This is a genomic window from Rhodococcus sp. AW25M09, from assembly GCF_000333955.1.
In the GTDB taxonomy this organism is placed as follows: domain Bacteria; phylum Actinomycetota; class Actinomycetes; order Mycobacteriales; family Mycobacteriaceae; genus Rhodococcoides.
In genome coordinates this window covers 57,672-115,342 of record NZ_CAPS01000112.1, presented here as the reverse complement: position 1 = coordinate 115,342, position 57,671 = coordinate 57,672, and the positions used below count along the sequence as shown (strand labels likewise).

Genomic DNA, 57,671 nt, shown 5'->3' with positions numbered 1-57,671 from the left:
GTGACGTCGAACGCGACGAAGTGCATGCGGTCCTGCGCCGGGGTGACGATGCCGGCCTGATGGTCTCCGCGAAAGTCGACGACGTCCGAAGGCACCTCGGCACCGGACGCCGTCGCGTGTCCGGCGAGCGCCCCGGCTCCGACGAGTGCCGCACCGGTCCCGACGGCGCCGAAGAGGCGTCGCCGGGAGATGCGTCCAGTCTTACTGTCCGGCAACGACACCCTGCACCTGACTCACTTCGGCGGACACCGCATCGATTTTGTTCGACAGTTCCTGGCGCTGAGGTTCGGTCACCGTGTCGTAGAAGACGAACCCGTCGCCGCTGCGGTACTTGGCGAGCTCTGCGTCGAGTTCTGCGAACCGCGCATCGATGGCGGTACCGAGCTCGGCGTTGCGCTCGTCGAGGATCGGACGGACTGCGGCGACGGCCGCCTGCGAGCCGTCGACGTTGGCCTGGAAGTCCCACAGATCGGTGTGCGAGAAGAAGTCTTCTTCACCGCTGATCTTGGTCTTGGCCACCTCGTCGAGCAATCCCTGTGCGCCACCGGCCACCTGGATCGGGTCGATGGTGAAGTCCTCGTCCTTGATCTTGTCGGCGAGCTCGGAGATGTCGGCCTGCAACTGATCTGCCATCGCGTCGGTGTCGGGCTGCAGTCCCTGCGTCCACAGGTCTTTCTCGATGCGGTGGAATCCGGTCCATTCCGCACCGGGCTCCACGTCCGGCTCGCGCAGGTCGATGCGCGGATCGAGATCGTCCGGGAAGCTCTCGGCGACGGGCTCGATGCGCTCGTAATAGCTACGCGCAATGGGGAACTGGGCCTTCGCTGCGGCCACGTCCCCGTTCTTGACTGCGGTCACGAACGACGCCGTCGTGTCCTGCAACGCGTCGATCTGGCTGACGACGTAGCGCTTGTAGCCGGCGGCCGCCTCGGTGAGGAGACCGTCCTCGTCGGCGTTGCGGACCGAATCGCCGGTGACGACGAAGTCTGCTCGGATGCCGTCGCCCACCATGCCTGCCTTGCAGGCGGTCTTGTACGTGCCGGGGTCGGGCAGAGCGACGATGAGCTGACGCGTCAGGCCCGGCCCGATGTTTTCCACCTCGCCCATGACGCGGTCGCCCTCGCCGTAGACGTAGAACTCGGTGACCTTGGTGCCGTTGTTGGTGATCTGGAACGTCGAGTTTCCGGTGGTGCCCTCGGATGCGCTGATGTCGCAGGAGGAGTCGGTCGTGGTGACGGCGATGTCGCCGGCCGCGGCGTCGGCGGAGGACTTCTCGGTGCAGCCGGCCAGAGCCATCGGCAGAACCGCGGCCGCGGCCAGGGCGTAGGTGGAACGACGCATGGTGTTGCCTTTCAGGAGTTCTGAAGTACACGCTCGGCAGCCGCGGGAACGCGGACCGGGCGGAGGAAGAGGTAGAGCACGACGACGATGTACAGAACCCACGCGATCGCTTGAAAGACCGTGGGTTCGGGGCGGAAGTTGAAGATGCCGCCGAGCACGGTGCCGTACCAGCTCGACGCGTCGAAGTGAGCGGTGATGTCGAAGGCAACCGCGCTGCCGCCGGGGAGCACTCCGCCGATCTGCAGTGCGCGGATGCCGTAGGCGAGGATTCCGGCGGCGACGACGATGAGGAAGATGCCGGTGTACTTGAAGAACACCGCGAAATTGATGCGCACGGCACCGAAATACAGGAACACCGTCAGCACGGCGGCCACGACGATGCCGAGCAGAAGTCCGAGAAGTGGCCACAGGCTGCCGTTGGTGTTCTCGGCGTAGCCGACCATGAGCAGGGCGGTTTCGACGCCTTCGCGGCCGACCGCGAAGAAGGAGAGCGTCAGCACTGCGGCGGGTCCGACGGTCAGTGCTTTCGCCATACCCGCGCGCAATTCGCCGGAGATGTTCTTCGCGGCGGTGCGCATCCAGAGCACCATTGCCGTCACGATGATCACCGCGACGAGCGATGCCGCACCCGCGATGATCTCGGCGGTGAGGCCGGTGACCGTGGATGTGCCGTAGTGGATCACGAAGAAGATGGCAGCCACCGTGGCGACGGCGAGACCGACGCCGAGCCACACCCACTTGAGCGCGTCGCGTCGGTCGGATTTGACGAGGAACGCGACGAGGATCATCACCACGATGCCGGTTTCGAGACCCTCACGCAGACCGATCAAGCCACTGCCGAACATCTGGGTGGCAATCGACGGCGCCGATCCTGCGGCGGCGAAAACGGCTGTGGACACGGGCGGTGCTCCTGGTACGTCGAACATTGGTACGCCTTGCCTCCCATAGGGTAGGCGACCCTCATCAGTGAAGGCTGCCCAAACATACACCCTGAGGTGTGGGGCCGAAGCACTTCGAACGTTGCTTTTATCGGTCTTTAGCTTTCTATTACCTAGAATGTGCAGGATGGTGAGGTGATCTCACGAATGTGCGTGCTTGCCGCAGCCTCACTCCTGCTCGTCCTCACGGCGTGCGGCACCGGCGAACCCAAGCGTGAGATTCCCGAAGGCATCCCGCCGGGGCCGGGCACTGCAGTCCCGGCCATCGACTTCAACGCGCCCGGCCGGACGGCCGATCTGCTTCTCGCCTGGGCCGAACCGCAGACCGACGCGCTGGGCATCTCGGTGACCGCTCTCGCGTCGTACGGTCACGCGGCCGCGATCATGGCCGAGACGGATGTGGACTGCGGAATCGCGTGGACGACTCTCGCAGGCATCGGATATATCGAGAGTCGGCACGGTACGTACCAGGGTTCGTCCGTGGCACCCGACGGTCTCGTCGCACCGCCGATCCGCGGCATCCCGCTCGACGGCGGGCCGGGCGTCGCCGAAATTCCGGACACCGACGGAGGCATCATGGACGGTGACACCGAGTTCGACCGGGCCATGGGCCCGATGCAGTTCATCCCGGAGACATGGAAGAAATGGGGAGTCGACGCCAACGGTGATGGCAAGGCCGATCCCGACAACATCGACGACGCGGCCCTGACCGCAGCGCGATATCTGTGCGCGCGTGGCGGTGATCTTCGAACCGCGCAGGGCTGGGAGGCAGGGTTGATGGCCTACAACCTGTCCGGTCGGTACCTGCGTGATGTGCGGGACGGGGCTGCCGCGTACTCGGTGGGCACCAGGCCCTAGAACTCCATGCATCGCGGGCATGACATGTGAGCGGCTAGTCTTGCATCCGGCACAGTCCGCCGGTCCCCGTTACTAGGAGAAGCATTCGTGGCCATCATTGAGCAGGTCGGAGCTCGCGAGATCCTCGATTCCCGTGGCAACCCCACGGTTGAGGTCGAGGTCGCATTGGACGACGGGACGTTGACCCGCGCAGCCGTCCCCTCCGGCGCATCCACCGGTGAGCACGAGGCCGTCGAGCTTCGTGACGGCGGAGACCGCTACGGCGGCAAGGGCGTCGAGAAGGCCGTGAACGCGGTGCTCGACGAGATCGCGCCCGCGGTCATCGGCCTCGACGCCATCGAGCAGCGCACGGTCGACCAGGCTCTGCTGGATCTCGACGGCACTCCCGACAAGTCTCGCCTCGGCGCGAACTCCCTGCTGGGTGTTTCGCTCGCTGTCGCCAAGGCTGCGGCCGAGTCCACCGGTCTGGAGCTCTTCCGCTACCTCGGCGGCCCGAACGCACACATTCTTCCCGTGCCGATGATGAACATCATCAACGGCGGCGCACACGCCGATAGTGGCGTCGACGTGCAGGAATTCATGATCGCGCCGATCGGTGCGCCCACGTTCAAGGAGTCGCTGCGCTGGGGCGCAGAGGTCTACCACGCGCTCAAGTCCGTGCTCAAGGCCAAGGGCCTGTCCACCGGACTCGGCGACGAGGGCGGCTTCGCTCCCGATCTCGCCGGCACCAAGGCAGCTCTCGACCTGATCCTCGAGGCCATCGGCAAGACCGGCCTGAAGCCCGGCCAGGACGTCGCCCTCGCGCTCGACGTGGCAGCAACCGAGTTCTACACCGCGGGCACCGGCTACGCCTTCGAGCGTGAGACCAAGTCCGCCGAGCAGATGTCGGCCTTTTACGGCGAGCTCGTCGACGCCTACCCGCTGGTCTCCATCGAGGATCCGCTCGACGAGAACGACTGGGACGGCTGGGTTGCACTCACCGAGTCGATCGGCGACAAGGTTCAGCTCGTCGGCGACGACCTGTTCGTCACCAACCCCGAGCGTCTCGAAGACGGCATCGTCAAGGGTGCGGCCAACGCGCTGCTGGTCAAGGTCAACCAGATCGGCACGCTGACCGAGACCCTCGACGCCGTCGATCTGGCGCACCGCAACGGTTACAAGACGATGATGAGCCACCGGTCCGGCGAGACGGAGGACACCACCATCGCTGACCTGGCAGTTGCTGTCGGCAGCGGCCAGATCAAGACCGGTGCCCCGGCTCGAAGCGAGCGCGTCGCGAAGTACAACCAGTTGCTGCGTATCGAAGAAGCTCTGGGCGACGCGGCGCGTTACGCCGGCGAGTTGTCTTTCCCCCGGTTCAATTACGAGGGATAGCGAACAGGCACGTATGGCACGAAGCGGAGAGTGATGATGGCACGGCGAGGACGTTCCGGGACCAGTCCAGGTGGACGTGATCCCCGACCCCGTGGCCGTTCGTCCTCTTCCAATCGGTCCAAGGCCGGGGGTGTTTCTCGAGACGAGAACGCCTCCGGCCGTCCGGCTACCCCGCCGGAGACGTCCGAGCAGGTCCGCGACGCCGTGGTCGGCGGCAAGCCCGCTCCCCGGCGCGTCGGGATTCGTAGGCCGACGATGCCCGAGCGGACCTTCCTCGGTCTGTCCACCGGGCGTGCTGTCATTCTCGGCGTCGTGGTGTGTGCGCTGGCGTTGACGTTGGCGGTACCGCTGCGGACGTACTTCACTCAACGCAGTGAGCTCGAGTCCGTGTTGGCCGAGCGGCAGGCGTTGCAGAACGACGTGGACGACCTGCAGACCCAGAAATCTCAGCTCGACGAGCCGTCCCGCATTGCGGCCGACGCGCGTGAACGCCTGCGCTTCGTCATGCCGGGGGAGACGCCGTATCAGGTGCAGTTGCCCGGTGACTACGGAAAGGCCCCGGAGCCACTCGCGACCGAGAACGATCCGATCGGGCCCTGGTACACCGATTTGTGGAACACCGCGGTGCAGCCGCAGAGGTCGGACGAGCCCACGGAGCCGACCTCCGCGCCGATGCCCGTCGTACAGCCAGAACCCGCGCCGCCGGCCGTGCCGCCGGTGCCAGAACAAGAAGGAGGACCCGTCGGGTGAATTCCTCGGCAGTCTCGCAGGAAGACCTCGATGCGGTCGCATCGCAGCTCGGACGTGAACCGCGTGGCGTACTCGAGATCGCGTACCGATCTCCGGACGGCAGGCCGGGCGTGGTGAAAACCGCCCCCAAGCTGCCCGACGGTACCCCTTTTCCCACCCTGTTCTACTTGACGGACCCGAGGCTGACGGCCGAGGCGAGCCGTCAGGAATCGGCCGGAGTGATGCGGGAGATGACCGAACGTCTGGGCACCGATCCAGAATTGGCTGCCGGCTACCTGCGTGCCCATCATTCGTATCTGGCCGAGCGCGACGAGATCGAATCTCTCGGAACCGATTTCACCGGCGGCGGCATGCCCGATCGCGTCAAGTGCTTGCACGTGTTGATCGCGCACTCGTTGGCCAAGGGGCCGGGCGTCAACCCCCTGGGTGACGAGTCGGTCGCGTTGGCGGCTGAGAACTCGTTGCGCGGCAAAGCTATTCCGGCCGATTGGCCCACCATCGAAGAACTACGTGCGGAGAAGCTATGACCCGGGTTGCAGCAATCGATTGCGGCACCAACTCGATCCGTCTGCTGGTGGCGGACAACAACGGCAAGTCCCTGGCGGACGTTGCTCGCGAGATGCGGATCGTGCGGCTCGGCCAGGGCGTGGACGCAACCGGAGCATTCGTGCCCGAGGCGATCGAGCGCACCCGGGTGGCGTTGGTCGAATATGCGGAGATCATTCGCAAGACTGGGGCGACAGCAGTACGGATGGTCGCCACCTCGGCCACCCGGGACGCATCCAATCGGGAGGACTTCTTCTCGATGGTGCGCGAGGTCCTCGGCAAGGTCATCCCCGGTGCCGAGGCCGAGGTGATCACTGGAGACGAGGAAGCGCGGCTATCCTTTGCTGGTGCTGTCGGTGAACTCGATGCTGCCGCTGGGCCTTTCGTCGTCGTCGACCTGGGCGGCGGTTCCACCGAACTCGTACTGGGCGACGCCAAGGGCGTGAAGTCGGCATTCTCGGCGAACATCGGTTGTGTGCGCCTGACGGAGCGGTTCCTGCATTCCGATCCGCCCACCGCGGACGAAATCAACGGTGCGCGTGAGTATGCCCGCGAGAAGTTGGCGGAGGCCTTCGAGGAAGTATCGATCGGCGACGCGTCGAGCTGGGTGGGAGTGGCCGGCACGATGACGACCATCGCTGCCATCGCCAAGGACCTGCCCGAGTACGACGCCGATGCGGTGCACCTGTCGCGTGTGCCCTTCGATCAGCTCTTCGAGGTGTGTGAGCGACTCATCGGGATGACCCACACGCAGCGAAGTGCGTTGGGCCCCATGCATCCCGGACGGGTCGACGTCATCGGCGGCGGAGCAATTGTGTGCAGCGTCTTGGCCGAGGAATTCGAGCGACGCGGCGCCGTAAGCTCGTTGACGGTCAGTGAGCACGACATCCTCGACGGCATCGCGATGTCGATCAAGATCTGATCTGCAGTACGGCCCCTATAGCCCAATTGGCAGAGGCAGCGGACTTAAAATCCGCACAGTGTCGGTTCGAGTCCGACTGGGGGCACGATGTCTCCGCAGCTAGGGAGCCTACCGAACCTGCCTCAGGCGGAAGGTAGCCCCTTCCGGGCCGTGAAAAGGCCGTGACGTGCGATTTGGCCGCTGCGGCATGTCAGGACCGGGTGGTGGCGTTTGAGTTTTTGTCGGCGCGATGGCATAGCATGGAGCGAACAAGCGAGCCGACTAGGAGAGAGCATGACTACACCGGTAGCAGCGAACAGTCTCCTCGTGGCCGCTAAGTCGGCGAAGAAGGATGAGTTCTACACACAGTGGGTCGATATCGAGCGCGAGATAAACGCCTATCTGGAGTACGACCCAGACGTCTTCCGCGATCAGGTCGTCCTGCTTCCGTGCGATGACCCCGAGTACTCAAACTTCACAAAGTTCTTTGCGCTCAACTTCGCGGACTTGGGGCTTAAGAAACTCATTTCCACGTCGTACGCACCCGACAGCAACCCAGCAGGTGAGTTCCTCCAACCGACGCTCTTCGAGGTCGAGGATCCGAAGTTCGACGCGGCCAAGACACGGGTGCTGGGAAAGAAATTCGTGCTTGAACGGAAGGACGTCAACGGGGATGGTGTCGTCAATATCCACGATCTCCAATGGGAGTACCTAAAAGGTGACGGTGACTTCCGAAGTCGGGAGGTCACGGCATTGCGAGATGAGGCAGACATCGTAATTACAAATCCGCCGTTCAGCCTTTTTCGCGGTTTTCTTGCTTGGCTAGTCGACGGCGATGTCAAATTCTCTGTAATCGGCAACATGAACGCCATCACCTACAATGATGTGTTCCCCCTCTTCAAGTCGAACCAGGCATGGTACGGGCCGAGCATTTCCAGCGGAGACCGCGAGTTCGGTATACCCAGTCATTATCCGCTCGACGCCGTTGGGGCGCGTGTGGATGAGAATGGCCGGAAGTTTGTCCGAATCAAGGGTGTCCGGTGGTTTACGAATATAGACCATGGGCGTCGTCACGAACCACTCCAGTTAATGTCCAAAGCCGACAACTTGCGGTTTAACAAAAAGCTAATAAAAGCCCTGGCGGGTGCAGTGGACTACCTGAAATACGATACCTACGACGCAATAGAGATCCCTTTTACTAGTGCGATTCCGAGTGACTATGAAGGTGTGATGGGCGTCCCGATTACTTTTCTCGACCGGTACAACCCCGAGCAGTTCGAGATTCTATTCAACACCGAAGACATGGCTCAGACGGAAGCCCATGGAGTCGAGCCCCTCGGCGAAAAGCGGGTTGCTGACTATTATGCTGCGGGAGGTACCGCTGCGAATAGTCCGGGGCGTCGCAAGCTTTTCCTCTACCATCCCCGGCCGTACGTTCCCTTCAAGCGCATTGCGATTCGGCACCGAACGGCTCAGTCGTGAAAACCGTACTAAAGGAATACTCAGTTGAGGAGATCGTTCAGGGTTTCGTTTATAACGATTTGGAAGGAAAGGGCCTCTTCGGTTTAGCTGGAAAGTTGGTGGTCCAGCCCGAGTATCAGCGGAGCTATATCTATAATGACGGCAAAAAAGACGTTGCCGTGATCGCTTCGTTGCTTAAGGGATATCCGCTCGGATTGATTTACTTCAACGTCGATGACGTTAACGATCAGCTTGAAGTGCTCGATGGTCAGCAGCGCATCACCAGTATTGGGCGGTTTATCACCGGGAAGTTTGCAATCAAGTTGGATGGCAACGAGCAGTCGTTCTCGTCATTGTCTCCTGAGGACCAGTCGTTGCTGAAGGCGAGCAAGCTGCTGGTGTACGAGTGCAAAGGTACCGAGAAAGAGATCAAAGAGTGGTTCCAAACAGTCAACATTGCGGGTGTCCCGCTGACCAGGCAAGAACTGTTGAACTCGATCTATTCTGGGCCATTCGTCACCAAGGCGAAGGCTGAGTTCTCGAATAGCCAAAACGCCAACATGCAAAAGTGGTCGAGTTACATCAAGGGCGATCCGAAGCGGCAGGAAGTGTTGGCCGAGGCCCTGAACTGGGTCGCATCGGCTCAGGGCAAGACCGTGGATTCCTACCTCGCCCAGCATCGTCAAGAATCGGATATCGCTGAGCTGAAGGTGTACTTCACGTCGGTCATCGACTGGATCGGCAGCGTTTTCATTCGGTCGCCTGACCGCGAGATGCGAGGTTTGGAATGGGGGGAGTGGTACGAGACCTACCACCCCAAGCCGTACAACTCTGTTGAGATCGACGCCGAAGTCAACGCTCTACGCGCCGATCCTGCGGTGCAGAACAATAAGGGAATTTACGAATACTTATTGGGCGGCAAGTTGGATCCGCAGCTGCTTTCGATCAGGCTGTTCGACGACCGTACGAAGGTTGCGGCCTACACACAGCAGACGCAAGCCGCCAAAGCGGCGGGAATCTCGAACTGCGCGCTGTGCGCGTCTGGTGCCGGTGCCAACAGGACCCGCCCATATCTGCCGAAGGAGATGGAGGCCGACCACGTGACGGCTTGGTCGAATGGTGGAAACACCGATCTCGACAACTGTGAGATGCTCTGCGTCACCCACAACCGAGCGAAGGGCAACCGTTAAGGTTCAACTGCGCTGAGCTTCGAGTCAGCCTGACCTCTTGCCGAAAAGCGGCACGACGTTCGACGGTTCGGCTGCGGCGGTTGCTGATGCTGCGGTTGGCTCGGGAAGGTTGTTGCCCGCGCCGCCGTCCTCTTCAGGGATCCAATCGCCGTACGTGTCGAGCGTGAGTGTAAAAGTGCTGTGCCCCAACCACTTCGATACCTGCATGAAATGTGTACCTGACATGAGCTGCATTGTCGCAAACGTGTGCCTGAGGTCGTGGAGACGTACTCCGCGAGTTGCCGGGGTGTCGCCGTCTGCCGGGGCGCTGGCGGGCAGGCCGACCGCGACCAACGCCGGTCGGAAGATCGTGTCGTAGAACGATCCCATCGCTTGCGGCTGGGACCAGTCCAGCGGGACCGCGTAGCGTTCGCCTGCCGCGCGGTATCCGCCGCCGTTCTTCCGCGACGGCCACAGGGGAGCGGTCGGCTCGTTTTCTCTCGGGTGGCGTTCCGTGAGGTACGCCCGCATCCGTTCCGCGAGCCAGGTCGGCAGCGGCACCGTGCGTCGAGACTTCCGGGATTTGGGCGTGCTCACGACCCACTGCCCGTTCTTTCGGTCCTTGGTTCGGCGTACTTGGATCGCGCATCGAACAGTAGGGGAGCCGTCGGCTCTGGCGGGGCCGGTCGTGAAAGCCAGGTCTCCGACTTCCAGCCCCGCGTTTTCGGCGGCGCGGATGCCGCTGTAGGCGAGGAAGTCCACCATCAGCGCGTAGATCGGGTACGCAGGCAGCCCGTCCACCTCACCCGCGACCGCGTTGGAGACTGCGGAAACCTGAGCGGCAGTGAGCGGGTGGTGCTCGAAGCGGTCGTGGTCTCCGGTGGATCGCTTCCCGGCGAAGTCCACTCGGTCGGCTGGGTTCGACGGGATTGCGTCGTGCCGCATGGCGTACTTCAGCACGCGCCCGAACGTCGACCAGGCGTGCTTGATCGTCGCCGGGGTGAGTCGGTTGTTCAGCACGCCGTCTGCGCCTTGCCGGGATTGCTGCCGAACCAGGGCTGCCAAGAACTCCTCGCACTGCCTCGCTGTGATGGTCGCGACGGCCTGACCGCCGAACCTGTCGAGCACGTACCGATGGAGCAGCTTCCGGTAGTCGTTGAGGGTGCGCTCTTTGAGTTGACCGCGTGCGACCTTGACCTCCATCGACTCCAACCACGCCGCCGCATAGTGGCCGAATGGTTGGTCGCCTGCCTTGCGTATCTCCGAGGCGGATTGCGCAGTAGTCCTGTGCCTTTGGGCATTCAGTTCGTCGCATCGCTCCTGCGCAGCTTCCTTGGAACCGAACGTCTCCTTGAGGTGGACTTGCTTCTTCTGGCCGTCGGGTCGAGATGGGCTGACTGGTATCGGTCTACCCATCTCGTCGCGCGCTGGTTCCTGCCATCGAACTTGGTAGCTCGGGACCGGCTTGCTGTTCTTGGTGCGGGTGGTCTCGATCTTGCGTACGTAGGCCATTGCTACTTCTTTCCGGTTCCGAAGATTGCGCCGATCACGATGAACGTGATGGGCAGAACGACGACGAGGATCAGGGCGAAGGTGTCCATGTCAGGCCACGCCCTCTCGCTGGAGCAGGCGGCGAATCGTGCTGTGGTGCCACTGGAGGCCCTGACCTGGGGTGGGCACGCCGTACTCGTCCAGCTTCCGAGCTATGACCTTGGCGCTGAGGCCGTCCTCTTGGCGCATGGCGATGATCTCCGCGACGATGCTGGGGTCGATCTTGGACGGCCTGCCGAGCTGCTGGCCCTGAGCCTTGGCCCGACGCAGCCCCTCCTTGGTCCGCTCGCTGATCTTCCGCTTCTCTTCGGCAGCCATCGCTACTCGAATGTCGAAGAGAAGGCGCTGGCTCGCATCGCTGGAGTTGGCCCCGTTGCAGTCGAGCAAGGTCCAACCATTCGTATTGGCGCGCTTAGCAATTGAGGCAGCATCGAGCTGGTCCCGCGTGGCGCGATCGAGTGCACGAACCAGCAGTCCGTCCGCGAGACCTGATTCAATCGCAGCGATGGCCGTCTGACGTCCGAAGAGCTTGGGCACGCTCCCACTGCTCATCACATCGTATGTGACAGTGAGTAACTGAAGCTCGTTGGCTTGGCAGTAGCGGCGCATCTCGTCGGACTGTGCTCCAAGGCCGTGTGCCCGCTCCTGCGCACTGGTGCTGACCCGCGCATAGCCGATAACTCTGAGGCCCTTGAGTTTTGGTCCCGCGTGTTCGCGCTGGTCGAACGCCTGCATCGTCGTCATTTCGTTCTCCTGTTCGCCTTGCTGAGTGGGGCCGGAAACGTTCTCGACGGTCATCGGGAACGCTTTCGGCCCCGAAAGTACGCCAGTCGCCCACCGGAAGCTACAAGGCTTGCTACAACTGAAATGTGCTCAGTGCCAGTGCATTCTGGTTCTAAGGGCTTGAACCCCTGAGATGAGACGAGTACCCCGATTCGCCGTCAACGCTGGGGAGCTGTGGAGCTAGGTGGGTGACAGAGCTATCGTCGCTTCTCGTTCGGCCCGTACTCCGCGAGAGGCCGGTAGCCCCGTCGACCTTGGCCCTGTGACCACTGCTGAGGTCGGGGTGGGGTCACTGGGTGCCGCTCTGCGAGGGGTGAGACTGACCGGAGAGACAAGCGCGTCGAATCCACTACAACCGTGATTATCGCCGAGTGCTCAGAACCAGTCCCATCCTTCCTCTGGCGGCGCAGGCATCGGCGCACCAAAGTTCCCGTCATTCAACTTCTTCGGGGCTTTCCTGCGTTCTTCCTCGTCGGCCGCCATGGCGTCGACCTCGGCCCATACCTTCGCGTCGCGGCGTGCGTACCTGACGCGGTCGTTCTCCAGAACCACTGCTTCGTGCCGCGCAGTCCGGCGTTCACTCGTCCACGACTCACTCGCCATCGACACTCCGTCGCTTCGGGAAGTAGTAGTCGTATCCCTCGCCGCGACGAGCGGCGGTCGGGTAGTAGTTACCCCCTACGGGGGTACTAACACTACCCAGTGCCACCGGATAACACTGGATAGTACGAATATATCCAGTCATAGCCGGTACTAGCGGATAACACTGACTAACAATAGATTTGGTGAGACCCGGGTCGCTACGAGACAAGCCCGAAGAGCTGCACCGTGTCGAGCGGCGCTGCTCCATCCGCTCCCTCACGATTCCGCGCTGTCGGTTCGGTGGCCGGGAAAGGTGATCTTGGCGCGGGGATCGACCTCGCCGACCGCGTACAGCTTAGAGTTGCCCGGTCCCGGGGATTCGGTGATCCATCCGCTCGCCACGGCCCTGCCCCGCCCGGCGTTGAACGACTTGCCGCGGGTCTTGCTATCGGTCTGCGCGATTCCCATCAGCTCCCGCAGATCGCCAGCTTTCAATGCCCCCGGTTCCCGCCCCTCCGTGCGGGCTCGGTGTTCGTGAGCGAATACGGCGTCATACACCTTCAACGCCCACCGCTCCGCTTCGTTTGCGGTTTTCGAGGCGGCCCCGGACGCAACGAACAACCTCCGTCGCGGTTCCGCGTAGTCGACCGTGAACTGTGGGATCGCCACGTCGCGCCCGCGCGCAGCGAGATACCGGAATCGGTCTGGGGGCGGTTCGTTGACTTCGCCACCGTGCGTATACGTCCACTTCACCGACATCCAGTCCTCCAGTCGGTACGCGCCCCGCACCCGCAGATCCCCGCTCGACACCGACGAGCTACCGGAGTGCGCCGCGATCACCACCAACGCCAGTCCGGCCCGACGCGCAATCCGGTCCAGCGAGTTCGTCCAGGCACGGGTGTCGTCATTGGAGTTCTCGTCGTGGTTGATAGCTGCGCCGTACGGGTCGAGTACCAGCACCGAAGACGCGCGACGGTTGAGCACATCAACCAGGTAGTCCTCGGTCACCTGTGACGGCAAGGGCAGCGGAAATCCCTTCCAGTGATCCACGAACAACCGGTGCCGGTGCGTCTCTGGCTCATTCGCAATCTCCATGTCCCGCAACCAGTTCTCGGCCATGTTCTTCTCCAGCTCGAAATTCAGGTAGGTAATCGAGCTACCTTCCGGCAGAGCGTCGATGCTGTATCTGCCGAGGAACTTCGAGCCGGTCACGATCGCCGAAACCAGATTCATCACCAAAGTCGTCTTGCCGGCTTTTGCCTCTGCAACGAGTAAGACGTTGGAGCCACCCGGGGCCAAGTCCTCCACGACGTACTGAACGGGAGGGGCGTCCTTCGCCAGCTCGGTCAGAATGTCTTCGCTGAGCGTGGGCGGTTCCCAGTTCGCGGCGGCGAGCTGTTGCCTCGCGGCGTCCCTCGCCTCCATCTGTAAAAGCTGTCGCTCCGTCTCCGTCACCAGCCGCGCTTCGCGGGAGAACGCCCCATAGTCCAGCTCCTCCTCCCACTCCTCCAAGGTGAAGGGATTCGGCCCATCCATCACCAGTCCGACCGCGTCGGGTACGGGAAAGGCGTGGGCGTAGCCCCCGTCCGTGTTCAGCGACGTTTCGACGTCGATTGTTGGGACCGGTTTGAGGTGTGCAATCGAATTGCTCACGCTCCCAACCCTTTCTCGCGCCGGGTACGCAGGACGATGCGGCCGTCGGAGTCGCGTTGAGGTTTCGGGGAGTTACGTCGCGCCCGTCCCCGCGCGACAGCGCCCGTCACGGCTCGCCGGAAGTCTTGACGGGCCTCGATTTCGCCGCGTCGGTCGCCGCCGACGCGGCCCTCCCTCCGAAGCTCCATCACGCGCAAGTACGCGCGCTCGACCACCTCAAGGGCCAGTACCAATCCAGCCCGGTTCTCGCATGATTGGTAGACGACGGACTGGACCTTGTTTCGCATCAAGTTGTGCGCGGACAGTTCGTTGGAATCTCCCGAGATGAACAGGCGCAACAGGGCGTCCTCGTCCAACTCCGCGAGCATCGACCGGTGTGGTCCGAGCGCGCTCATCTCCGTTACTCCCACGCCTGCCCCCGGTTGGGCGTTGACCCATTCGGTTGCCTCGGCCCAGGACGTGGGAACCGACTCGGCTCGCGGACGTAGCACTCCGCTGAGCGGGCCGATCCCGTCGCGGTCGACCGCTGCCTTGATTCGATCCCACCTCACTCCCTGAGCGAGAGGACACAGCTCGGTCACCACTGACGCGGGGTACTTTTGGTTCACGGTTCCCGGGCAACGCATGATGTGGGAAAGCTGATACACGTTGTCTATCTGCGCGTTTCGATTCACCGACGTTACGACGGCCTGCACGAGCCCTCCCCACCGCTCGTACAACAAGCGCCAGCTCTCACGATCAAGCCTCGCCTCGTCCGCTTCCGGCACGATGAGGCCGGACCGTGAACGCGGAGAAGCGATACGCCAGTACGGTTGGACACCGCCGCCCGTGTAGACGAGCGCGACGGGACGCTGCCCGAGGGCACGCGAGAGTCGGCCCACGACCTTCACGCATTCATCCACGGTCTTTAGGGCACCAGGCTTGACGTCGAGGTCAGCGAACAGCGCTCGCACTCGCGGCACATCGCCATCGGTACCTCGGCCACGAGACACCTCCTTGGAAATGGGGTTGGGCGAGAACCACACATCGCAGCCGGAAGGTAGGCCGACCTCCGCGACCTGATCGACCGTCATCAATTTTGCTCGGAAACCTCCCTGGGCCGGTTTCGAGCAGATCGACACCCGGTCAGTGTCACGGTGGCCGAGTGCACGCAGCAGATCATCGACTGAGGGCACCGACGAGTGCCGCGAGGTTCGGGTATACTTTGACATGAAAGTGCCTTTCTAGCAGAGAAATTGACGTGCGGGTGGGACCGCACGAAGAGCATCACGAGCGGCCAGACCGAATGCAGTCACGGTCTGGCCGCTTTTGCGTCAGAACCACCAATCGGCGGGCCACCCCATCGCGTGCTGCTCACCGTCGTTGCTGACGAAGTCGAGTGGGCTCGCGGCTGGATCGAAGAACGACTCGAGATCGTCGTGGCAGGACCTGCATGTGGGAAATACGTAGGCTGTCGAGCCCGCCGAGACAACTAGGCCCTCTGACGGCGTGGCGCCGTTCGTGTCGCACCAGCGGCACCTTGAGGCATATCTGTGCACGACCTGGGCCGCAATTCGCAAGCCTGTGTAGCCATGCGGTACCGGGAACGTCACGGCACAGGGCTCCAATTCGCCCTCCCACAACCGCAGCGGATATCCGGGGATCACTCGCGCCACCCCAGGATCGATCAGGACTACACACGCACCCGGTTCCCCCATCGACGCGGCTTCCAGTGAAGCTCGGATTCGGGCGCGGTCAGCTTGAGAATCCAGCGCGTGCACCCCGCTCAAGTCGTAGCCTTCAGCGCGGTAGGGCAAAGCACGCCGATCGGCAAGGTTCGAGTGGGCGTAGTCAAACCCTCGCCGCTTCATCCAATTGGGTTCGGCAACAGTTCTTTTCTGCAATCTCGCGTGGTCGATCGCATCACGAATGCTTGGATTCTCTGCAGCGCCAGGCGAGAGTTTTCGGTGCCCAGTGACCTCGAACTTTTGACGTCCACGACGGCCTCGCCATTGCCCGATGGCCTTGTGCCCGCGAAGCTGGGAAGCCATAATCTCATCGGCAACGTCGTCCACACGGTGGATATTGTTCCGCAAAGCTTCGACGTGCGCTCGCATCTCATCGCCGCCTATTGGCGCGCTCACGATGCTGCCTCGTTCCGTCGATCCAGGTACTCAGCGTCCCTGGTGGATTCGATCCAAGCGAGCACGTCAGCACGGCTGTACCGGACGCGCCCTCCGATGAGATGCCTACGCAGCTTTCGCGCATACGTCGCGGTCAAGACTGTGCGCTCTGTGACATACGTCAGACCCAGCTCGCCACGCAGCATCGCGACCACGGCTACGCGGTCCATCTTTGGCGCGACCTCGGCAAGTGCGTCGCGCGGTACCTCTACTGGCTTTCCCACAGTTCCTCCTGGTTACGGGCAGGAGATGGGCACAAAAAACGCGAACCATCTCCCGACATTTGTCGGTGTAGTTCGCGTGATATTCCGAAGCGTCCCTCGCTGCCGTACCAGCGAGCTTCGACACCTCGAAGGGTCGTGCGCACGATTCGCCCGATTGGCGGCGAACCGGTGCTGCCGTAAACGGCAGCAATTACCCTTGTCAGTCAGGCGGTGGTCGACGGTTGTTTCTCCATCGGCCCTGCGGCCTGCGGTCTAGCGACCCTGCGGTTTCGTATCAGGACTGGTTTCGTATGTCGGTCGCGCCCGCCGACGATCCGGCGGTATCCCTACCGTACCCGAAACGGAACCGGCGCGTCTACGCCGGGAATCCGAAAGATGTTGCGCGCCTACCCTACCGGTGCTACTGGCGAACTTGATCGGCCCAGCTTCAAGATTTTGACATGGCGTCGAAGCGAAAGCAACAGCACCTCGACCCGGAAGATTCACGGATCGAGGTGCTGAGGTCCTGCCGCGCCGAGCCGACATGTCATGCCTGCGGCCGCAGGATCAGTCCACGTTTCGACAAGTCTAAAGCCGTGGTCTGCCGTTCCCACTGCCCGTAGGCCAATCACCCGAGAGACTTGTGCAGTGGGAGAGCTATGAAGTTGTGTGAGTCGGTCGACGCCGAGGACTATCTCGACCGCACTTTCGCCCAGCCGTACTGGCTGTCGAGGGCCTGCGAGCTGCCGTACGGGCCGACGCTTCGACGCGTACCTCAACCTCGCGGAAGCGCGATCTCAGGCGAACTCGTCGTCCTTGTGCTCTGCGCAGCGGTTCGTCCCAAAGTGCGGTTCGCCGTCGTGAAGGATGATCCGCTGGTGCGTGGCCTGCTGGCCGCACGACAGGCATTTGATCGCCTTACGCCCGGCAAGTTCGGGGTGATCGCGGAAGTCGCGTATACGCACGGTCTCGACGGGCGTAAGCTCCGGTACCCGCTGCCGCTTGCCCTTACTTCGACGTATCCCCATCACTAAACCCTACGGCCCGGCGTCACTTGCGCCATGAGCTTTCGGGACTTGCGACTGTTCGGATCAGACACGGTCTGGCCGGCGACTGTACCGATGTATCGAGTCGCGTCGGGCGGCGTCAGTCCCGCGCCGTGCGAGAACTCCGACGCGCCAGGTGCCGGTGCGTCTTTGCCGCTGTTTCGTCGCGCCATCTCGGCTACTTCGGGAAGGTGGGCGGCGTGTACGCGCCGGTCGTGACCTGCGTGACGGCAGCTCCACCCCGGTACCGAACTCCCGTGCCGTACCCAATTGCATAGATGGAACCCACAACCGGGTACCGTGAATCGGATCCCGGAATTAGCCGTAGCCCAACATAATTCGGGTTCGCGTGGACTCGGAAGCCGATTGGGTTACCTTCTGCGTTCGGTCCCGCAGAAGCAACTACGGCCACGTAGCCCTTGGGGACGAAGGCCGACTGGATGACGTACGCTTCGCCGTAGCTGCCGAGCACCGGGAGGTTGTTCCACTTCGCTGGCGCAACGTCTCCGACGATCTGCTCCACGAGAAGTCGGGGCGGTGCGGAGTCCGACGGAATGTAATCATGATGCGCCTCAACGCCGTCGGCACCCGGCTCACCAGCGCGGAACTGTGCGATGCGCTTCGCTTCCAACGGATTGGCCAGGATGACGAGCTGACGGCCCGTGTCGTTGGAGAAGCCCTTGCGGGTGACCTTGTCCATCAGAGTCTCGACGTCCGACGGGTCGAGAATCGCACTGCCCGTGGTGAGGTAGTGGGTTTCCGTTGCCGGGTCGAACTCGTCGCCCAGGTAAGGCGGAATGTACATTCCGTCGCCGTTGTAGAGGCCGTAAACCGTGTTGCCCTCGGTGGATTGATGCTGTTCCGGGTCGAACAAGCGCTTCAGAATGGCCGTGGTCGTTGCCCGGTTCGCACCTTCGAGCACCGAATTGTGGACCGCTGCTGCCTGTCGAGCGTCCGCGTCTCGGAGGTACTTCCACGTGTAGCGAGTCGCAATGTCGTAGTCCTCGTAGTCGTATCCAAGCTTGATCACGTCGTTCGGGATCGCGTGGCCCTGCGGCACCCCGAACTCGCTGGCGACCTCGAATTGGGCACCGGCAACCGACTGCGGCACGGCGTCGATCTGGCGCGTGGTCTGGTAACTGAGAAGCGACGCAAGCGCGCTGCGTTCCTCGTTGTAGATCGACAGCGTCGTGATGAATTCGGCCCAGACCGCGTTGAGGTCGGTGCCGTCGGAGGTCTGCGATACGAGTACGTCGCCCTCGACGTTGGTGCCGCGTTCACCGCCGAAGAGCGAGAAGTACGCGGGGTCAGCCATAGCGGCCCGCAGAATTGGGTCGAGAAGCGTGTTCGTCATGGGTAGTTCCTTCGAGACGGAGTGGAGCCGAGGTCGGCTGGGAGGGGTGCGCGTCTCGCGCGTGCGGCGGAACCGCCGGTGGACTTCCAGTCCGTACCTGTTGGGCTTCCAGCCCGTGAATCCGTGCTTGCCAGGAGCGCTCTCCGAGCGGCGTCACCGGCTTACGAATCCGACCTTACGGTAGTCCCGCGACCGAGGTCTAGGGCCGTGAAAAGGCCGTGAGGTGCGGGCGTACTCGATCGAAACCGGTCGGAACTCGACGCGTATTCGATCGGCCTAAAGGCGCTGCGCTACAACTTGATTGAACTGTCCAAGCTCAGAGACGGCGAGGTCGGGGGAGCGCACGAAAAGCGGGTCGGGAGTACTTAAAATCCGCACAGTGTCGGTTCGAGTCCGACTGGGGGCACCGGAGTCCATATGGATCCAGATTTCTGGACTAGGACAGTGCTTTTGGGGTGGTAGCGTGGACTTTGGTGGCTTCCCACGGATCTGAGTGGACAACCGAGACAGCGGATTTCAGATCCGCGTCAGGATGCACGTTCTCCGTTGCTGTGTCTTGGCATTCGTGCAGCTCAGGACTGGTTTTCGCGTTGAATGGTCGTCTCTGCGGGTGGCTCGGTGTCACGAGGCTGTCACAACTGGGGCTGTATGACCTGGTTGACACACGTGACCTCTCAGCTTCTACTGTCGAAAATATTGCGCTGAAACAGGTTTCGCAAGTAGGTAGGCAATGCGACGATTGCTACGTTTTCGACGAAGCACTCTCGGATGTCGCCAACGTAGGTTGCACTTGCCGCACCAACGGCATCGAACAGCCAGTTCAGCGCACTTTTGGTTAGCAGGTGACCTGCCCAGTCTGCGGACATGTCTCACGACCAGGTCGAACGCCTGGATTATTGCTTTTGTAGGCACTGCCTCGGCGGCCGTGATGCCTTGAATATTGCTGGAAATGGCATGCTCGGATCGCGACGGCCGTGAGGGCAGCCGCCCGACCTAGGCAACGGCCGAGCAGGCTCGCGGAGCGCGAGTGCGAGGGCAATGTTACCGGCGCGCCGCTAATCAGCGCTGCCAATCTCTTCGACTCCATCGGTACCCGCACCAGGGAGGGGGCGTGCGCCTACGTACCCCAGGGGCAAGCTCGGTTGCTCACGGACCGCTTGCCGAATGGGCGCGCGGTTAGGTCGCTAGGTGCAGAATGCGGCTCAGGTGATGCTTGACTTCGGGGGTTCCGTCGGCTGCGCCGTCGTTGTACTCAGAGGTCGCGGCGACCACGTGTGGGTACTGGATCGCGGCCGCGCGGATGACCGCTTCGGTCGGGAACCAGGGCGGCAGTTCCCGGTAAGAGCGTTCGGCTCGCCGCGATCCATCAACTCTGTTCTCACGTTCTAACCAGGGGCGCACGTGAGGACGATGTCGTCCACACGCTCCGGTGCTGCATCCAGCGCATCCTCGAGCGCAGTCCGTACCACCTCAACTGAAGTCCAGTGCGACCACGGGGTGAATATTTGCGCCCCATGGACCTCGTTTCCGACCCAAGCATCCTCGGTCGACCAGTCCTGTGAGGCGAGTTCCTCGAGAAAGCTCTCGCGGGCCTGGTTGGCCAGGTCGCCACGTTCGGCATCGCTCATCTCTCGCCAGAGCTCTACTAACAGGGCGGCTGCAAGTACAAATGGTCGGCGCGGACGATCCTCCTGGATGAGTGTCGTTACCTCGTCGTCTGTGGCGTTCCGGGCGACCGACGCAGCAAGGCCGGCAACAGAACCCAACGCGACTCCGTAAGTCGAAATTACCTGCGGTATCGGGGTGACCGCGTCGGCCGCCGCAACGAGCTCAGCCCTCAGGTCGGGGTCGTATGTTTTCGTTCTGACACGGGACCACGGCCGCGCCCGCTCCAGGAGAGCTTTGTGGGCTGCCATCGCCTCCTGTAGAGCGGCACGAGCTTTGTCCGCCTCGCTAGCAACGAGTTGAGGGGTGGTTGGCGGGGCCGGCGGCGTCTCGCCACGCAGCGATGCCGCGAGCCCCCCCGGCCGCTAAGCGCACCTCGGCAGCGGCGTCGCTTAGCCGGTCAGTTTCTTCGTACGGAGGTTTCCATTGCCAGGCTGAGGAAGCGGCCAGGAGTTCGTCGGCAGCACGTGTCACCCAGTCGCACCATGGACCCGACCGCACTGACGTGTGGCGGGCGGCCGCGACCTTCGCCAGGGCGTCTTCGTACAATGGCTCCACTGCCGCCCGCACCTCAGCCAACGCCGCACGCACAGCTCGCTCGTGTTGCTGTCGCTCCATATTCGACGGTTCCACGACCAATCGGTTGCCTTCGTCGTCGTACAACAGCGGCGTAGCGTTCGCCATGGCACGCGACTTCCGCCAGGCTGCAGCAGCAGCTGCCGGCCCGGATCGGGTGCTCACAGTCCTGAGTGCGAACAACTCGACAGCTTCAACGACCGCTGTCAGCACCGGTGCCGCGACCGTCGGAGAGTCGAACGAAACGGCCAACACCTCAGCCGCTTCATCATCGTCGATCGGCCAACTATGACGACGCTCGAAATACTCCTGAAGCTGCCCACCTCGCCATTCCTGCAGCAAGTCCGCCGAGAACCGCATCTCGTGCTCATCGATCTCATACGAGTGCGGTATGCACATCAAGAGCAAGCTCTCGACCGACCGGTTATCTGCCGATGACATCCCCGGCTTCCATCGCGGTCCGCCCGGCTGCCGCGCATGAATGTGCGAGACCCGACTGTTCAAAACCGGTCGAGCAACACCCAGTTCTTGCCTGTACAGCCATTCCGGGCAGTCCGGCTGAGCACAGGTGAATGCATGTGAATACAACTCACGCACCGTCGCCAAAGTCGGCTTCGGGTGAGCAACTTCCTTCTCATCGGGCACTGACCCATCTTGACCCGTAGGCGCAACTCAACGCCAATCTTCACCAGCCGAGACTTAACCGTCGCCGGACGCCCGCTCTGGATCTGCCGGCCCTCAACCCGTAAACCGCTAATTCGTTGCCTCTCGAACGCACTCTTGCGCAAGATAGACGTCAGCAACTAGCGCGGCGCGAATGTGGAAGGCATTCCCTGTGAGCAGATTCCGATCCTCGATGGTTCATCAGCGTGGTCAGTTCGGGCAGTACGTGGACGCCAAGTCGTAGATCGCCTGTGCCTGGTCTGGAGTCGGCGTGGCGTTCTGATACGCAGCCCGCTTGCCGGTGTTGACCACAACGATGCTGGCTTCCTTGTCTGCACCGATCTCCTGACATGTGTTGTCGAGAATGTTCGCAATCGGGTCGTCCCTACGACCGTCTGCCAACTCGGGATAGACAGATCGAAATTCCCTTACGAATGCTGCAGTGTCGTCAGCAGTGGGTCCAGCGACGCTTGCACGGGATGGCGCAAGTGACGGCACTGCTGAACTGGCACTTGTTCGGGTGGATGTGGGTGTCGGAGTCGTGATTGTCGATTGCGCGGTGGTTGACGCCACGGCGCTCGACGACTCATTGGAACTCGTACATCCTGCGGCAGTGAGTGCGGCTGTAAGAGCTATGACACCAGCGGTGGTTCGGTAGAAGGTCACGCTGCCTGATTTTAGGGGTGTGAGACGGGCCAACGCGGGCGGTCCTTACAGATTGGATGTCAACTGAGGCGGGGACAGTCCCTCGCCTCGAGTGTCATGGCTCGGTGTCACCGAATGTCACAAGTCATCGCGAACTGGACGGGTGCTGCACGAGTCCATCCGTCCGGGCAACTGGCTTTGCCCGTGACTCGATCGGTCGCGGCAATGTCATCCGGAAGCGTCATTCGAGTAGATGAAGGGGCCGCCGGCCGAAGTCGAAGGGCACCGGATTTGTCTGGATGGGTCGTTACAGTGCAGGAACTCGCAACGATCAGAACAGAGGTGTCACAGGTGGCGAAGCGTCGAGGTTTTTTCGCGGAGATGCAGCACCAGAACCGGCTACGCGAGCAACGTGAGCGCCAGCAAGCACGGGCCCATGCGCAGGCGACTGCTCGAGCGGTGCGGTTGTCGGAAAAGGCGAGGCGCGATTGGGAGCGCGCGTGCGCCTCTGCTGACCGCGCGGCGAATCAAGCGTCTGCAGCGGCGGTGAAAGAACGCGCCCGCTTGCACGTGGAGGCGCAACTGGCTGAGGTCGAGGCGCGCGACGCTACCTTGGCTGAGAAGTACGGGGCGATCGACGGCATCCTGGCGGCCACGCTGGACGTCGACGATTATGTCGACCTGAACGCTTTACGACAGAAGATCGAGCATCCGGCGTTCGATCGACCGGATCTGACTACACCGACAACCCCGCCTCTACCTCTACCGCTCCCACCGGAGCCGGTCTACGTCGAACCAGCCGCACCTGAGGGTCTCGGCTCCCTACTGGGGGGACGAAAACGCCATGTGGCAGCTGTGGAGCAAGCGCAGGCGATGTACTGGCAGCAGCGACACGAGTGGGAACAGGCTGTCGCTCAACGAAATTACGCCCAGGAGGCCAACGAGCGCGCGCACGGTGCCGCCGAAGCGAACCGGCTACGGGCCCTTTCTGTCGCTCAGTCCGAGTACGAGGCGGAGTGTGCTGAACGCCGCAAACAGGTGATGCAGGCGAATGTCCAGTTGGAACGGCTGATAGTAGGGCTGCAGGAGGGTGAACCGAATGCGCTCGAAGAGTATGTCTCCATCGTGCTCGGGAATTCGGTGTACCCGGAGTGTTTCGAGGTCCAATACGACTTCTCTTTTCACGGCCAGGATCGAGAACTCGAACTGACCGTGTCGGTTCCCTTGCCCTCGGATTTGCCGACCGAGAAGTCGTTCAAGTACACCAAGGCGAGTGACACGATCACCAGCACGCCACTACCGCTTAAAGCGCGCAAGGATCGATATGCCACCGCAGTGGCCGAGGTCGCGGTCCGCACCGCCCACGAAATTTTCGAGGCTGACCGTGACGGTGTGGTCAACACGTTGTCGATGACAGTCGGGGTCGACACCGCGGACCCGGCCACTGGCCATCCCACTCGGATCACGCTGGTTGAACTGGCGACGGACCGAACCGCCTTCGAGCGGCTCAATCTTTCCGGCGTTCAGGCGGCCGCGACGCTAGAGCACTTGAGTGCCGGTGTATCGAAGAATCCACACGACCTGGTACCCGTGGGCAACACACGGGGAGTTCGTGGGTGAGTAACTATCAGAAGAACCCTGTCTGCGATCAAGTGTGCAGTCCACGATGACAGGTCCAGACGACACTATCCGGGCTCTGCGAACCACCCTGGTAGCCAAAGAGCGCGAGCTCAACGATCTGTTGGATCGGCTAAAAGTGGTCGAGCAAGAACGCGACGAGGCACTATCGCAAGCTGCGCGACGGGGCACAGTTGTGACCCCGACGTCGGGGTCGGCGGCTGCCGCAGTGGTGGAGACCGACGACCGGATCGTATTGCAGGAGGTGGGCATCTACACCTATCAGCACCCACTGGAGAACGCCGAGCAATTCCGTGAACGGTTGGCCGCGGTTCGTGACGAGATCAAGGCTGCGGTCGTCGGGGGAGAGGCCATAGTCGCGTCGGACATGTTCAGCTTCAACAACTCTCTCGCCAAAGGCCGCAAGATGACTTCGGATCTGTCGAAGCTCATGCTGCGCGCCTACAACGCCGAGGCCGACATTTGTGTCCGTACCATCCGGGCTGGAAACCTAGCGACGGCCGTGAGCCGTCTGGAGAAGGCCGCCGCCACGATCGCCAAGCTCGGCGACATGATGCAGATGCATGTCGCCGAGACCTACCACAGGCTTCGGGTCGAAGAACTCGAGCTCACAGCCGACTACATGATGAAAGTGCAGGAAGAGAAACTCGCTCAACGTGAGGAGCGCGAGCGTCTCCGAGAGGAACGCAAGGTCGAGCTGGAATTGGCCGCGCAGAGGGAGGAGCTCGACAAGGAACGAGCGCATTATCAGAACGTGCTCGAGTCCCTGGCCGGCAGCACCGATGCGGAGTCCAAGCGTATTCGAGACAAGTTGGGTGAACTCGAACAGGCCATCGCACAGAACGATTATCGGCGTGCCAATATTCGCGCCGGTTATGTCTACGTGATCAGCAACCGCGGTGCATTCGGACCGGATGTGGTCAAGATCGGTATGACGCGACGGCTCGAACCGATGGATCGGGTCCGCGAATTGGGGAGCGCCTCAGTACCGTTTCCATTCGATGTGCACGCGTTGTACTTCTCCGACGACGCCGTTGCCCTCGAGGGAGCACTCCACGCGGCATTCACGACTCGTCGACTGAACCACGCCAACCTCAGGCGAGAATTCTTCTTCGCCGAACCTAGCCAAGTGCGAAAGGTGTTGGCTCAAAAAGTAGGGAACCTCTTGGAGTACAAAGAGGAACCCGAAGCAACACAATACTTTCAGAGCCGTGGTTCTTGGCCGACCAGCGTTCTGTCGCGGCCGGAAGTGTGATGAAGGCTTAGACATAGGCCAACGAAACTGACGCCGGTCTATCCGTATATCGCGACCTGGTCCGTGACAGTTCGAGGATTCTTTCGTCGAGGCCCGCCGTCGGTGATCACGGCCGTACATGGTCGACGCGATGCAGACCTATCACGCCGAACTCGGCGGGCGGCGAGCTACCCTGAGCCGTTGATCGCGAATTGCATTGCGGTCCAACGCAACACGAACGGCAGCCCAGTCACGGCACCGATGAAGTGGTCGCCTGCCACGGGCTCGTAGTGCACGTCGGCACCCTTGCTGCGCCACTGCTCGATCAGGGCGGTCACGCCGGCCTCGGGGATGAAGCGATCGCCGATCATCTTGCTCGCGGAACCGTGGAAGAACGCGACCGGCACCGACGGCGCATCGGCACCCGGACGGTTCGCGGCGATCACCCGCCGCGCGATGTCGGAGTCGAACGGGTCGGGCTCGGACGCCAAGTCCTCGATTCGCATGCGTACCAACCCGCCCAAGGCCAGGGGGAGGACGGACATGTCCTTGACCCAGGACGCCAACAGCAGCGCTTTCGGGCCGAACAGCTCGACCATCTCGGGGTGCTCACGCGCGAGACCCATGCTCGCCGCACCCAGCAGGCCGGCCGCGACGGTGCCGTTCATGGTGTCCAGCAGCATCGAGAAATCGGTGGGCGTTCCACCGGCGACGGCGCCCGCCAACCTCACCTCCGGCGCGTACCTGGGCTGTAGTTGCGCCGTCCATGTGGTGGCGATCGCGCCGCCGCTGTAGCCGTAGGCCACCACTGGGCTGTCGGCGAGCTCCGGGGCGACGACCGTCATCCCGCGTAGCGAGTCCAGGACGGCATGCCCGGCCATCGTGCCTTCGGAGTACGACATCCGCGGGCCTTGGTGATCGGCGACGAGGACGGCGTATCCGCGTGCGAGCCATAGCGGCATCACCGGCGGGAGGTCGGCACCGACGCCGTGCACGAGCCGATACGACGGCGTGCTCTTGGCTCCGAGGGAATCGATGGCCACGTTGTGGGCGACGACGGGCCGCGGTCCGCGCCCGGTCCACGGCCGCCTCGGGATCAGCAGCGAGGCGGTGACGCCGGCGGGGAGACCCCGCGCGTCGGTCGATCGCACCATGAACTGATGCAGGGTGGTTCGCGGCCGCGGCACCAGACCGCGGGTCGTGCGCTGCCGGATCACCACACCGGGTGCGAGGTCCTCGATGCCGGGAGGGGTGAGGAAGAAGGCGTCGTTGTCGATCGGGGTCGGAAGGATTGCGGCATGGGGATCGTCCGGAGGCTCCAGGGGCAGTCGTCGAGTCAGGACGCGATCGAGCACACCGAACAGAGTCATGATCCCCCGACAGTCTTCCCGAGCCGTACCGTTCCCCGCGGTCACCGTACCGCGCGAGGCGGTCGGTGAACGCAAGAATGAAAGACGCATGTAAACCCCCTCCCCGCGAATCGATTCGACCGCCATCGGTAGCAGCGACGTCGACACCGGATCGGCGAGCTACTCGAAGTGACCGATCATCTCGAGTGCCATGACACCGTGTACGAGACTCCATAGGTCGGCCGGAATCTACTCGCTGGTCTTGATTAGGGTTGGATGCCTGGCCCTTGGTGTCGTCGGTGATCGGCGTGAGCGGGCGAGTGGGACGAGTTGCTGGCGAGAGCAGCATATCCGTGGCAGCTCGGTACCGTACGCGACGTCGAGACAGCAGCGGCCAGGATGATCCGAACCGGCTGATACCAGTTCGAGGTTTTGACCCGCGAGTCGTAGTCGGCAGGTTCTCTGATGACGCTGGTGAGGTGAGGGCGCGTTCGATGTCTATTCGTGACGGCAATTGCGGTGCGCTATGCCGTCTCGAATGCTGCTAGCTGGAGTTCGTCGTTGACTTTGATCACGAGACACACGGTCACTCGCAGGGCGGTGTTAAAGGTGTCGATATTGGCGTTGTCACCGTCCGCACCGGCCTGCAGCCCGTGGAGTTACTTGTTCCGCAGTTGGGGACCGCTGCTGAGGTCGACCGGTGTCGCGGAGCCGTGGTCGTCGACTGCGCGGCTGTCCTCGACCAGCATGGCTTCGCGCCGTAGATTCGATCACCATGGACACAGCGCGACTTTCAATTACCGACGGGACGTACTTCCTCACGGGCGCTGGCAACATCGACATCGCGATGTCCGCTGCGGGCGGGCTGTGCGAGCCGTCCGAGCGAGGTCTGGCTCTGCGGTCGTCAACGCGCGAGGTGGAAGTCAGTGTCGACGTTCTTTTTCGCCCACGACCGAACCGTCTCGCCGAGGGGTGGACTGTTCTGGCGTTCGGCAAGTTCGATGTCTCCAGCCCGTTGCAGTTGGAGAATGCAGAGGGCCTGGTGTTCGCAGGTTTCGGGTCGCTTTCGCAGATCATTCTTCCGTCGGAGTTGACCTTCAGACTCTTTCGCCCGACCGTCGATGACGGATCCGAGCGCTATCTCCTCGAATTGATGCCCTTCATGAAAGTTTCGGGGCAGCCGTCCGGACGTGACGAAGCGATCGCGACGGCTCAGTCCGCTTCGAGTGCAGGTGACGTGTTCTGGAGCGTTGGCTGCTCGGTACCGGGTGGCGGTCGGCACGTCAGCGCCAACGGAGCCGCACGTTCACGGCAGGCAGCGATGGGCGAGGTCATCGACGCAGGTCGGATTCTGTTGCGCAGCGTGTATTCGGAACCGGACAGCGCCCCGGCGACCGGAATGTCGGTCGGCTTCGGTTTCGAATCCGCACGAGTTCACGGCTTCGACGATCCGGCACTGGACGACGGTGATTTGGCAGCTCGCATAGAGTCCGCACTGCACGATGAGGCGGAGACTGAGTCCGAGATTCGGGATAAAACTGTGCCACCGGCAGATCGACCGGGAGTGCAATACGACACCGTTGCATCGTCGGTACCCGAACAGTGGTCGCGAATAGCATCGTGGCTGCGGCTTCCGAGAGAACCTGCGCAGCAGAAGAACTCGGATAGCGCGGCGTGGCCTCCCGAGCTGATCGAGCTCGCCGACGGAATCGATACCCTCCCTGAAAATTATCGACTGTCGCTGCTACCCATGCTCGAATTGTTCGACCGGGAACGCATGCGATCGGAGCAGGCGATGATGGTTGAGATTTGGGCCTCGGTAGCCGAAGAGGAGGGTGTAGAGAACGTCCCGAGTGCGGAAGCCGGGGTGAGCGCCTGGACGTTCATCCCGGAGTTCATACCGATCGCAGGACTCGACGGCTCGTTCCTCGTGGTCGACACCCGGCCCGGCGAACTCCATGGCTGTGTGACGATGTTCGACAAGGTGGACAGCGATGCGGCTGGACCGCAATGGAATTCGATCAGTGCGATGCTGTCGGATCTCGCTTCGAGCTTCGACACCGGTGCGCCGTTCGAAGGCAGTTGGCGACCGGCGCTGGTCGATGGTGTTATCGAATGGACCTGAGGAACATGCGATTCCACGCTTTGGATCCCAGCAGGTCACCGAGCTCGGGTGGAGACAGACTCTACCGCTGTCGCCAAATCGTGGGACAAAGCCACCATTACCTTGGGTTTTGTCGTCAGCCCGTGACGCGTCTGAAAAGGTGAGCAGATGGACGCAGTACGGGGCAGATGGATTTCGCTGTCGAGACGAACGCGTCACGCGCGGAGCTGTCGCCGCTGGCGAGGGCGCGCCACCTCTCAGGGTCGATCCGAATATTGTCGGAACTGTCGCGGTTCGTATGGACAGGATGGGGCGGGTCATGGACGAGACCTTCACGATTAGCGAGGTGTCGGCGCAGACAGGTCTCGGTGTTCACGCGTTGCGGTTCTACGAACGCAACGACCTCCTCGTGGACCCGATCGAAAGGACCGCCGGCGGCCAACGGCGTTACAGCCGGACGGACGTGGATTGGCTGCGGGTGTGCGTGAAGCTGCGCGAATCCGGGATGCCGCTCGCGGAGCTGCGGCGGTTCGCCGAACTGGTCCGAACTGGACCCGGCAACGAGCAGGAACGTCTGAACCTGTTGCAGCAACACCAGACCCGAGTACGTGAGCAGCTCGCGTCCATCAACGACTGTCTACAGGTGATCGACACCAAAGTCGACATCTACCGAAATCACCTCGACACCGGCGCACCCACGGACCTGTGGGGACGTGCACCCGACGAATTCGCCTGACCCGAACCGGTCGATACGGTCCGAGGTCAGCTGCTGCCGAACGCGTCGATACCGGTCAGCTCCGCCGACAACGCCCACAGTCGGCGTGCCTCCTGCACATCGCTGGCCCACGGCTTCACCCCGACCTGCTCACCCGAGGCCGGAGCGGGTGCGGCGATGTCGCAATCCTCGCAGTACACCCCGCCCTGGTCGGTAAGCATCGGTGACGTCGCCGCCCACACCTGGGTCGCGGCGCCTTGCTCGACGGTCTTGAATCTCGGGTCGATCACCGTTCCGTTTTCGTCGATCCACCCGTTGTCCTGCATCTCCGCACGCGGTAGGTGGCGGACGAGATTGGTCAGGATCATTCCGGGGTGCAACGAGAACGCACTCACGCCGTCGCGACGACCGAGTGAGTCGAGATGCACTGCGAACAGTGCGTTCGCTGTCTTCGACTGCCCGTACGCCAAGAATCTGTCGTAGCCGGTGTCGAATTGCACATCGTGCCAACGCATTGCGGAGGCGTGATGGCCACTCGACGACACCGACACCACGCGTGCCGATCCGCGTCGCAGCTGAGGCCACAGGCGGTTGACGAGCGCGAAATGGCCGAGGTGGTTCACGCCGAATTGCGCTTCCCATCCCGGTCCGACCCTCGTTTCCGGGCAGGCCATGACCCCGGCGCTGTTGATCAGGATGTCTACCGGGCGGTCCGATGATCTGACGGTGCCCGCGAAAATCTTGATGCTGTCTTGATCGGCGAGATCGAGCTGTTCGACTCGCATCCGATCGTGTTCGCCCAGAACGCGGTTCGCCGCCGCGATGTCTCGGGCGGCGACAAGCACGTCGGCACCGGCGTCGATCAGCGCGCGAGTTGTCTGCAACCCGAGACCCGAATGCCCTCCGGTCACGATCGCGAACTGCCCTTCCAAGTCGATACCAGTGAGAACGCCATCGGTCGTGGACCGCGCGTCGAAACCCGAACCTAGGGCAGCCTGTGAATTAGTCATGACCCGACCGTAAAAGCTGGAGCGCGGTCTAGGTCAAGCCGAACGTGCTGCCGCCGTGCAGAAATTAGGACGATTGCTGAGCGCGTGGCTCGCTATCGTCGATGTCTGCGAGATGGAGTATCCCGTCGACGACGTCCCCGACCGGTCGTGCGGCATCGATGCCGGTTCCATTCTTGGGGATGTCTTCTTTGCTGAGGTGCAGCGCAACGATGAGCTCGCGCTCGGCCGATCGGGCGCCCAGTCGTTCTCGGCCCGAGAATCGAGACGTCGAAGGAGAGTCTCGGGGTCTACGAGGCGGACGAAGACTTGATCGGACCCATCCAGGAATCGCTCGAAGTTTCGTGAACCACCGCAAAAGAACACAGCAGCGTCGTCCCGTTGGTCCGGATTTCGGCAGCTTCGGTTGCGAAAGTTGCCAGCGCTCAGGCCGGGATTCGACGAGTTCCTCCGGTGGTGATTTTAACCGGACTGAGCTCGCCTGGGCTGTGGGGCGGTCGCATCGTCGGTGGATTCAGATTGTCGCTGGACGAGCTACACGGGTCGGATTCGTAGGACCCACCGAGAAACCACTTAGTCAGCCGAACGGGTGCCACGGATATCATGGCGGAATGCGGTGGCGGGTGCCACCATGAGTCGATGACGGTGTCCGACGGTGATCGCCCACAGCGCGAGACTGGGATTTTCGTGGTCTCCGAAGAAGTGGGTCAGCCCCTCGCACACGATTCGCAGGTGCCCTCGCGGGAATGCAGGACAGAAGATGAGGCCAAACGTGTTGCGCGGATGCTTCTTCGGATGCGTCCGGATAGCGCTATGACGGTGACGTTCCAGGGTACCGACGGTCATACCCGTCAGCTCGGAACACTCGACGTATCCGGGTGGCACCCGAGGACGTAGGTTGTCGTCGACGGTGTTCGATGACCTGTTTCGGAATCGGAGATTGCCCAATATAGCTGTAGCGGGCTACATCTGGGTGTTCTGCTCGGGAGTCGCGCCGAGGTGCGTGACCGTGGGAGCTGCCGTCGCGGCCAGCTGTGCGATAAGCGACCACTCTGGTTGCACACCTGCCCACATCCGAGCGAACCGGGCGTTCCAGAACAGTTCGAATCTCACCCGCTCGCCGAGTTCCGTTGGCGTGGTGCGCGAATACAGTTCGACGTCGTAGATCACGAGCATCGTCACAGAGTCACGCAGACCGACCTAACGGTTCGAAAGGGACAGATCGGTCGGAGCGTCAGCGTCGGCGAACCCGCGAGTGACCCACGCCGGTCCGTCGAAGAGGCCTAGATCGCTGGGCGTCCGCCCTGCGATTTTGACGAGAAGGCGGAAATGGAATCCGATCTCGGGACCGTTGGCCCGCTCCACCGTCAAATGTCGATCGGTCAGCGATTCGAAGACGGCTATCAGCGGATCGGGGACCCAGCCGAGCCGAATCTTGTCGTCGTCGGTGACGAGGAAAGCGTGCGGGTTGACCGTATTAGTACTGTCCCGAACCAGCTGAAGGGCGTCTCCGGGCGAGAGCGAGGCAATGCGCTTTTGCTCCACCGGCTCCAGGTGGCGCACTCCGTGTGTGAGGAATGGGAACGACACCAATTCGCCGGGCCCCGCCGTGGGAGCAGGCAGTAGTTCGATCGTGTCACCGACCCGTTGTCCGTGCGAGCGTGCCAGAACCTCGAACGGCGCGGCGTTCGCTGGCAGGCCGAGCGCGTTCATCGATGCGCTTCGGTCGGGCCGACGCGACGAGACCACGCGTTCGGCGAACACGGGGAAGAGTTGGCCGCTGCGCATCGGAGCTTGCGTGGCATGGGTCAGCCCGGGTAAGGGCCGAAAATCGTCCCGCGCGAGCGCTGACTCCAAGTATGCGAATTCGAAGCAGTCGAGCAGGTGGCGCAGGAAGCCGACCGGCACGTACTGACGTGTATTGGGATCGCGAACGGTGACAAGCAGCCGGCTCAGCGTCTCGGGAGCATCCGCGGGCCTGTGGTCGACCGCAGTCGTGGTCATGCTGTCAACCTCCTCCGGTTCGTTTCCAACAGCGTACTGACAAAGTTACGTCGGACCTCCGACATTCCCGGGACTGCCTCCACGACCGACCGGACAACTTCGGCGTCGAGGTCGCCGATCCGATCGATCCATTCGTGCCCGTTCTGCCCCGAACGCATGACCGCGTCCAATGCCATCTCCACCAAAGGAAGTCGACTGCCGTTCTCGAAACGGTGCGCCATGCCCCGTCCGGCATACGCCGCGGCGTCCTTCGTGGCCATGAACTTGTCTTGGACCCCAGAGGCGAGGGCACTTCCGTGATCGAAAGACGGGGCAAGAAAGCGGTTGCCGTCATCGTTTCGAGTCAGGACGCCCCAGTTGATCGCGTGGCGGTCGGTGTTGGCGATCCAGGCGTCGAACACCAGGTAGCCGGCAAAGAGGTCGAAGCCACTCGTCTCCGGTGCAAGGTCACCGGGCGTTCGAACACCATCGAGAAGGCGCTGAATGTTGTCGAGGCTGTGGCCCACACGGTTCTTCGGGCGATTGTCGCCCGCGCATGAGAGGTACCCGTCGAATTCCGAGAGCAGTGTGTCCCCGGAATCGAGTGAGCACCCGTCCGGGGTGACGTTACGAGAGATGATCCCGACCGCACCATCCCTTGCGGCGAGTTCTACCCGAGCAGCAGGCAGACCGATCAGCCCGGCCAATTCGGAGGCGATCTTCTCCGACGAGTCGTCGAACCGGCGATAGCTCGCCGTCTTGATCGGTTTGAACAACCACCACGATGACTGACTGTCGTCTCGTGCGTCCGCTTGTAGTGCGACCCAGTCCTTCGGGTCGAGTCCGCGCGCTTCCTGACTGACCACAACCCACTCGGATATGTCCCACACCGCGAACGGATGCCGGGGCGCCGAGGCTTGGAGATGCACTGCCAGATCATCGCACTGAGTCGACTTCTTGGACGGTTTACACCGGGCAACCCTTAGATCGGTGGAGAAGGCCAAGTCGCATTTGCCGCTCGTCAACCGTCTGGATCTCAGACGCTGTGAACCAATCACCGACCGCGATTGCGGCGATGCTCCCGACGGCCAGCTGCGACGATCGGAACACAGGAAACGCCGCAGCCTTCGCTGCGCTGAACTCGATTCTTCGTCGAGTTGGACGACCCACGATGGGTCAACTACGAAGCAAGCGAGGGTTCACAGCGCCCCGAATACGACGGATCCGTCGAACAGCACGGCCTCGGGAAGGATGTCGCTGATGGTGGACGGCGGTGCCGTGAAGAGATCGGTGTCGAGGACCACGAGGTTCGCCGCCTTGCCGACTTCGATGGAACCGGCACGGTCATCGATCCGCAGCTGCTTGGCGGCGCCCGTGGTGTATCCCTCGATCAGCTGCTCCAGCGACAGCACCGACTCGGCTGCAGGACGCACGCTGCCGGGGAACCGGTCGGCGTCGAGTGGGTACTCGGGGTCGACGCGGGTGTGCGCGACCTGAATGCCGAAGAACGGGTTCGCTCGGTTCAGTTCGTAGTCGGTCACGACATCGCTGGAGTAGGCCACGGTCGCGCCGCTATCTATCATCTCGTTGAAGGCGTACATCCTGTTCCAGCATTCTTCGCCGAGGTGTTCCTTCGCTTCTTCACCGAAGTAGCCACCCGACCAATGCGTCGTCCAGTTGATGAGGACGCCCAACTCCGCGGGGCGATGCATGTCAGCGGGGTCCACGAGCTCGCAGTGGGCGAATGTCACCTGGATCCGCCACGTATCGGACTCGGCGACTGTGAGCTCCTTCGCGGCCTGCACGGCGTCACACCCGGCCCGGAAGGCCCGGTCGCCGACCATATGGATGTGGACGTCGACGTCGGCCCGGTTGCTGGTGAGCAGACACTGCGTCAGCTCATCCGTGCTCATCTGCATGCCCCCGTCGCCGTGCGAGCACGCCCGGCCCTGTGGTGCGAGCAAGGCACTGTTGCCGACCTCGTTGGTGCCGTCGAGAAAGAGCTTGAGTGTCCTGATCCTCACCCGGTCACTGCCGTAGCGGTTCTGGTAACGCTGCACCGTCTCGATGGCGTCGGGCAGGTCCTCGGCGGTCCGGAATCGGACAGCTCCCTCGTAGTGGCAGTGCAGTTCGCCGGCGGTGTCGAGCGCCGCGACGGCCTGCACGGTGCTCTCGTGGGCGATCACGGCCTCGAAGATCGCTGTAACGCCGTGACGCCCCACGACTCGACCGACCACGAGGGCTACCGCTTACCCGACGCTCCCGTCGCGCCCGAGAACGATCACGGTGTCGACGATGACGCTCTGGGTCGGCACCTCGCGAAGTACGTCGCTCCCGCGGCCGATTTCTTCGACGTCTTCGTCCGCGAGACGCGACCGGCCTCCTCTCTGAGCCGCGTGCAGTGGCACCTCGGCCATGGCGACGATCCACTGGAGTTCCGGACGAGCGACTCGTGGCCTCCGGCCGGTGTCGAGGTGCGCGAGCTGGTCATCTCCGACGGTGGCCGGGCGACGAGCGGCGCGATGGGCGGGCGCCTCACGCCCGACCTGCAGGCCGAGTCCACGGCCACGTGGGTCCACGACCCGGACGACTTGGTTCCCGTCAGCGTGATCAATCCGTTCGCGTCCTTGCTCGAGTACCCGGACGAAAGCGGCCTCCACTCGCGTCCCGACGTTCTGACCTTCACATCGGAGGTCGGTTCGGCAGACCTCGACCTCGTCGGGCCCATCGATGTGACCCTGACCGTCGGTTCGACCGCACCGACGACCGACCTCATCGTCAAGGTGCTCGACGTCGACCCTGGCGGCGCGGCCCGCGTCGTGGCCTGGGGGGACGGCCAGATCGACACGGCCGATGGCGATGTCGAGGCGACGATCGAACTCGGCCACGTGGCCTACCGTCTCGAGGCAGGACATGCGCTCCGCCTTCAGATCGCCAGCAGCGAGTTTCCCGCGTTCCAGCCACATCCAGGGACGGGGGAGCCGGCCTGGTCGGCCGTCGAGACCAGGCCGAGCACCCAGACCTTGCGGTGCTCGGACCGCTCTGTGGTCCGTCTGTCGGTACTGCCGACCGGCGTGGCGTGGTGACCCGCTGACACAGCGGTAACCACAGCACGCACAACTGCGCGCCCCTCAGCACCAGTGCGCCCCCGTCACCACCGATCAGGTGGTGACGGGGGCGCCTCTCGCGGTGGTCCTCCTAGCGGAAGGCCGCAATTCCGGTCATGGCCTGTCCGATGGACAGTGCGTGCATCTCCGAGGTTCCCTCGTAGGTCAGCACCGACTCGAGGTTGTTCATGTGCCGGATGACCGGGTACTCCAGGCTGATGCCGTTGGCACCCAGGATGGTCCGAGCCGTGCGACAGACCTCGAGCGCCTCGCGGACGTTGTTGAGCTTGCCGAGGCTGACCTCGACGGGGAGCAGGCCGGTTGCGTCCTTGGCCCGGCCGAGGTGAAGGGCCAGCAGTGTGCCCTTGACGACTTCGAGTGTCATGTCGGCGAACTTGGACTGCGTCAGCTGGAAGCCCGCGATCGGCTTGCCGAACTGGGTCCGCTGGCCCGCATAGTCCAGCGCAGTGTGCAGCGAGGACCGCGCGGCGCCCATGGCTCCCCAGACGATGCCGTACCGAGCCTCGTTCAGGCAGCTGAGAGGGCCCTTGAGACCCGTCACCCCGGGCAGCACCGCGTCGTTGGGGAGTCGGACGCCGTCGAGCACGAGCTCGCTGGTGACCGACGCACGCAGCGACATCTTGTGTTTGATCAGCGGGGCGCTGAAGCCCGGCGTGTCGGTCGGCACGACGAAGCCACGGATGCCTTCGTCGGTCTGCGCCCACACCACCGCGACGTCGGCGACCGAGCCGTTGGTGATCCACATCTTGCGGGCATCGAGCACCCAGTCGTCGCCGTCACGTCGGGCGCGACTGCGCATCGAGGCCGGGTCGGAGCCGGCGTCGGGCTCGGTGAGGCCGAAGCATCCGATCGCGCGGCCCGCAGCCATCTCGGGCAGCCACTGGTTCTTCTGCTCCTCCGAGCCCCATCGGTGGATCGCGAACATTGCCAACGACCCCTGCACCGAAACCAGCGAGCGCAGGCCCGAGTCGGTGGCCTCCAGCTCGAGGCATGCAAGTCCGTACTCGGTGGCCGTCATGCCCGGGCATCCGTAGCCGTCCAGATGCATGCCGAGAACGCCGAGCGAACCCAGCTCGACAGCCAGTTCGCGGATGTCGGGGATCGTGCCGTTCTCGAACCACGTCGCGACGTGCGGTTCGACGTTTCTATCGCAGAATGTGCGGACGGCTTCGCGTACGTCGCGCTCCTGCTCGCTCAGGAGGAGATCGATGCCGGCGGGATCGGCGGGATCGAATGCCCTGCGGGTGCTGGTGCTCATGGGTGCTCCTGGTCGGTGAGAGGGGTTGCCAGCCAACGACGGATCTCGTGGCTGTGTTGCCCGAGGGCAGGTGGTGCAGTGGGTGACGCGCTTGCAAAGTCCGAGTAGCGAATGGGGTGGGCGATCTGCGGGGATGCGCCATCGATCTCGATGACCGGATCGAGCCCGAGGGATGCAGCGAGTGCGATTCCTTCCGCGATGTTCTTGACCTGCCCAGCCGGAACTCCCACCGCTGTCAGGAGCGACTGCCATGTTGCGGCCGAGCGCTCGCCCAGGCGTTGCTCGAGGTGTTCGACGAGCTCGTCGCGATGAGTGACGCGCTCGCCATTGGTCGCGAACCGCGGGTCATCGGCAAGGTTGGGTAGTTCCAGGGCGCTGCACAGCCGAACGAACTGGCCATCGTTTCCGCAGGCGACGACGAGGAGTCCGTCGGAGCACCGCAAGGTCTCGTACGGCGCGATCGAGGGGTGGACATTGCCCATCCGTTCGGGAGCGACCCCCGTCGCGAGATACGCACTGGCCTGGTTCGCGAGTGACCCCAGCAGGCTCTGCAGCAAGTTGACCTCGACATGTTGGCCGCGGCCGGTCGCCTCTCGGTGCCTGAGGGAAGCAAGAATGCCGATGACGGCGTCCTTTCCCGTCAGTACATCGACCAGGGCAACCCCGACTTTCTGGGGATCGCGGTCCGGTTCGCCGGTGATGCTCATCAGTCCACCGAGCGCCTGCACCACGAAGTCGTAGCCGGGAAGATGAGCTCCGCTTGCCGCACCGAACCCGGTCACCGAGCAATGGATGAGCCGCGGGTTGATCTCGCGGGAGGCGATGGGGTCCAGACCGAATTTGACCAGTGAGCCTGGCCGGAAGTTCTCGACGAGTACATCGGCTCGCGCCACGAGGTCGTGTGCAACCTGCAGGTCGTCAGCATCGCGAAGATCGAGGGTGATGCTGCTCTTGGTGCGATTCACCGAACCGAAGTACGAGGTTCCGGCGTCGGTCCACGGCGGACCCCAGTGACGCGTGTCGTCGCCGCCATCGGGGTTCTCGACCTTGATGACCGTCGCCCCGAGGTCGGCCAGAGTCATAGCGGCCATGGGTCCCGCGAGGACTCGACTGAAGTCGGCCACCACGACGCCGTCGAGGGGTTGGGGACGCTGAGGATCGGCGTCCGTGATCATGTGTCTCCTGCCATGCGTCCAGGATCTTATAAAATCTAAGATATGGCAAGGTGTGCGCCCGAAGCAGTACGCTCTGTGAGCTATGAGCCAATCTCCCAAGCTTCCTCGCAGGCTCACCGCCCAACAGATGGCGTTGAATCATTTGCGCCAGCTGATCTCGGGCGGGTTTCTGCAGCCGGACGATCGAATTCGCCAGGAACAGCTGGCCGAGGATTTGGGGTGCAGCGTCATACCGGTTCGCGAGGCGTTGAAGACGTTGGAGGCAGAAGGCCAGGTGCAGTACGTCCCGCACCGCGGCTACCACGTCACCCGGTTGAGTATCGACGAGCTCACCGAGACGTACTTGATCCGTCGGTTGCTCGAGGACGAGATCGTTCGCATCGCGGCCCCACGTCTGGGTCCGGACGACTTCGCAGAGTTCGATCGTTTGATGGACTCGATGGAATCGGCGAGTACGGCCGCTGACATCGCAACGATGATCACCTTGAACCGCGACTTCCACTTTCGCCTCTTCGAGCGAGCCGACCGACCTCGAATGGTCGACTTCATCCGCATGCTGTGGCAGGCCACCGACTCCTATCGGGCTCGCTACTACGCCGACGCTCCCGCGCGCGAACGGGTGGATCGCGAACACCGGAGCATCGTCGATGCCTTGCGCGCCGGAGAAGTCGACCGGGCAGTCGAAGAGCTCGACCGTCACCGCGGTCACGCGGTGGCGGCACTCGCCAGCAGCCTCGAGAACGACCAACCCCGTCCGGACTCCGAGGACTAGAAGCGATGGCCGTGCTGTGGCCTCGAAGGTGGCACGGCGGTCGACCCGACAGCGTCAGAGCGCCCGAAGGTCGTTGACGAGTAGAGCCACGCCGAGAGACATCACCGACTCGGCGTCATCGAGGCTGATGCCCAAGATGTTCTCCAAGAGACGCAGGCGACCGTACAGAGCTTGGCGGCTGAGGTGGACATCGGCAGCCACCGCGGCCTTGTTGCCGCCGAGCCGGACGAAGGACCGCAGCAGCGCGAGGAGTTCGGCACGGCGCTCACTGTCGGAGGCCAGCAACGATCCGAGTTCGGACTCGACGAACGCCACGACTCGGTCGTCGTTCTGAAGCTCTGCCATGAGACCGCGTAGGCGCACATCGCTGGATCGGTACCAAGATCGACCGTCTTCGGAGAGCACATGTCCCGCCGAGGCGATGTGCATCGTCGTCCGTAGATGACGTGTCGCGCCGACGAGCGTGCTCGCCGCAGGGCCGACGCCCAGCGTGGCGCGCTGTCGTGTGCCCTGGCGGGAGTCGAGTGCCTCGTTCAAGGCGTCGAGAGTGGCGTCTTCGACGTCACCGGGCCGGAGCGCCAGCACGAGCCCGACCTGACCGTCGCCCACACCGCCGGCAATGACATCGAGTCTCGCGGAGCGAGCGGCTTCGCTGGTCGCTTCCAGCTGGGCCCGGGCTCGACGCTGCCGGACGATCTGGTCGGGAACAGCGGTGGCTCCGAAATGCACCACCACCGGCAGATACGACGGCCGCGAAGGCACACCCAAAGCGCGGGCTCTGGCGATCGCGTCCACCTCGTCTGCAACACGGGCCTCCATGAGGTCGAGCAGTAGCGACTCACGAGCTTGGAACTGCAAGCCGGCTGCATCTCGCTGCACGAGGCGCGAGAGCTGAAGCGCCTGAGCAGCGCGTTGCAGCACGACGGCGACTTCGACCGCGTCAGCGACCGGCTGTGGAGCGACCAGTCGCCCCCACGCAGATCCCCGCAAGCCCACCGGGCACGTCAACCACTCTTCGGGCCCCGTCGTACCGGGCCGGTCCAGTACCGGTGCGGACCGAGAGCGTTCCTGCCATCTGGCGAGGACGTCTCGAGGGCTCCGGTCGTGCGCAGCCAAGGCGACGACACGACGCCCGGCGTCCTCCAGGACGATCGGTTCGCCGACCAGAACGGCTGCCCGACCGACGATGGTGTCGGAGTCGGCGCTGTCGAGGCTGAGCTCGGTGAAAACCTCGTGGGTCTCCTGAGCGAAAGCCAAGCCTCGGTACTGCTCCCCAACTATCGCCCGGTGTACTGCTTCGGTCACCTCGACGAACTTCACCGGTGCCCGTAGCGCGATCAGCGGTAGCTCCAGCCTTCGTGCCTCGGCGACGACCTCGGGCGGCACGGTCGCCAGCTGGGGGCCGAGCTCGACGATCAACCCGCGAGCCTCGGTTGCCACCAGCTGGCGGACGAACGCCGCCGGGTCGGCTGTTCCGTTCGCGAAGGGCAGGCCTGTGGTCAAGACGACTTCGTGCCCGTCGAGCAGGTGGCGCACGTCCCTCACCTCGGCAACATGGACCCACCGCACCGGTCGGTCCATCCTCACACCGTCGACGACGATGTCCGGTTGCCCAACGGAAAGAGCGTTCATGCTCAGCATGGAGCGCAAGGTCGGTGTGGCCACCACGCGAGAATACGACACCTTGTACGGTTTTCGGCACATCACGCGACACAGTGAGTGTTCCTGCGAGATGAATCAAGCCTCAGACTCGAAGCGTGAGCAATGAAAACGGCCTGACGACAACGATGCACTGGATCAACGGCTCTTCGGTCGACGGCACGGGCGACCGGCTGGGCGACGTGACGAACCCGGCCACCGGAAGCGTGTCCTCCACGGTTGCGCTGGCTTCGGACGACGACGTACTGGCCGCGGTGGCATCGGCGAAGAAGGCGTTTCCGGCCTGGCGTGACACGTCCCTGGCACGTCGGGTCCAGATCATGTTCCGGTTTCGCGAGCTGCTCAACGAGCGGGCACCCGAGCTCGCGGCGATCATCACCGCCGAGCACGGCAAGGTGCTGTCCGACGCGGCGGGCGAAGTGGCTCGTGGCCAAGAGGTGGTCGAGTTCGCCTGCGGCATCCCGCACCTGTTGAAGGGCGGCTTCACCGAGAACGCGTCTACACAGGTGGACGTGCACTCGGTGCGTCAGCCGCTCGGCCCGGTCGCGATCATCAGCCCGTTCAACTTCCCGGCGATGGTGCCGATGTGGTTCTTTCCGCTAGCGATCGCGGCGGGCAACACCGTCGTGCTGAAGCCCTCCGAGAAGGTGCCCTCGGCCGCCAACTGGATCGCTGCGCTGTGGAAGGAAGCGGGCCTGCCCGACGGTGTCTTCAACGTGCTGCACGGCGACAAGGTCGCGGTCGACGGATTGTTGACCCACCCGGACGTCAAGAGCGTCTCGTTCGTCGGATCCACCCCCATCGCCAAGTACGTCTACGAGACCGGGACGGCGCACGGCAAGCGTGTGCAGGCCCTGGGCGGTGCCAAGAACCACATGATCGTGCTGCCCGACGCGGACCTCGACCTCGCGGCCGACCAGGCCGTCAACGCGGGCTTCGGCTCGGCGGGGGAGCGATGCATGGCGATCTCGGCGTGCGTCGCAGTGGGAGACATCGCGGACGAGCTCGTTGCCAAGATCAGAGAGCGCGCCGAGGCGCTGCGCACGGGCGACGGCACGTCGGGGCTGCGACAGTGGGCCCGCTGGTGACCGCGGCCTCGCGCGACCGAGTGGCGGGCTTCGTCGACGCCGGCGAAGCCGCGGGCGCGACACTGGTCGTCGATGGCCGCAACCCCGAGACGGACGCCGACGGCGAAGGCTTCTTCGTCGGTCCCACGCTGTTCGACCACGTCACGACCGACATGAGTATCTACACCGAGGAAATATTCGGCCCCGTGCTCGCCGTGATCCGTGTCGCGACGTACGAGGAGGCGGTGGCTCTGATCAATGCCAACCCCTACGGCAACGGCACCGCGATCTTCACCAACGACGGTGGAGCCGCGCGCCGGTTCCAGAACGAGGTCGAGGTCGGCATGATCGGAATCAACGTCCCCGTGCCTGTTCCGATGGCGTACTACTCGTTCGGCGGCTGGAAGAATTCTCTGTTCGGAGACAGTCACGCTCACGGTACCGAGGGCGTGCACTTCTTCACCCGAGGCAAAGTCGTCACCTCCCGCTGGCTCGACCCGAGTCACGGCGGGATCAACCTCGGCTTTCCCCTGAACGCATGATCGGTCCGAACGCTCGATCCGTCACTACCTGAAGGCGAGAACCTCATGACTGCGCATCTCACCGTTTTCGAGCGGGAGGCACCGTCGGCGAGCGCGATCGACGAGTCTCTCCGCTCGACGAAGTCGTCCGTCTTCTGGTTGGAGGACGCACCGCACGCGTCGTACCCGCAGCTGACCGCATCCCACACGGCCGACCTGACGGTCGTGGGCGGCGGCTACACGGGGCTGTGGACGGCGGTGCTGGCCAAGCGACGCGATCCCTCGGCCCGTGTGGTGCTGCTCGAGGCCCAGACGATCGGCTGGGCCGCATCGGGCCGCAACGGCGGGTTCGCCGAAGCGAGCCTGACGCACGGCGATGAGAACGGCCGCGCGCGCTGGCCCGACGAGTTCGACACGCTCGAGCGGATGGGTCTGGAGAACCTCGACGCGATCGAGCGGGACGTCGCCGAACTGAAGATGGACGTGCAGTTCGAGCGCACCGGGACGCTGTCGGTCGCCTACGAGCCGCATCAGGTGCAATGGCTGAAGGGCGCCGAGGCGGGCGTCTACCTGGATCGCGATGCCGTGCGGAAGACGATCGACAGCCCGATTTTCGCCGCTGGTCGCCGCGAAGAACACCTCTCCGCCTTGGTGCACCCGGGACGCCTGGCAGCGGAGCTGGCGCGCGTCGCCACCGACCTCGGCGTGGAGATCTTCGAGCAGTCGTCCGTGACAGGTCTGCGCACGCGCGGGTCCGGTGTCTCGGTCGAGACCGCCCGCGGCGTCGTGAAGAGCGCGAAGGTTGCGCTGGGCACCAACGTCTTCCGCCCGCTGCTGCGGCGCTCGCGTCTGTCCACCGTGCCGGTGTACGACTACGTCCTGATGAGCGAACCGCTCAGCGCCGCCCAGATGGACGACATCGGTTGGCGCGGCCGCGAGGGCCTGACCGACATGGCCAATCAGTTTCATTACTCGCGACTGTCGGCGGACAACCGGATCCTTTACGGAGGCTACGACGCGATCTATCACGCAGGCCGCCGGGTGCGTCCGGAGTACGAGGACCGGCAGTCGTCGTACCGAACGCTCGCGTCACACTTCTTGACGACCTTTCCGCAGCTGGAGGGGTTGAGCTTCAGCCACCAGTGGGGCGGCGCGATCGACACGTCCACACAGTTCTGTGCGTTCCACGGCCTCGCCCGTCGAGGCCGGGTCGCGTACGCGGCGGGGTTCACGGGCCTTGGAGTGGCTGCGACGCGATTCGCCGCCGAGGTCATGCTGGACCGCCTCGCGGGGGACCCGACACCTCGCACGCAGCTGGAAATGGTGCGCAAGAAGCCGTTGCCGTTCCCACCCGAGCCGCTCGCCAAGATCGGCATCGAAGCGACCAAGTGGTCACTCGACCGCGCTGACCACCGTGAGGGACAGCGCAACGTACTGCTCCGGACCCTCGACCGTCTCGGCCTCGGGTTCGACTCGTGAACGAGCCGGAGCTGGCTGCGCAGCGACTGCTCGCTCAGGATGCCGCGACGGTGCCTGTCGAGCACACACCCGTCGATGCCCGTGATGTGGTCGAGGGGCATCCGACGCAGGGTGCGCAGACGCTGCACGTCCAGGACGTCGTAGAGGTGGGCGTCTGGGAGATCACGTCGGGCGTCGTGGAGGACATCGAGACCGAGGAGGCCTTCGTCGTCCTCTCCGGCCGTGGCCGGATCGAGTTCGCCGACGGCAGCAGCCTGGCCCTACACGCGGGCACCGTCGTCCGGCTGCAGGCCGGCGACCGGACCCGCTGGACCGTCTACGAGACGCTCCGCAAGCTCTACGTACTCTTGCCCGACTCTGCCAAGGAAGTAACCTCGTGAGCACCGCACACACCCCGGACGTCATCCAGAACTACGTCGACGGTGCGTTGATCGACTCGGCGGCGACCGATTTCATCGAGCTCATCGATCCCACGACGGGACGCCCGGACGGTCGATCACCGATCTCCACCGCCGACGAGGTCGACGCCGCCTTCCGCGCCGCCAAGCGGGCGTCGAAGACATGGAAGCGTTCGACGCCGAAGGCGCGCCAGCTGGCGCTGCTGAAGATCGCGGACGCGGTCGAGGCCGCGCGTGACGAGCTGGTCGAGCTGCAGTCGCGCGATACCGGCCAGATCAAGGCGCACATCGCGACCGAGGAGATCGACCAGGGTGTCGACCAGCTGCGCTTCTTCGCGGGCGCGGCCCGGCTGCTGGAGGGTAAGGCGACCGCCGAGTACGCCGAGGGTCTGTCGTCGAGCATCCGCCGTGAGCCCATCGGCGTCGTCGCGCAAGTGACGCCGTGGAACTACCCGTTCGCGATGGCGATCTGGAAGATCGCTCCGGCTCTGGCTGCCGGCAACACGATCGTGCTGAAGCCGAGCGATACCACCCCGCGCTCGACCGTCCGCCTGGCCGAGATTGCAGGCGAGATCCTGCCGGCAGGCGTCTTGAACGTCGTCAACGGTGATGCAAGCACGGGTCGCCTGCTGGTCGAGCACCCCGTTCCAGGCCTGGTTGCCATCACCGGGTCGGTGCGCGCAGGTATCGAGGTGGCCGTCGCAGCGGCCCGGAACCTCAAGCGCGCGCACCTCGAGCTCGGTGGCAAGGCTCCTGCGGTCGTGTTCGCCGACGCCGACCTGCAGACGGCTGTCGAGGGCATCGCAGTCGGGGGATTCTTCAACGCCGGTCAGGACTGCACCGCCGCTACGCGCGTCATCGTGCACGAGAGCGTCCGTGACGAGCTGCTGCGGCTGCTGGTCGCGCAGGCGGAGGCTTCCAGCCCGGGCACACCGGACGACGAGTCTGCCGCGTTCGGGACGCTGAACAACGCGGGTCACCTCGCGTCCGTCGAGCGGATGATTGCGGGGCTCGGCGAGCACGCGACGATCGAGACCGGCGGTGCGCGCGTCGACCGCGACGGCTTCTACTTCCAACCCACCGTGATCTCCGGTGTCCGCCAGGACGACGCGATCGTCCAGCAGGAGGTCTTCGGGCCCGTGCTGACGGTGCAGTCGTTCGCGACCGACGACGAGGCGACCGACCTTGCCAACGACGTGCCGTTCGGCCTCGCGGCCAGCGTCTGGACCAAGGACCACGGTCGCGCGCTGCGGATGACCGCCGAGCTCGAGTTCGGGTGCGTGTGGGTCAACACCCATATCCCGTTCGTGTCCGAGATGCCGCACGGCGGGTTCGGGGCATCGGGTCACGGCAAGGACCTGTCGGCGTACGGGCTCGAGGAGTACACCCGGGTCAAGCACGTCATGAGCAACGTGGAGGCATGAGCATGCAACTCCAGCACAGTCGCGAGACTGTCGACGTCATCGTCGTCGGGGCCGGTGCCACGGGACTGTCCGCGGCGCACGCGCTGCAGCGGGCGGGACGGTCGGTCGTGGTGCTCGAGGCGCGCGACCGCGTGGGCGGACGGTTGTGGACCGACGAGGTCGACGACGTCGAATTGGAGCTCGGTGGCCAATGGGTCTCGCCGGACCAGGAAGAGCTGCTGCGCGTGATCGACGAGCTGGGTCTCGAGACCTTCTCGCGCTACCGCGAGGGCAAATCGGTCTACATCGGCATCACGGGGGAGCGCCGCACGTTCGAGGGCGAGCAGGTCCCGGTCTCACCGAATGTGGAGAAGGAGATGGTCCGTCTCACCGAGTTGCTGGACTCCCTTGCCGCGCAGATGGATCCCGCCAGGCCGTGGGAGACGCCCTCGGCGGATGAGCTGGACCGCCAGAGTTTCTCTTCGTGGCTGGACGAGCACTGCAGCGAACGCGAGGCCCGCGACAATATCGGGATGTTCATCGCCCAGGCGATGCTGACCAAGCCTGCGCACAGCTTCTCGGTGCTCCAGGCCGTGCACATGGCCGCGAGCGCAGGCAGCTTCAGTCACCTCGTCGACTCCGAGTTCATCCTCGACAAGCGAGTCGTCGGCGGCCTGCAGAGTGTCCCGCTGGCGCTGGCCGAGCGGCTCGGCGACGCGGTGCGACTAGGTGTCGACGTCGAGCGGGTGCGGTGGAGCGACGCTGGCGTAGAGGTCGTTGCCGGCGACCTGACAGTGGCAGCGCAGCACATCGTGGTGGCCGTTCCACCGACTGTTGTGTCGCGCATCCGCTTCGACCCGCCACTACCCTCGCCGCAGCGAGAAGCACGCCAGCACCAGTCGTTCGGCCAGGTCATCAAGGTGCACGTGACCTACCCGACGCCGTTCTGGCGTGACGCCGGCCTGTCCGGGACAGTCTTCAGCCCGTACCAGTTGGTCCACGAGGCGTACGACAACACCAACCACGGCGACACACGCGGGACACTCGTCGGCTTCGTCTCCGACGACCGCGCCGACGAGGTGCGCGCAATGACGGCCGATCGTCGTCGTGATCTGGTTCTGCAATCGCTTGTGAACTATTACGGTGACGACGCGTTGTCTCCGTCGTCGTACTACGAGAGCGACTGGACCTCCGAGGAGTTGGGACAAGGTGCCTACGCCACGAGCTTCGACCTCGGCGGCCTGACTCGGTTCGGACCGGTGATGCGGCAGCCGATCGGTCCCATCCAAATCGGCAGCTCCGACGTCGCCGGGCTGGGATTTCAGCACGTAGACGGCGCTCTGCGCGTCGGAGCCGAGATGGCCGCAGCCGTCGTCTCGTCTCGCTAACCCCCAAACCACCCAGGCCATCGAGGAGTTGTCCATGAACGTCAAGAACCCCGACCACGACCGTCTGCAGAAGTCGGCCAAGGATCACCTGATTCTGCACTTTTCCAAGCAGGAGATCGACGACCTCATGGTCCTGGACCGTGGTGAAGGTCCGTACGTGTACGACACCCACGGCAAGCAGTACATCGATGCCTTGTCGAGCCTGTTCTGCTCGCAGCTGGGCTACTCGTACGGTGCCGAAATGGCCGAGGCAGCCAGCAAACAGCTGACGCAGTTGGCTTTCAACACCAGCTGGGGCACGGCGCACCCGGCGACGATCGATCTGGCGGAGAAAGTCAGCAGCCTGGCCCCGGCCGACGACTACCGCGTCTTCTTCACCGGCGGCGGGTCGGAGTCGGTCGAGTCGGCGTGGAAGATGGTGCGCGAGCACTTCATCGCGATCGGCCAACCGCAGCGCACCAAGGCCATCGCGCGTGACCGTGCGTACCACGGCGTGACACTGGGAGCGCTGTCGTTCACGGGCGTCCCGCCGTTCAAGGAGGGTTTCGGGACCCCGCCGATCGAGGTCACGAAGGTGTCCAACACCAACCGGTTCCGCGCGCCCGACGGCCACGACGAGGCGGCGTTCTGCGCGCGTCTGCTGGCCGAGGTCGAAACCGCGGTGATCGCGGCCGGCGCGGACGAGGTCGCCTTGATCATCGCTGAGCCGGTACAGAACGCAGGTGGCTGCTTCACGGCACCGGCGGGCTACTGGACGGGTCTGCGCGCGATCGCCGACAAGTACGGCATCCTGCTGATGGCCGACGAGGTCATCACCGGGTTCGGCCGCATCGGAGAATGGTTCGCGTCGTCGCGTGAAGGCGTCGCGCCCGACCTGATCAGCGTCGCGAAGGGCCTGACATCGGCGTACGCCCCGATGGGTGCTGCTCTGGTCCGCGAGCACGTGGTCGCACCCCTGGTGGAGCACAACAAGGTTTTCCGTCACGGCATCACGTTCGGCGGCCACCCGCTCAGCGCGGCCCTGGCGTCCAAGAGCATCGAGATCATCGAGCGAGACCAGGTGCTCGAGAACGTCCGGTCACAGGCCGGCGCGCTCGGTGACCGCGTCAAGGGGCTGCTGGACCTGCCGATTGTGGGGGACATCCGCGGCGCAGGCTTCTTCTGGGCCATGGAGTTGGTCAAGGACGAGGAGGCTACCCGCTTCGACCAGGCCGAGCGCGACGAGCTGCTGCGAAGGTTCCTGCCCAAGCGGCTGCGCCAGGCCGGACTCATCGCTCGTTGCGATGACCGCGGCGACGCGGTCCTGCAGATCGCTCCGCCGCTGATCAGTGACGCGGCCCTGCTCGACGACATTGCAGAACGCCTCCGCGACGTCCTGACCGACGCGCAAGCTCACATGGCGCTCACCCGCTGACCCCGCACCGCCGTGCCGGCTTCCTGCCGTGGGTAGACCACGGTCCGGTCGGGATGGGCACGTCATCTTCAATCGCGCGAGCGAGGTGTGGCCGTGGATCTTCTCGACGGACACCGCATCGTGACCGTGACGGACCGAGAGATGCACGGTCTGTTCGTTCACCGCGAACAAGCCGTGCATGAACGGTACTGCGGCAGAACGCAATCGGTGTTTCAGCCCGACGCGTGCACCGAGCTCGAACAATGCCATTCCCAGCTCGATAGTATTGCCGCGCTGCGAAAGCCAGCCGACATCCGCCAGGTCGACCGACAATCGATGCGTGGTCGGGTCGGAGAATGCTCGGTGCGGGCCGAACAGGCGGGTTCGTGGCTCGGTTCGGTAGATATGGATTCGGCGTGTGGTTGGATTGTCCGGTGGTGGACTTCGACGGCTCCGACGTGTTGGGTGATGCCGACTCGGGCGATGGTGCCGCAGATCTCACCGATCGATCACTACCGCCGCGGTCGCTCATCGTCACCGTGGTCGGGCTTTACGTCCGCGAGTTCGGTGGATGGGTCAGTGTCAGCAGTCTGATTCGTTTGATGGAACCGGTGGGGGTGGACGCGCCCGCCGTGCGGTCCGCGGTGTCGAGACTCAAACGGCGCGGAATCCTGGTAGCCGAGAAGCGCGGCACCACAGCGGGATACGCGCTCTCAGCGGTAGCTCGCGACATCCTGGCCATCGGTGACCGACGAATTTTCGCTCGGCCCGCGGCAGTCGACGAAGACTGGACCATGGTGGTCTTCTCGGTTCCCGAAAGCGAACGAAGCAGCAGGCACGCGTTACGGACTCGCCTGGCTGGGCTCGGATTCGGCAATGTCACCTCGGGTGTATGGATCGCACCGGCACACCTCGCCGACGACTGCGCCCAGGCGCTGGCCGTGGACGGACTGGACGCGTACGCCGACGTCTTCGTCGGAGCGCGTCTGGCCTACGCGGACCTGTCGGTGCGGGTATTGCAATGGTGGGACCTCGAGGCGCTCGGTGCCGCCTATAGCCGGTTCTTCGTCCAGTTCGAGGTACTACGCGAGACGTGGACAGACGCGTCACCCGCCGAGCATCCCGGGGAGGCGTTCGCCGACTACATCCGCGCACTGACTGCCTGGAGGCGGCTTCCGTACCGCGACCCAGGGCTGCCCGCTCACCTTCTTCCACAACCTTGGCCTGGTGAGCGGGCCACCGCGTTGTTCGCAGATCTTCGAGAGCTGCTGGAGAAGCCGGCACATACCTTCGTCGATCGAGTCTGAGCCGGCGTCCTGGGTGCGCAAAGCCTAGGAGCGGATCACACGATCCTCGGGAATCACTGCAACAGCAGTTATTTCGATCAGAGCCTCCGCTTGCCACAGCCCTGTGGTTCCGATTCCGGCCATCGCCGGATAGACCGGCCCAGCGAGTTCACGCCAGACGCGTCCGATCTCCCGACCGTGCGCCTGGTAATCGGGAATGTCGGTCAGGAAGATCGTGATATTGGTCAGGTCTTCGGGTTGTCCACCCGCTGCGGCCAGGGTGGTCAGCACATTCGAGAACGACTGGCGGAACTGCTCGACGATCCCACCGGGGACGATGTTCATGTTCTTGTCGAGGGCCGTCTGTCCGCCCAAGTAGAGAGTGTTGCCGGCCAAGGTGCCGTGTGAAAAGCCCTTGGGCGTCGGCAGCTGGGGTGGATTGACGGTGTGGTGGGCCATGGGTGGTCCCTTCCGAGAGTCGTCGGATGTCTGTATTCCCAATAAGTATTGCGCACTTGCGACGATCGTGCAAAACTCGACACAAGATCACGTCGGAAGGACACACGATGAGGCTCGCAACACTCGAATTCGACAGCGGGGAAACCGTTGCGGCGGCTGCGCACGCAGACGGCTGGGTGGCCCTACCTGCACAATCGCTGTCGGAACTGCTTCGTTCCGGCTGGTCCGTACCCAGCTCGGGTGTTGTGGAGGGCCCGCAGGTCACCGGCGCACTCGTTCTCCCGCTGCCTGCGCCCGCCAAGGTGATCTGCTGTGGATTGAACTACGGCGAGCACATCGCAGAGACCGGTCGCGACCTGCCGACCCATCCGACGTTGTTCACGAAGTTCGCCGACTCCCTCATCGGTCCGACGGACGAGGTGGTGATATCGGACGAGGTCAGCGCCGACTGGGAAGCCGAACTTGCTGTGGTCGTGGGCCGCACGCTGACACGCGCGTCACGCGCCGAAGCAGCCGAGGCGATCCTGGGCTACACCGTCGCGAACGACGTATCGATGCGCGATTGGCAACGCCGCACGCTGCAGTGGTTCCAAGGAAAAGCCTGGGACGCAACCACTCCGGTAGGACCGGTGATCGTCACCGCCGACGACATCGACCCGACCGCCGGACTCACGATCACGTGCCGGGTCAACGGCGTCGAGGTCCAACGCGACAGCACGAGCACATTGGTATTCGATTCTGCCGAATTGCTCTCGTACATATCGACTTTCACTACTCTGCGTGCCGGCGATCTCGTACTCACCGGCACTCCTGGCGGAATCGGCATGGCGCGTGAGCCTGCCTGGTTCCTCGCCGACGGCGACGTTCTCGAAACAGAGATCGAGGCCATCGGCACCCTCACCAACACGGTCCGGGTCACCGAGCCGGCCTCTCGAGCAAGGAGAACAGCATGACCACCCAATTCGATTCCAACGCCGGATACCTCCTGCAAGGGGACAACTCGATGTACGCGAGCGCAGGTGGGCAGGTCGTTCCTGTAGTCACCCGGGCCGGCGAGGAGGACGGCCGGACCGGTCAGACGGAGGGCGCGGTACGAATCTCGGGCGTCAGTCCACAACACACACCGGCGACGAAGATCTGGTACGGAAAGGTCAGCAACGAACCGGGATACCGTTCTCTCGCACACCATCACGGAGAGGCCGAGACGGGTGGTTACGTTCTCTCCGGTCGTGCCCGCATCTACTTCGGCGAGAACTACTCGGAGTACATCGATATGAACGAGGGCGATTGGGTCTTCGTCCCGCCGTTCATGCCGCACATCGAATGCAACCTCAGCCGCACCGAGCCCCTGCATTGGCTGACCACCCGGACGCCGGACAATATCGTCGTCAATCTAGCTCCGGTAGATGATGATTCGCTTCGCGACTGGTCGGACCGACCGTGACACCGTCGGTGGCGACCTCCGCCATGGTCACCCGATGCGTGTCGTTGGCCGAGGTCGAGCCGCGTCATGCGGACCTCGGTTTCACCGCACGGACTCAGGCGTGTCCGTGGCCCAAGGCGTACGGCGGTGACATGGTCGCCCAGGCGTCAGCCGCGGCCATGCGTTCGGTGACCGACGGCAAGTCGATGCACTCGATGCACTCGTATTTCCTGCGGCCCGTCGACATCGATGCCGAGGTGCACTACGCCGTGGAGGTGATTCGCGATGGTCGCCGATTCGCGACCCGGCAGGTGCGCGCATATCAGAACGACAAAGTCACCTACATCGGCATGGTGTCTTTCGCAGCCGGTGGTCCCGGAGGGTCACTGAGCAGCGCGGTACCCACCGATGTTCTTGCGCCAGAATCTCTTCCGTCGTCGGCGCAATACCTGGCCGGCCATGCCGTCTCCGACGAGAACACGATGACCACGGTTTCGAAGGAGTACTGGTCGGTCGGTCGTAGCTTCGACATGCGGCACGTGCCGGGTCCGGTGTACCTCGATATCGAGGGTGGGCGAAGCCCTCACCAGGCCATCTGGGTGCGCCCCTTCGACCGGCTACGTCCGGTGGACGGTCTGTCCGATGCTCAGAGGGACCTCGCCGCGCTCGCGTACGTCTGCGACTACACCATCCTCGAGCCCGTACTTCGTGCGCTGGGGCATCCCTGGGCCGAGAAGGGGCTCGTCACAGCCAGTCTCGATCACGCGATGTGGTTCCACCGCACCCCCGAGCCGGGTGCGATGGACGGCTGGTTGCTCTACGTCCAGGAGGCGGTTGCCGCCGATCGAGGTCGCGGCGTCGGCCTGGGCAAATTCTTCACCCCCGAAGGAATCCACCTGGCCACCGTCGTCCAGGAGGGCATGATCGATGCCGAGACGACAGGAGCCGTGCAATGACCGCGGACACAGTACAAGCCCTCACCCGCAGCGCACACGTGGATACGTTCGCGCGAGACAACCTTCCACCCGCCGAGTTGTGGCCGGTCCTCGAATTCACGACCCCCGATCTGCAGTATCCGGAGCGACTCAATGCCGGTGCCGAACTGATCGAGCGTGCAGTCGAGCAGTTCGGTGAACAGCACCATGCTCTTAGGACCCCGGATGGAATCGCCTGGACGTTGGGTGAGCTCCGCGACCACACACACCGGATTGCCCGGGTGCTCACCGAGGACCTCGGACTCGTGCCGGGCAACCGGGTCCTGCTGCGTTCGCCCAACACGCCTATCGCGGTAGCGGCGTGGCTCGCGATCATCGAAGCGGGCGGGATAGCCGTTGTGGTGATGAGCGCCCTGCGTTCTCGCGAACTGGCACCGATCGTGGACAAGACCGGACCTGTCATCGCACTGGTAGATTCGCGATTCGCGCAGGATCTGCACACGGTGCGCGACGAGGGCCATCCCGAACTGGTGGTGGTTCCCTTCGGAGGGGACGATTCCGACGATCTGATGGTTCGTTCGGCAGGCAAGCCGACCGACTTCGTGGCAGTCGATACCGCGGCAGACGATGTCGCGTTGCTGTGCCCGACATCCGGGAGTACGGGAACCCCGAAGATCACGATGCACTTCCACCGCGACGTGCTCTCGATAGACAACACGTTCGGCAAACACGGTCTCGGCCTCGGGCCCGGCGACGTGGTCGCGTGCACTGCGCCGATGGCGTTCACCTTCGGTCTGGGGATGCTGGTGGTGTTTCCGTTGCGGGCCGGCGCCTGCGCGCTGCTCACCGATGCGGTGGCCCCTGCCGCACTCGCCGATGTGGTGCACAGCGAGGGGGTTTCGGTCCTGGCCACCGCTCCCACGGCATACAAGCAGATGATCAAGGCCGGGAAGATCACGCAGCTGGCGGGCCTGCGGACAGCGGTCAGCGCGGGCGAGCATATTTCCGCCGGGGTGTGGAACCACATCCGGGACGCCGTCGGTCTTGAGATCGTCGACGGAATCGGTGCCACAGAACTGCTTCATATCTTTCTGTCCACCGCTGCAGCGAGCGAGACACGAGAGGGTTCGACAGGTAAGCCGCTGCCCGGTTATCGGGCCGAGATACTCGGTGACGATGGAGAGCCGGTGGCAGCGGGCGTACCCGGTCGGTTGGCGGTGATCGGTCCTGTCGGATGCCGATACCTCGCCGACGAGCGTCAGCACGAGCGGGTGGAGAACGGTTGGAACGTCACGGGCGACACGTTCTATCGGGACGCGGACGGCTACTTCTTCTACTGCGCTCGAACCGATTCCATGATCGTGTCCTCGGGCTACAACATCGGTGCTCCAGAGGTCGAGGCCTGCATCGATATGCATCCGGACGTCGTGGATTCGGCCGTCATTGCCGAGGCGGACGCCGAACGCGGACAGATCGTCAGCGCGTTCGTCGTGCTTCGCTCGGGAGTCACTCAAGACTCTGCGACCACAAAATCCATTCAGGATCACGTCAAAGCCGAACTGGCACCGTACAAGTACCCCAGAAAAGTTCGCTTCCTCGACGCACTGCCGAGAAATTCGAGCGGCAAACTTCAGCACTTCAAGCTTCGCGAAACGATACAGGAGAGCACATCATGAGGATTGCCATCGTGGGTGGAGGGCCCGGCGGCCTGTACTTCGCTGCCCTCGCCAAACAGCTCGATCCCAGTCACCGAATCGACGTCTGGGAACGCAACGCGCCCGACGACACATTCGGCTTCGGCGTCGTGTTCTCGGACGAGACACTCGGCAGCATCGAAGGTGCCGACGCCGTCGTGCATACCGAGATGGAGCGGCGGTTCGCTCGTTGGACGGATATCGATGTCGAGATCGACGGTCGCTCGTACACGGTGGGCGGGCAGGGATTTGCGGCGATGAGCCGCAAGGAGCTGCTGGCCATCCTGCAGCAGCGCGTCGCCGAGCTGGGTATCGAGGTGCAGTACCGGACCGAGGCACCCGATACCGACGTTCTGCGAGCGTCATACGACTTGGTGATCGCCTGCGACGGTTTGAATTCCGCCGTCCGTACCCGGTACGCGGATGCTTTCCGGCCGACGCTGGACCGTCGCGACAACAAGTACATCTGGTTCGGCACCGACAAGGTGTTCGAGGCATTTCAGTTCCTCGTCAGGCACACCGAATTCGGAACGATGCAGATCCACGGTTATCCGTACTCGGATCAGGGTTCGACGTTCATCGTCGAAATGCACGAGGATGTCTGGCGGCGGGCCGGTCTCGACGCGACCGAGGACCAGCACTTGCCGCCGGGAGTGTCCGATACCTATGCGGCCGAACGGATTCGCGAGATATTCGCAGATGATCTCGGTGGTCACGAAATTCTGACCAACAACTCGAAGTGGTTGTCGTTCCAGACTGTTCGCAACGAACGGTGGTTCGACGACAACGTGGTGTTGCTGGGCGACGCGGCGCACACGGCCCACTTCTCCATCGGATCGGGGACGAAGCTCGCGATGGAGGATGCGTTGGCTCTGGCCGCCTGCGTGCACGAACATTCCGACATCGCCGACGCGCTGGCTGCGTATCAGGTCGAACGGAAGCCGGTAGTGGAGAGTACCCAGCGGGCGGCCCAGGCTTCGCTGGAGTGGTTCGAGAACATCGGCCTCTACGCCGATCAGGAAGACACACAGTTCGTCTTCAATTTGCTGACCCGTTCTCGCAGAATCACGTTCGAGAACCTCGGCGAGCGCGACGAAGAATTCGCGGCACTGGTGCAGCAGCGCTTTGCCGATACCGTCGCGGGTGAGAAGGTGGTCGAATCGGCGCCCGCGATGTTCCAGCCGGCACGCATCGGTGAACTGGACCTGGTCAACCGCATCATGCTCTCGCCGATGGACATGTATTCGGCCGTGGACGGTCTGCCCGGCGAGTTCCATCTGGTTCATCTCGGTTCCAAGGCGCTCGGTGGTGCAGGTCTGCTGATGACCGAGATGACGTGCGTGTCCGAGGAAGCCCGGATCACGCTGGGCTGCCCGGGACTGTGGACAGACGAGCAGCGCGATGCCTGGGCCCGGGTGACGGCGTTCGTGCACGGCAACAGTGCTGCGAAAATCGGAGTGCAGCTGGGCCATTCGGGTCGTAAGGGATCGACGAAGCTGATGTGGGACGGCATCGACGAGCCGCTTGATTCGGGCAATTGGGAGCCGGTGGGACCATCGCCGCTACCGTACGGCGAGGGATGTCATGTTCCGCGTGAGGCAACTCGCGAGGACATGGATGTCGTGGTGGCCGATTTCGTCGCAGCGGCGCAGCGCGCCGTGGACGCCGGGTTCGACCTGATCGAAGTCCATGCGGCACACGGGTATCTGCTCTCGTCGTTCCTGTCGCCGGTTGCGAACGTCAGAACGGACTCGTACGGCGGCAGTCTGGAAAACCGATTGCGGTTCCCGCTCGAGGTCTTCGATGCCGTCCGACGCGCGGTCCCGTCGAGCTTCCCCGTCTCCGTGCGTATTTCGGCGACCGACTGGGCTCCGGACGGAAACACCGTGGACGACGCCGTCGAGATCGTTCGGGCGTTCGTCGAACACGGCGCCGCCGCCATCGACGTGTCCTCCGGCCAGGTGACCAAGGACGAGAAGCCGGCGTTCGGACGGTCGTATCAAACTCCGTTCGCCGACCGGATACGTCACGAGGTGGCCGCGGCCGCGGGAGTGGCGGTCATCGCCGTGGGGGCGATTTCGTCGTACGACGATGTCAATTCCATTCTGCTGGCCGGCCGTGCAGACATCTGCGCACTCGGCCGTCCGCACCTCTACGACCCGCAGTGGACGCTGCATGCTGCTGCGGAACAGGAGTACCGAGGACCTGGAGCACAATGGCCGGTGCAGTGGCACGCGGGCCGGCGACGTCCACCGACGTCTCGTACCGACAAGGTCCCGCCGCGGCTGTCGTTGCTTCGGGACGGTTCCGACCACGCCGCCCATGTGCGCTGGCGTCCGAGAAGTACAGTGCCTGCATGACTTTTTCGCTGACGGGCCGGGTCGAATGGGTGGACACCGATGCCGCAGGCATCTACCACAACAGCACTGTCGTTCGGTTCGTCGAATCTGCCGAGGCCGCACTCGTTCGCGAGTGTGGCCTCGTCGGCTATTTTCCGGTAGCCCCACGAGTTCGGTACGAGGTCGATTTTCACGCACCGCTGTATTTCGGACAGGAGGTCACGACGGACCTCGACATCGCACACCTCGGGTCGGCGTCGATGCGGTTCGAGTTCTCGATCTGGGGTGAGGCGTTCGAGGGGCGAGATCGAGAACTGGCGGCGAAGGGCGCGTACGTCATCGTGCACATCGACCGCTCGGTCTCGGGAGCCGCTGCGGCACCGTGGCCGGCGCATTGGCGAGAGGTTCTGCAGGGCCTGGTCGAGACACCGGCTCAGGCCGGTCAGGACGCGAGAGTCTGAGACGGGCTCAGGCCGAACTCGGAGCGATAGAACTGTGAGAACCGACCGAGATGGAAGAACCCCCATCTGGTCGCAACTTCGGTGACACTGGTGCCGTCGGGAGTAGCGTCGAGTAGATCGGCATGAGCACGTGCCAGACGAGCTCTCCGTAGTTCCTCGAGTGGAGTCGTTCCGCGCTCACGTTGGAAGGCGGCTTGCAGTGTTCGGGGACCGACGCCCACTCTGGTAGCCAATTCTGCTACTCGCCAGGGGTATTCGGGTTGTTCGTGGATCAGATCCAGTGCGCAACGAACGGTTCGGGACGTCAGTGCGGTCAGTGTCGGCTGAGGCGACTGCGTCGAGTTGTTCGGTTGCGCTGCAAGCAGTCCCGCCACGACGACTTGCTCGAAGTGACTCGCGGCCAAGGGTGAGGAGAGTATCCCGGTTTCTCGCTCGGCCTCGTCGCAGGCAAGGTTGACAATTCTCATCCAGCTCGACATCGCCGGTGAGTTCATGTCCACCAGTGGGTGGAACACGACGGGTTCGGACGAGGTGCCGGGCTCCGATTCCGCGGCCGACTGCACTGCGTCGCGGGGAATGTGCACGAGAAGTTGTTCGCAATCGGCCGACCATTCCATGTCGACGTGCAGCGTCGGTGACGGCAGGGAGGCGAACCGTCGGTCGGATTGCACGACGGTATCGCCGACCTTGACTCGCGCGGTGCCGTTGAGCGGAATCTGCACGAGGTAGAAGGACTCGAAGGCGCCGGGGGTGATGCGCACGTCCTGTCCGTAGCGGAGGTAGTTGATGCCGATTCCGCCGACCGAAGCAGCATTGTGGACTACCGACAGTCCGCCGTTGCGTGCCTTCACCGTCAGGCGGTGCGGGCAGAACGACTGGCCGACCGACTAGCGTGCCTCGTCCAGGTCGGCGGTGGCCAGCACGGGGTGACGGCGAAGCAGAGCAGACATGACGGTCCTCACCTTCCGGGCTGTGTGACCTCCATCATAGCCGCGGAATGTTGCGAGGATGTATCGATCGTCGAAAATCGACGATACTTATGCCGCATGCTCAGCTCAGTGGCCCTTGAATGCCTCGGCCAGCCACCATGCACCGCCGTCTGCGGCAATCTTGGCGTCGACCACCATGACCCCATCCGGTGCTGCGGCCCAGCGACGTACCTCGTCCAGGTCGGCGAGAGTG

General features: G+C 63.7%; 51 protein-coding genes, 1 tRNA gene and 2 pseudogenes (2 of these 54 cut by a window edge). 28 read left to right on the top strand and 26 right to left on the bottom strand.

All coding sequences use genetic code 11. The features are described 5' to 3' along the window. The 3 genes in view from efeB to efeU are tightly spaced (at most 11 nt apart) and all read right to left on the bottom strand, a layout consistent with a single transcriptional unit that may run on beyond the window. On the bottom strand, positions 1–221 hold the 5' end (the start) of the coding sequence (gene efeB / locus RHODMAR_RS21605) for an iron uptake transporter deferrochelatase/peroxidase subunit (protein ID WP_008718809.1). The gene continues 1,027 nt to the left of window position 1, outside the view; only the first 221 of its 1,248 coding nucleotides appear in the window; the start codon lies at positions 219–221; its stop codon lies off the left edge, out of view. Then, on the bottom strand, positions 202–1,341 hold the full coding sequence (gene efeO / locus RHODMAR_RS21600) for an iron uptake system protein EfeO (RefSeq protein ID WP_008718807.1): 1,140 nt from the start codon (positions 1,339–1,341) through the stop codon (positions 202–204). The genes efeB and efeO overlap by 20 nt, the downstream gene beginning before the upstream one ends. Before the next feature lie 11 nt (positions 1,342–1,352). Beyond that, entirely contained in the window at positions 1,353–2,267 is a 915-nt protein-coding gene (gene efeU, locus RHODMAR_RS21595) for an iron uptake transporter permease EfeU (protein WP_051048223.1), read from the bottom strand. A 159-nt stretch (positions 2,268–2,426) separates the two neighbouring features. On the opposite strand from efeU, the gene RHODMAR_RS21590 reads away from it, so the two are divergent. The 8 genes from RHODMAR_RS21590 to RHODMAR_RS21555 all read left to right on the top strand — a co-directional run bounded on the left by RHODMAR_RS21590 (position 2,427) and on the right by RHODMAR_RS21555 (position 9,359). Further along, on the top strand, positions 2,427–3,137 hold the full coding sequence (locus RHODMAR_RS21590) for a lytic transglycosylase domain-containing protein (protein ID WP_008718802.1): 711 nt from the start codon (positions 2,427–2,429) through the stop codon (positions 3,135–3,137). Between the two features lie 87 nt (positions 3,138–3,224). Further along, positions 3,225–4,511 carry a phosphopyruvate hydratase gene (eno, locus tag RHODMAR_RS21585; protein WP_008718800.1) on the top strand — a complete coding sequence of 429 codons (1,287 nt, stop codon included), beginning with the start codon at positions 3,225–3,227 and terminating at the stop codon, positions 4,509–4,511. 33 nt (positions 4,512–4,544) lie between these two features. Continuing rightward, entirely contained in the window at positions 4,545–5,261 is a 717-nt protein-coding gene (locus RHODMAR_RS21580) for an FtsB family cell division protein (protein ID WP_157226166.1), read from the top strand. Continuing rightward, positions 5,258–5,788, top strand: coding sequence for a DUF501 domain-containing protein (locus RHODMAR_RS21575; RefSeq protein ID WP_008718796.1), 531 nt, complete (start codon positions 5,258–5,260; stop codon positions 5,786–5,788). Before RHODMAR_RS21580 ends, RHODMAR_RS21575 begins: the two co-directional genes overlap by 4 nt. Then, on the top strand, positions 5,785–6,729 hold the full coding sequence (locus RHODMAR_RS21570) for a Ppx/GppA phosphatase family protein (protein WP_008718794.1): 945 nt from the start codon (positions 5,785–5,787) through the stop codon (positions 6,727–6,729). Before RHODMAR_RS21575 ends, RHODMAR_RS21570 begins: the two co-directional genes overlap by 4 nt. A gap of 11 nt (positions 6,730–6,740) precedes the next feature. Further along, positions 6,741–6,814: transfer RNA gene (locus RHODMAR_RS21565), tRNA-Leu, on the top strand. A 188-nt stretch (positions 6,815–7,002) separates the two neighbouring features. Continuing rightward, positions 7,003–8,190, top strand: coding sequence for an adenine-specific methyltransferase EcoRI family protein (locus RHODMAR_RS21560; RefSeq protein WP_008718792.1), 1,188 nt, complete (start codon positions 7,003–7,005; stop codon positions 8,188–8,190). Then, positions 8,187–9,359 carry a GmrSD restriction endonuclease domain-containing protein gene (locus RHODMAR_RS21555; protein ID WP_008718790.1) on the top strand — a complete coding sequence of 391 codons (1,173 nt, stop codon included), beginning with the start codon at positions 8,187–8,189 and terminating at the stop codon, positions 9,357–9,359. Before RHODMAR_RS21560 ends, RHODMAR_RS21555 begins: the two co-directional genes overlap by 4 nt. A 24-nt stretch (positions 9,360–9,383) precedes the next feature. Here RHODMAR_RS21555 and RHODMAR_RS21550 read toward each other — a convergent pair whose 3' ends face one another. From RHODMAR_RS21550 to RHODMAR_RS21525, 7 genes are all read right to left on the bottom strand, one after another. Beyond that, positions 9,384–10,850 carry a tyrosine-type recombinase/integrase gene (locus RHODMAR_RS21550; RefSeq protein WP_008718787.1) on the bottom strand — a complete coding sequence of 489 codons (1,467 nt, stop codon included), beginning with the start codon at positions 10,848–10,850 and terminating at the stop codon, positions 9,384–9,386. A 90-nt stretch (positions 10,851–10,940) separates the two neighbouring features. Further along, positions 10,941–11,687, bottom strand: coding sequence for a recombinase family protein (locus RHODMAR_RS21545; protein ID WP_008718785.1), 747 nt, complete (start codon positions 11,685–11,687; stop codon positions 10,941–10,943). Positions 11,688–12,047: 360 nt separating this feature from the next. Beyond that, positions 12,048–12,275, bottom strand: a complete 228-nt coding sequence (locus RHODMAR_RS28350) for a hypothetical protein (protein WP_157226165.1) — start codon at positions 12,273–12,275, stop codon at positions 12,048–12,050. 255 nt (positions 12,276–12,530) lie between these two features. Further along, entirely contained in the window at positions 12,531–13,907 is a 1,377-nt protein-coding gene (locus RHODMAR_RS21540; protein ID WP_008718782.1) for an AAA family ATPase, read from the bottom strand. Beyond that, positions 13,904–14,980, bottom strand: a complete 1,077-nt coding sequence (locus RHODMAR_RS21535) for a hypothetical protein (RefSeq protein ID WP_008718780.1) — start codon at positions 14,978–14,980, stop codon at positions 13,904–13,906. Before RHODMAR_RS21535 ends, RHODMAR_RS21540 begins: the two co-directional genes overlap by 4 nt. Before the next feature lie 240 nt (positions 14,981–15,220). Then, positions 15,221–16,030 carry a hypothetical protein gene (locus RHODMAR_RS21530; RefSeq protein WP_042940038.1) on the bottom strand — a complete coding sequence of 270 codons (810 nt, stop codon included), beginning with the start codon at positions 16,028–16,030 and terminating at the stop codon, positions 15,221–15,223. Further along, positions 16,027–16,293, bottom strand: coding sequence for a hypothetical protein (locus RHODMAR_RS21525; protein ID WP_157226164.1), 267 nt, complete (start codon positions 16,291–16,293; stop codon positions 16,027–16,029). Before RHODMAR_RS21525 ends, RHODMAR_RS21530 begins: the two co-directional genes overlap by 4 nt. Positions 16,294–16,931: 638 nt before the next feature. Between RHODMAR_RS21525 and RHODMAR_RS21520 the strand changes: the two genes are divergently transcribed. Then, positions 16,932–17,306, top strand: coding sequence for a hypothetical protein (locus RHODMAR_RS21520; RefSeq protein ID WP_042940036.1), 375 nt, complete (start codon positions 16,932–16,934; stop codon positions 17,304–17,306). Positions 17,307–17,496: 190 nt separating this feature from the next. On the opposite strand, the gene RHODMAR_RS21510 is transcribed toward RHODMAR_RS21520, so the two are convergent. The 3 genes from RHODMAR_RS21510 to RHODMAR_RS21485 form a co-directional block, all read right to left on the bottom strand. Further along, complete coding sequence (locus RHODMAR_RS21510; protein WP_008718774.1) at positions 17,497–18,672, bottom strand: hypothetical protein; 1,176 nt, start codon at positions 18,670–18,672, stop codon at positions 17,497–17,499. 1,385 nt (positions 18,673–20,057) lie between these two features. Then, positions 20,058–20,588, bottom strand: coding sequence for a hypothetical protein (locus RHODMAR_RS21495; RefSeq protein WP_008718772.1), 531 nt, complete (start codon positions 20,586–20,588; stop codon positions 20,058–20,060). A 1,198-nt stretch (positions 20,589–21,786) separates the two neighbouring features. Beyond that, entirely contained in the window at positions 21,787–21,978 is a 192-nt protein-coding gene (locus tag RHODMAR_RS21485) for a hypothetical protein (protein WP_051048222.1), read from the bottom strand. A 624-nt stretch (positions 21,979–22,602) separates the two neighbouring features. On the opposite strand from RHODMAR_RS21485, the gene RHODMAR_RS29215 reads away from it, so the two are divergent. Then, complete coding sequence (locus RHODMAR_RS29215) at positions 22,603–23,841, top strand: hypothetical protein (protein WP_232433736.1); 1,239 nt, start codon at positions 22,603–22,605, stop codon at positions 23,839–23,841. A 46-nt stretch (positions 23,842–23,887) separates the two neighbouring features. Beyond that, positions 23,888–25,114 (top strand): DUF4041 domain-containing protein, encoded by a 1,227-nt coding sequence (locus RHODMAR_RS21475; RefSeq protein ID WP_042940032.1) that lies wholly within the window; start codon positions 23,888–23,890, stop codon positions 25,112–25,114. Between the two features lie 167 nt (positions 25,115–25,281). On the opposite strand, the gene RHODMAR_RS21470 is transcribed toward RHODMAR_RS21475, so the two are convergent. Continuing rightward, positions 25,282–26,463: a lipase family protein gene (locus RHODMAR_RS21470; protein ID WP_008718764.1), complete on the bottom strand. Its 1,182-nt coding sequence runs from the start codon at positions 26,461–26,463 to the stop codon at positions 25,282–25,284. Between the two features lie 754 nt (positions 26,464–27,217). On the opposite strand from RHODMAR_RS21470, the gene RHODMAR_RS27120 reads away from it, so the two are divergent. After that, complete coding sequence (locus RHODMAR_RS27120) at positions 27,218–28,567, top strand: hypothetical protein (protein WP_008718762.1); 1,350 nt, start codon at positions 27,218–27,220, stop codon at positions 28,565–28,567. Positions 28,568–28,865: 298 nt separating this feature from the next. Continuing rightward, entirely contained in the window at positions 28,866–29,282 is a 417-nt protein-coding gene (locus RHODMAR_RS21460; protein ID WP_008718759.1) for a MerR family transcriptional regulator, read from the top strand. A 26-nt stretch (positions 29,283–29,308) separates the two neighbouring features. On the opposite strand, the gene RHODMAR_RS21455 is transcribed toward RHODMAR_RS21460, so the two are convergent. The 5 genes from RHODMAR_RS21455 to RHODMAR_RS21425 all read right to left on the bottom strand — a co-directional run bounded on the left by RHODMAR_RS21455 (position 29,309) and on the right by RHODMAR_RS21425 (position 34,488). Next, positions 29,309–30,271, bottom strand: coding sequence for an oxidoreductase (locus tag RHODMAR_RS21455; RefSeq protein WP_008718757.1), 963 nt, complete (start codon positions 30,269–30,271; stop codon positions 29,309–29,311). A gap of 960 nt (positions 30,272–31,231) precedes the next feature. Continuing rightward, on the bottom strand, positions 31,232–31,444 hold the full coding sequence (locus tag RHODMAR_RS21440; protein ID WP_157226163.1) for a hypothetical protein: 213 nt from the start codon (positions 31,442–31,444) through the stop codon (positions 31,232–31,234). 24 nt (positions 31,445–31,468) lie between these two features. Then, positions 31,469–32,272, bottom strand: coding sequence for a hypothetical protein (locus RHODMAR_RS21435; protein ID WP_008718755.1), 804 nt, complete (start codon positions 32,270–32,272; stop codon positions 31,469–31,471). Beyond that, complete coding sequence (locus RHODMAR_RS21430) at positions 32,269–33,180, bottom strand: HipA domain-containing protein (protein WP_008718752.1); 912 nt, start codon at positions 33,178–33,180, stop codon at positions 32,269–32,271. Before RHODMAR_RS21430 ends, RHODMAR_RS21435 begins: the two co-directional genes overlap by 4 nt. Before the next feature lie 270 nt (positions 33,181–33,450). Beyond that, on the bottom strand, positions 33,451–34,488 hold the full coding sequence (locus tag RHODMAR_RS21425; RefSeq protein ID WP_008718750.1) for an amidohydrolase family protein: 1,038 nt from the start codon (positions 34,486–34,488) through the stop codon (positions 33,451–33,453). On the opposite strand from RHODMAR_RS21425, the gene RHODMAR_RS21420 reads away from it, so the two are divergent. Further along, complete coding sequence (locus tag RHODMAR_RS21420) at positions 34,462–35,337, top strand: CocE/NonD family hydrolase (RefSeq protein WP_051048221.1); 876 nt, start codon at positions 34,462–34,464, stop codon at positions 35,335–35,337. The two genes, RHODMAR_RS21425 and RHODMAR_RS21420, sit on opposite strands and share 27 nt — an antisense overlap. A gap of 112 nt (positions 35,338–35,449) precedes the next feature. Here RHODMAR_RS21420 and RHODMAR_RS21415 read toward each other — a convergent pair whose 3' ends face one another. Both RHODMAR_RS21415 and RHODMAR_RS21410 read right to left on the bottom strand, forming a co-directional pair. After that, the gene (locus RHODMAR_RS21415; RefSeq protein WP_008718747.1) at positions 35,450–36,637 is read right to left on the bottom strand and encodes an acyl-CoA dehydrogenase family protein; all 1,188 of its coding nucleotides are present in this window, start codon (positions 36,635–36,637) and stop codon (positions 35,450–35,452) included. Then, positions 36,634–37,812 carry a CaiB/BaiF CoA transferase family protein gene (locus RHODMAR_RS21410; RefSeq protein ID WP_008718744.1) on the bottom strand — a complete coding sequence of 393 codons (1,179 nt, stop codon included), beginning with the start codon at positions 37,810–37,812 and terminating at the stop codon, positions 36,634–36,636. Before RHODMAR_RS21410 ends, RHODMAR_RS21415 begins: the two co-directional genes overlap by 4 nt. Positions 37,813–37,894: 82 nt before the next feature. Between RHODMAR_RS21410 and RHODMAR_RS21405 the strand changes: the two genes are divergently transcribed. Continuing rightward, entirely contained in the window at positions 37,895–38,584 is a 690-nt protein-coding gene (locus RHODMAR_RS21405; RefSeq protein WP_008718742.1) for a GntR family transcriptional regulator, read from the top strand. A 54-nt stretch (positions 38,585–38,638) separates the two neighbouring features. On the opposite strand, the gene RHODMAR_RS21400 is transcribed toward RHODMAR_RS21405, so the two are convergent. Continuing rightward, positions 38,639–40,249: a PucR family transcriptional regulator gene (locus tag RHODMAR_RS21400; protein WP_198289505.1), complete on the bottom strand. Its 1,611-nt coding sequence runs from the start codon at positions 40,247–40,249 to the stop codon at positions 38,639–38,641. Between the two features lie 122 nt (positions 40,250–40,371). Between RHODMAR_RS21400 and RHODMAR_RS21395 the strand changes: the two are divergent. The 7 genes and pseudogenes from RHODMAR_RS21395 (at position 40,372) to RHODMAR_RS21365 (ending at position 49,199) form a co-directional block, all read left to right on the top strand. Then, positions 40,372–41,852: pseudogene (locus RHODMAR_RS21395) on the top strand (CoA-acylating methylmalonate-semialdehyde dehydrogenase). A 45-nt stretch (positions 41,853–41,897) separates the two neighbouring features. Continuing rightward, on the top strand, positions 41,898–43,310 hold the full coding sequence (locus tag RHODMAR_RS21390; protein ID WP_008718736.1) for an NAD(P)/FAD-dependent oxidoreductase: 1,413 nt from the start codon (positions 41,898–41,900) through the stop codon (positions 43,308–43,310). Beyond that, positions 43,307–43,690 (top strand): cupin domain-containing protein, encoded by a 384-nt coding sequence (locus tag RHODMAR_RS21385; protein WP_008718734.1) that lies wholly within the window; start codon positions 43,307–43,309, stop codon positions 43,688–43,690. Before RHODMAR_RS21390 ends, RHODMAR_RS21385 begins: the two co-directional genes overlap by 4 nt. Beyond that, complete coding sequence (locus RHODMAR_RS21380; RefSeq protein ID WP_008718733.1) at positions 43,687–45,132, top strand: gamma-aminobutyraldehyde dehydrogenase; 1,446 nt, start codon at positions 43,687–43,689, stop codon at positions 45,130–45,132. The genes RHODMAR_RS21385 and RHODMAR_RS21380 overlap by 4 nt, the downstream gene beginning before the upstream one ends. Before the next feature lie 2 nt (positions 45,133–45,134). Further along, a complete protein-coding gene (locus tag RHODMAR_RS21375) occupies positions 45,135–46,499 on the top strand; it encodes a flavin monoamine oxidase family protein (protein ID WP_008718731.1) in 1,365 nt (454 codons plus the stop codon). Between the two features lie 34 nt (positions 46,500–46,533). Next, a complete protein-coding gene (locus RHODMAR_RS21370) occupies positions 46,534–47,913 on the top strand; it encodes an aminotransferase class III-fold pyridoxal phosphate-dependent enzyme (RefSeq protein WP_008718729.1) in 1,380 nt (459 codons plus the stop codon). A 413-nt stretch (positions 47,914–48,326) separates the two neighbouring features. After that, positions 48,327–49,199, top strand: a complete 873-nt coding sequence (locus tag RHODMAR_RS21365; RefSeq protein ID WP_008718728.1) for a PaaX family transcriptional regulator — start codon at positions 48,327–48,329, stop codon at positions 49,197–49,199. A 24-nt stretch (positions 49,200–49,223) separates the two neighbouring features. Here the strand turns inward: RHODMAR_RS21365 and RHODMAR_RS21360 are convergent, their stop codons facing one another. Beyond that, positions 49,224–49,637, bottom strand: a complete 414-nt coding sequence (locus RHODMAR_RS21360; RefSeq protein ID WP_008718726.1) for a RidA family protein — start codon at positions 49,635–49,637, stop codon at positions 49,224–49,226. Positions 49,638–49,744: 107 nt separating this feature from the next. Between RHODMAR_RS21360 and RHODMAR_RS21355 the strand changes: the two genes are divergently transcribed. From RHODMAR_RS21355 to RHODMAR_RS21330, 6 genes are read left to right on the top strand one after another with little or no spacing between them, the layout of a single operon-like run. Then, on the top strand, positions 49,745–50,590 hold the full coding sequence (locus RHODMAR_RS21355; RefSeq protein WP_008718724.1) for a fumarylacetoacetate hydrolase family protein: 846 nt from the start codon (positions 49,745–49,747) through the stop codon (positions 50,588–50,590). Between the two features lie 50 nt (positions 50,591–50,640). After that, positions 50,641–51,081: a cupin domain-containing protein gene (locus RHODMAR_RS21350; RefSeq protein ID WP_198289506.1), complete on the top strand. Its 441-nt coding sequence runs from the start codon at positions 50,641–50,643 to the stop codon at positions 51,079–51,081. Next, positions 51,078–52,016, top strand: a complete 939-nt coding sequence (locus RHODMAR_RS21345; RefSeq protein WP_008718720.1) for an acyl-CoA thioesterase — start codon at positions 51,078–51,080, stop codon at positions 52,014–52,016. Before RHODMAR_RS21350 ends, RHODMAR_RS21345 begins: the two co-directional genes overlap by 4 nt. Next, positions 52,013–53,671, top strand: a complete 1,659-nt coding sequence (locus RHODMAR_RS21340; RefSeq protein WP_008718718.1) for an AMP-binding protein — start codon at positions 52,013–52,015, stop codon at positions 53,669–53,671. The genes RHODMAR_RS21345 and RHODMAR_RS21340 overlap by 4 nt, the downstream gene beginning before the upstream one ends. Continuing rightward, the gene (locus tag RHODMAR_RS21335; RefSeq protein ID WP_008718717.1) at positions 53,668–56,049 is read left to right on the top strand and encodes a bifunctional salicylyl-CoA 5-hydroxylase/oxidoreductase; all 2,382 of its coding nucleotides are present in this window, start codon (positions 53,668–53,670) and stop codon (positions 56,047–56,049) included. The genes RHODMAR_RS21340 and RHODMAR_RS21335 overlap by 4 nt, the downstream gene beginning before the upstream one ends. After that, complete coding sequence (locus RHODMAR_RS21330) at positions 56,046–56,489, top strand: acyl-CoA thioesterase (protein WP_008718715.1); 444 nt, start codon at positions 56,046–56,048, stop codon at positions 56,487–56,489. The genes RHODMAR_RS21335 and RHODMAR_RS21330 overlap by 4 nt, the downstream gene beginning before the upstream one ends. Here the strand turns inward: RHODMAR_RS21330 and RHODMAR_RS29450 are convergent. The 3 genes and pseudogenes from RHODMAR_RS29450 to RHODMAR_RS21320 form a co-directional block, all read right to left on the bottom strand. Then, positions 56,471–56,710, bottom strand: coding sequence for a helix-turn-helix domain-containing protein (locus RHODMAR_RS29450; protein ID WP_269744634.1), 240 nt, complete (start codon positions 56,708–56,710; stop codon positions 56,471–56,473). The two genes, RHODMAR_RS21330 and RHODMAR_RS29450, sit on opposite strands and share 19 nt — an antisense overlap. A 150-nt stretch (positions 56,711–56,860) precedes the next feature. Next, a pseudogene (locus RHODMAR_RS29445) lies at positions 56,861–57,361 on the bottom strand (cupin domain-containing protein); the annotation flags it as partial. Between the two features lie 183 nt (positions 57,362–57,544). After that, a protein-coding gene (locus RHODMAR_RS21320) for a thiamine pyrophosphate-binding protein (protein WP_008718711.1) crosses the window boundary here: on the bottom strand, positions 57,545–57,671 show its final stretch. It continues 1,538 nt past the right edge of the window; only the last 127 of its 1,665 coding nucleotides appear in the window; the start codon falls outside the window, past its right edge; the stop codon is at positions 57,545–57,547.

Coding starts and splice junctions, on each gene's coding strand:
- RHODMAR_RS21520 (WP_042940036.1), top strand. CDS start 16,932: ATGAAGTTGTGTGAGTCGGTCGACGCCGAGGACTATCTCGACCGCACT.
- efeO (WP_008718807.1), bottom strand. CDS start 1,341: ATGCGTCGTTCCACCTACGCCCTGGCCGCGGCCGCGGTTCTGCCGATG.
- RHODMAR_RS29215 (WP_232433736.1), top strand. CDS start 22,603: ATGCAGCACCAGAACCGGCTACGCGAGCAACGTGAGCGCCAGCAAGCA.
- RHODMAR_RS21440 (WP_157226163.1), bottom strand. CDS start 31,444: ATGCTCGTGATCTACGACGTCGAACTGTATTCGCGCACCACGCCAACG.
- RHODMAR_RS21360 (WP_008718726.1), bottom strand. CDS start 49,637: ATGGCCCACCACACCGTCAATCCACCCCAGCTGCCGACGCCCAAGGGC.
- RHODMAR_RS21330 (WP_008718715.1), top strand. CDS start 56,046: ATGACTTTTTCGCTGACGGGCCGGGTCGAATGGGTGGACACCGATGCC.
- RHODMAR_RS21350 (WP_198289506.1), top strand. CDS start 50,641: ATGTACGCGAGCGCAGGTGGGCAGGTCGTTCCTGTAGTCACCCGGGCC.
- RHODMAR_RS21535 (WP_008718780.1), bottom strand. CDS start 14,980: ATGACGGTCGATCAGGTCGCGGAGGTCGGCCTACCTTCCGGCTGCGAT.
- RHODMAR_RS21415 (WP_008718747.1), bottom strand. CDS start 36,637: ATGAGCACCAGCACCCGCAGGGCATTCGATCCCGCCGATCCCGCCGGC.
- RHODMAR_RS21410 (WP_008718744.1), bottom strand. CDS start 37,812: ATGATCACGGACGCCGATCCTCAGCGTCCCCAACCCCTCGACGGCGTC.
- RHODMAR_RS21455 (WP_008718757.1), bottom strand. CDS start 30,271: ATGACTAATTCACAGGCTGCCCTAGGTTCGGGTTTCGACGCGCGGTCC.
- RHODMAR_RS21560 (WP_008718792.1), top strand. CDS start 7,003: ATGACTACACCGGTAGCAGCGAACAGTCTCCTCGTGGCCGCTAAGTCG.
- RHODMAR_RS21475 (WP_042940032.1), top strand. CDS start 23,888: ATGACAGGTCCAGACGACACTATCCGGGCTCTGCGAACCACCCTGGTA.
- RHODMAR_RS21460 (WP_008718759.1), top strand. CDS start 28,866: ATGGACGAGACCTTCACGATTAGCGAGGTGTCGGCGCAGACAGGTCTC.
- RHODMAR_RS21335 (WP_008718717.1), top strand. CDS start 53,668: ATGAGGATTGCCATCGTGGGTGGAGGGCCCGGCGGCCTGTACTTCGCT.
- RHODMAR_RS21495 (WP_008718772.1), bottom strand. CDS start 20,588: ATGGCAGCCCACAAAGCTCTCCTGGAGCGGGCGCGGCCGTGGTCCCGT.
- RHODMAR_RS27120 (WP_008718762.1), top strand. CDS start 27,218: ATGGACACAGCGCGACTTTCAATTACCGACGGGACGTACTTCCTCACG.
- RHODMAR_RS21435 (WP_008718755.1), bottom strand. CDS start 32,272: ATGACCACGACTGCGGTCGACCACAGGCCCGCGGATGCTCCCGAGACG.
- RHODMAR_RS21470 (WP_008718764.1), bottom strand. CDS start 26,463: ATGACTCTGTTCGGTGTGCTCGATCGCGTCCTGACTCGACGACTGCCC.
- RHODMAR_RS21375 (WP_008718731.1), top strand. CDS start 45,135: ATGCAACTCCAGCACAGTCGCGAGACTGTCGACGTCATCGTCGTCGGG.
- RHODMAR_RS21510 (WP_008718774.1), bottom strand. CDS start 18,672: ATGACGAACACGCTTCTCGACCCAATTCTGCGGGCCGCTATGGCTGAC.
- RHODMAR_RS21390 (WP_008718736.1), top strand. CDS start 41,898: ATGACTGCGCATCTCACCGTTTTCGAGCGGGAGGCACCGTCGGCGAGC.
- RHODMAR_RS21570 (WP_008718794.1), top strand. CDS start 5,785: ATGACCCGGGTTGCAGCAATCGATTGCGGCACCAACTCGATCCGTCTG.
- RHODMAR_RS21355 (WP_008718724.1), top strand. CDS start 49,745: ATGAGGCTCGCAACACTCGAATTCGACAGCGGGGAAACCGTTGCGGCG.
- RHODMAR_RS21580 (WP_157226166.1), top strand. CDS start 4,545: ATGATGGCACGGCGAGGACGTTCCGGGACCAGTCCAGGTGGACGTGAT.
- efeU (WP_051048223.1), bottom strand. CDS start 2,267: ATGTTCGACGTACCAGGAGCACCGCCCGTGTCCACAGCCGTTTTCGCC.
- RHODMAR_RS28350 (WP_157226165.1), bottom strand. CDS start 12,275: ATGGCGAGTGAGTCGTGGACGAGTGAACGCCGGACTGCGCGGCACGAA.
- RHODMAR_RS21405 (WP_008718742.1), top strand. CDS start 37,895: ATGAGCCAATCTCCCAAGCTTCCTCGCAGGCTCACCGCCCAACAGATG.
- RHODMAR_RS21340 (WP_008718718.1), top strand. CDS start 52,013: ATGACCGCGGACACAGTACAAGCCCTCACCCGCAGCGCACACGTGGAT.
- RHODMAR_RS21550 (WP_008718787.1), bottom strand. CDS start 10,850: ATGGCCTACGTACGCAAGATCGAGACCACCCGCACCAAGAACAGCAAG.
- RHODMAR_RS21545 (WP_008718785.1), bottom strand. CDS start 11,687: ATGACCGTCGAGAACGTTTCCGGCCCCACTCAGCAAGGCGAACAGGAG.
- RHODMAR_RS21370 (WP_008718729.1), top strand. CDS start 46,534: ATGAACGTCAAGAACCCCGACCACGACCGTCTGCAGAAGTCGGCCAAG.
- RHODMAR_RS21590 (WP_008718802.1), top strand. CDS start 2,427: ATGTGCGTGCTTGCCGCAGCCTCACTCCTGCTCGTCCTCACGGCGTGC.